A 57,671-nucleotide genomic window follows, 5' to 3' on the forward strand; every position below is an offset into this window, starting at 1 on the left:
AAGGTCTGGCCAAACGCAACCACAGGCTCTCCTGACCCAGCTTCCAGCTGTCGCGATCAAACAGAAAGCTGACCTTGTAGCGGCCCTCACTGTCGATGTGGCTGTAGGGATCATTGGCCAGCGAACTGGTCACGCGTGCCGGAACAGTCCCGGCCATCTTCGGTTTTTCCAGCAACGGCGGTCGAAAGCACAGGCTTTCCGAATAGGGAATCGCCTCAAAGCTCAGCTCGAAACTCATGTCCCGTGCGGCACGCAGCACTAATCGGGTAACAACCGCACCCGGCTCAAACGCCTGCGGCGCACCGCCTGAAACGTCGAGCACCTGCGCCAACGCCAACGACGCACTGCTACAAACACCGCTCAGCAACGTCTGCCCATTCAGGTACCGTTCATGCCGCAACCGCCCATAGAAAAACCCGCTTTCCCCCAGCAGGTCCTCATCCTGATCAAGCTTGTCGCCCAGCGCGGTATAAGGTTCGGCGTAGTGATACGCCTCGCCATAGGTAGTCGTGTCACCCCGGGTCTGATCCACCGAACCGTCCAGCCATGCACGGGCATCGCGATGGTGATAAGCCCGAAAGTGGATGCTTTTTTCGACCACCTCATGACTCGCCTGCAACTGCCAGACGCTGTCTTGCTCATTGCTTCCCAAACCCGACTGCGGGCGATACGGAAGACGGATCCGCGGCTTGACGTAATGCCGCTGATCGTCATGAAACTCGACCACCGCAAGACCCAATCGCTCGTCGTTGGTGAACCGGTACCAAATGCCCACTTCTGCGAGCAGGCGCGAAATGAAGGCCAGGTCACTCTCGCCGTACTGCATCACCTGCTCGCGCCGTGGATAGTCGCGCACCAGGGTGAACCGGAAATCCTGTCCCTCGAAATCATGGCGAGTACGCAAAACGCTCTCGACGATCTCCGGCACCGACTGGTGCTGATAAATCCGGTATTGCTTGCCACGCCCGAGCAAGGCCAGCAGCGGCTGCAAGGTCACTTCATAACGTGCCTCGTCCGCCGAGCCCGAGAGCCGCTTGAAACCGGTAATCACGCCATGCAGCGTGCGCAGCGCTTCGACCTTCGGCACCGGCAAGCCCCGAATGAGCTTGGGCAAGGTATGCGGGGCGGCATGCAGGCTGAACTGGGCGCTCTTGCCGAGGATTTGATCGGCCGCAATGTCGCGATCAAGGGAGGTGAATTCGATGCGGTAAAGAAACGGCTGACTCAATTGCTCCTCGCCCTCGAACGCCAATACATCAAGGGGCGCAGCGAGGCCATGAACCGCCAACTTGTGGCGGCTGTGATCGAAGAAACGTGCGATGGCGTCGTTCATCATTCGCCCTCCGCCAGCGCCACGTCACCGACGAAGTCCAGGATGATACCCGCGACTTCACAGTGGCCCAGCCGCACGCCACGGGTGACCAATTGCGCCGCCTGGCGCTGCAACAGTTGCTGACTGAGCACCGGCAAAATTTGTTGATTGAGCAGGCTGTCGATGTTTCGGGCGCCGCTGTCCGGCAGCAGGCAGGCGTCGACCAGCGCGTCGTGCAGGCGCGGGTCCACCTGGCAGTCGAGTCCGTAATGCCGGTTTAAACGGGCGGCCACCTTGTCCAGTTTGAGAGCAACGATGCGCTTGAGCGCCGCAGCCTCGAGTGGCCGGTAGATGAGGGTCTGGAAGCGCGCCAGCAGGGCCGGCTGGAAATGCTTGCGCAACACCGGCCGCAGCTGTTCGTGAAGTTCGCCGTCGGATGCGTCGGGGTGGTCCTGAACAAAGTCCTGCAGCAGGTCACTGCCCAGGTTCGAGGTCATGACGATGACCGTGTTGCGAAAGTCGATTTCGCGACCTTCGCCGTCGCGCATGAAGCCACGATCAAACACTTGGTAGAACAGATTGAGCACGTCGCGGTGGGCTTTTTCCACTTCGTCGAGCAGCACCACGCTGTAGGGGCGCTGGCGCACGGCTTCGGTGAGCACCCCGCCTTGCCCGTAACCGACATAACCGGGCGGCGCGTCTTTGAGCTGGCTGACGGTGTGGGCTTCCTGGTACTCGGACAGGTTCAGGGTGATCAGGGATTCGTCACCACCGAACAGCGTGTCGGCCAGTGCCAGGGCCGTTTCGGTCTTGCCGATGCCGCTGCTGCCGACCAGCAGGAACACGCCCAGCGGCGCATGCTCTTCGGTCAGCCCGGTTTTTGCGGCGCGCAGCCGTTGCGCCATCGCCGTCAAGGCGCGGTCCTGACCGATTACCCGATCCGCCAGCGTTTGCTCCAGCATCAGCAGGCTGGACTGTTCGTCCTTGAGCAGGCTGCTCAGCGGCACGCCGGTCCAATCCGCGATCACTTGCGCGACACTGCGTGCGTCAACGTCCAGCGACAGCAGCGGCGCGTCGCCCTGCACCGCCTTGAGCTGCGCCTGCACGGCCGCGTACGCCTCAGCGTCGTCCATGTCGGCATGGCGTGCGGCAAGCAATCGGTTGGATAATTCGAGCTCGTCGCCGTGCTGGCGCTCCAGGCTCGCCAGCGCTGCGCCATGGGCGGCAAGCTGCGCGGCGATCGCGGCCAGGCGCTCGTCGGCGTTGCGCCCATTGATGCGCGCGTCCTCCTCCAGCGCCTGGCGCTCCTGTTCCAGTGCGCACTGCAGCGCTTTGAGGACGACAATGGGCTGCGGCTGGCAATCCAGGCTCATGCGCACCCGGGCGCTGGCAGTGTCGAGCAGGTCGACGGCTTTGTCCGGCAGTTGCCGACCGGGCAGGTAACGGCGCGACAGCAGCACGGCGGCCTGGATGGCGGTGTCTTCGATGTGCACGCCATGGTGGCTGGCGTAGCGCGCCTTCAAGCCGCGCAGCATGACCATCGCGGTGGCATCGTCCGGCTCGTCGACCTTGACGGTCTGAAAGCGCCTTTCCAGCGCCGGGTCACGCTCGAAGTACTGCTTGTACTCACCCCAGGTGGTGGCGGCGATGGTGCGCAGTTCGCCACGCGCCAACGCCGGTTTCAGCAAATTGGCGGCGTCGACACCGCCAGCCTGATTGCCGGCGCCGATCAAGGTGTGCGCTTCGTCGATGAACAGCAGCACGGGGTGTTCGGCCTGCTGCACGGCTTCGATCACGTCCTTGAGACGCTGCTCGAACTCCCCTTTGACGCCGGCGCCCGCTTGCAAAAGGCCCAGGTCCAAGGTGCGTACGCTGACCGGTTTCAGGCTGGCAGGCACGTTACCCGCAACGATGCGCAAGGCCAGGCCTTCGACCAGCGCCGTCTTACCCACCCCCGGCTCGCCCACCAGAATCGGGTTGTTCTTGCGTCGCCGGCTGAGGATGTCGATGACCTGACGAATCTCGTCGTCACGGCCCAGCACCGGGTCGATTTCTCCCCTGCGCGCCTTGTCGGTGATGTCCTGCGTGAACCTTGCCAGCGCCGGATTCCCCGGCTCGCCGCCACACGCCTTAGGTGGTGCATTCGGGGTCAGGTCCAGACACTCTGGCGGCTGTTGGCGCTCGTCAGAGTGCTGGTCGAGCACCGGTAGCAGGTGACGCAGCTGCACATCGCTCACGCTGAGCAGCGGCCAGGCATCGACGCAGGCCAACAGCTTGGGGCTCTCGATCAGCGCGGCGAGTACGTCGGCCGAGCGCAGTTGCTGGTTGTCCTCTTCCATCGAGGCGCGCAGCCAGGCGTTTTTGATCAGCAACTGCAATTTGTCGCACAGCTGCGGCCGGACTTGCACGCTGCGCGGCAGGCTGTCCAGGTGGTCGAGCAGCCCGCGCCACAGCGCGTCGATGTCCCACTCGTAACGCCGGCCGATCAGCACCAGATCGCCGTCGCCCTGCCCCAGCAGTTTCAACAGCCAGTGCTCAATGGTGATGTGGCCGTGCCCGCGGCTTTGACACAGCGTCGCCGCCGCGCTGAGCGCCTGGGCGCAAAATGGGTTGAGGCGGCGAAGCAAACCTGAAGAGCTCTGTGCCATGGGTCGTCGTCCTTGTACGCAAAGGGGATCGTGCCGGCAGCGAGGCCGGTGGCCGGTCACTGCTTGCTGGGGGGGGGGGTCGTGGGTCGCGAGTTACTGGCGGGATGTGCTGGGTTGAACGCCCGCCTGCGGACCCTCAACCCAGCACACCGCAGCCGGCAGGCAAACGCTGCCTGCCGGCCGTGCAGCGTCAGGCGGTCTGTCGTTCGTTCCAAGAATCGGAGTGAATGATGTTGCCGTCCTTGTAGGTCCAGGTGACCTTCTCGTAGCGCAGCTCGATCATCTCCAGGTGGTTGTGCTTTTCCTTGGCCGGGTCTTTGACGTCGTGCATTTTTGGCGCGACGCGAACAACCTTGACGTTCTCAAGCAGGGTGTTGAAGTACTCCACTTCCTGGCCGGCGTCGTCGATGCGGTACCACTTGAACTCCGCACTTTTCAGGGTCTGCCCGGTGCCGACGGCCTTGTACAGGTACGGGCTGCTGGCATCGATTTCCTTGGTGAACAGAAACGGCGTGTGGACTCGCGCGCCGGTCAATTTGCCGGTGTTGTTGTCGGTGGGGATGTACACGCTGTGGTCCTGCGCGACGATTTCGACGCTGCCCTCCCGGGACTGCACGTTGACCGAACCTTTGATGTCGGCGCCGCCGTCATCTTTGAGCCAGAGGTAAACGGGAATAGCCATGTGAAACTCCTTTGCTTCAGTTTTCGAATGCCGCGATAGGCGACGGGTTAGCCAGTCCGGCCCCGGCGGAAAGCGACCCGCAGGCCCCCTCTTCCGGAACCAGACGGATGTCGACGCGGCGGTTGGCCCTGCGTCCCTGTTCGGTGTCATTGCTGGCGATCGGCTGCGTGGCGCCGAAGCCCTGAACGGCGAAACAACTGCCGGGAATGCCGCCCATGCGCTGCATCCAGTCGCGCACGGAAGCGGCCCGGTCGCGGGACAGGCGCAGGTTGTGCTGCACACTGCCTGTGGCGTCGGTGTGACCGGTGACGACGATCAACCAGCCCGGTCGGGCCTTGATGCCCACCAGTGCGTTGATCAAGATCTGCGTGGAGTCAGCCTTGAGCTCGGCTGAACCGATATGAAACAGCGAGAGCGTGTCCAGCCGCACCGGTTCAGGCGCGCGTGTGGTCATCTCGGCGGCCGGCCGGTAATTGCCGATCGCCGTCCAGACCGGAATCCTCAGTTGCTCCGCGCGGTACAGCCCCAGCCCCAGTGAGGCCGGCTCGCCGTAGCGGTAGTAGTCGTCCAGGCGGCGAGCGTGCTGGTGCAGCACGTTCAGCGCTGCATCACGTTGGGCAGCGGCCTGCCCACCTTGGCCTGCGATGTGGGTGATGGAGGTGAAGCGGCGCAGGTCGTCACCCACCTGACGCAACAGCAGGGTGTTTTGCCGCGCCGAACTCGACATTGCGACGATGACCGTGAACGCTGCCAGCCATAAGCCCACCACCGTGGCGCGGCGCACTGCGCTGTGGCCGTTGTGCCGGGGCAGCAGCTCCAACAGAGGGTCCGGCAGCGGCATCGCGCAGTCGTCTTGCGCCGCAACGGTCGGGGCTGCACGCAACGCCGTCTTCGCCTGCAGCCACTGTTGCCAGACATTGCCCGGGACCGCCGGCGGCAAGTCCGCCCCGCGGTGGATGACGTAGGCCACCGGCAATGGCGTGTGATGGCGGCCGGTGCGGGTGAAATACGGGGCCACGAACTGCGCCAGCCATGCCGCGCCGGCATTCATCTGCACGGTGGTGCGCAGCCGTTCGGCGCAGGCTTTGGGATCAGCCGCCTGACGCTGCCAGTCCTCGGCGCTGACGCAGCTGCCGTCGCCGCGCACCCGTGCAGAGGCACTGCCTGCCTCCCAGCTGAACCAGAGCGGTCGGGCCACGGAATCGGCATCATGCCGGCCAAGGCCGGTCGCGCCAGGGTGACGTGCGCTCTGCTGTGCCGGCTGATAGCTCACCACCCACAATGGCAACGCCAGGGCACGGCTGCGGATGATCGAAAGCTGGTGCTCCAGCGCCCGGAGCTGCCCGGCCAGCTCGGCGGTGTCGGCGCAATGCGCTGGGTTGACGATGCACATAACGCTCAACTGTGACCGCCATTGCGGACGCGCTGCCAGCAAGGACGCGACCTGCGAAGGCAGCGCCTCCACCGCCGGTACGCTGATGTAACAGCCGTTGGGCGTGAGGCGGATTTGGCTGTGCTCGACTGCGCCGGCGGCGCCGTCGGCACCGTCGGCACCGTCGGCAACTTCACGATTGCGAGGACCCAACAGCGCCAGGTGTTCCCCGCACACCAGCACCACCGGCTGGCCATACGCAACGCCGGGCAAAGACCGCCACGCCGCGACAGACAGCGACGCGCCAACACTCGCCGAGCGCCGACCTGCAAAGACCCACGCCGCGACGACCAGCGCCAGGGCAATCGCCCCTGAGACCGCCTGCGCACCAGGGCTCAGGGGCAACACGCTGATCAGCACGAGCGCAAGGCATCCGCACCATAGGACAAGACCATGCATCAGGTTGAGGGCCATGGGCGCGTCACACCCGCTCGATGAGGAGGGAGGCGACCAGCGCCGTCAGGTGCGAATCCAGCAGCCACCACAACCCGGCCAGCAACCCGCCGACCACGAGCAGGTGCAGCAACGGCGCCCGCAGCCAGGCCGGAACGGGCCCGCGTCCTCGGGCGTCGATCAGCGTGGGCAATGCCTGATCCGGCGCCGACGGCGGGACCCGTTCGTTGAGCGCATCCACCAGTTGCTGCCGTTCGGGGTCAGTGGTTTCTGAATAGCGGCCCAGGAAACCCAGCATCAGCACGCGGTGGTAAACCGTGAGCACACACAGATCCGGCGATGGCTCGCGCAACACGTCGCGCATTTCCTCATACAGAAACTTGCCGGCCTGATGACGCGCGAAATACCGTGCCTGAAGCGGCTCCTGCGCCCATTGCGCGCGTGTCGCCTCATCGCCGCAGGCCAGCACCGTTTCATCCAGCAACGCACATTGGGCGTAACTGATGTGGTCAACGTTGCGCTGGCTGACGCCGGCCTTTTTAAGGGCAGCGCCCACTTCCACGACCTGCCTGGCGCACAGGTCGCGCAACGCATCGCCGTCCTGGACACTGCCCCCCTGGCGCAGTTCGATGACCAGCAAATAGCTGTCCAGCAGCAACGGGTCGACATTTACCTGGGGCGCCACCGGCGTGGGTGCAATGGGCCGGCTCATGAGCGCAACACCGCAAACAGCTCCAGCTTGACGTCCGGCACTGTGGTCGGCACGTAGAAGGCACAGACCCCTTCGGCGAGCACCGCCTGGCCGCTGGGATGGGCAAAGTCGAGGGCGAAATACTGATTCTCGAGACGCAGTGGAATCGCCGCAGGCACATGGCTGAGCGGTTGCAACGGCACGCCATCCAGCGCGGCGTTGATCAATCGATCGACGTCATCGGGCGTACCGACCTTGCACAGCCGAGGGAACTGCGCCTGCAGTTGCGCCGGCGCCTCACGGCAGCGCACGGACAGGTAAAAGTCCGCCGCGGCGGCCTCGCGCAGCCGTGGGTCGTTGAACGTTACGTGCCAGCGACCCGCCGTGATGTTCTCCAGCGTCAGGGCGATCACCCGCGACGGCAGGCTGGCTTCCAGCAATGTGGAGATCATCTGCATCAATGGCGGGAAGACCGCCGCTAGATCGTCGTGACGGTACGCAGGGATGCCGTCCACGTCGTGCTCAAGGGAGAAGGTCAGCAAGGCGCCGGCCAGTTTCACCAGTTCCTGATAGACCTGCTCCGGATGACGCTCGGGGCCGGCCACGAAATCGGCGAGTACCGGTTGATAGGTGTTGAGCGCGTTGAGCAGCCAGAACAGCGAGACGTCAGCGACCGCGAAGTCGGCCATGCGCTGATTGCTCTCGCGGCGCATGCCCATCAACCGCTGGCGCTTGGACGCCAGCTGGGTCAGTAGGTTGTCGAGCTGCACGAGCAGCCCCGGGTGCCCGGCGAAACTCAACAACGGCGGTATGAATGCGTCGTCCAGCCCCCAGCGACCTTGTCCGTCGCGCACCAGCCGGGCAACCGGGCAGGTCAGGAAGTTGGCCGTGTCATCACTGTCCAGGCGCAGGCTGAGCACGTGTTCGAGCACGCCAATCGACTGCTGATCGTCGCCATACAGGTCCTGCACCTCACGCCACGCCTGGCGGTAACGCACCGGCCGGTCAGCGCGGGCGCCCTCCATCAGGCAATTGCCGCCGTTGGCCTGTTCCAGCGGCAGGCACAGCAGCACAGTCACGCCCTGCCCTGCAGCGATCTGGATCAGATCAAGGGCCAGCGCGGCGGGCAACGGGTCGGCTACGTCCGTGTCGATCAGCGTGCCGTCCGCCAGACGCACACGCAGCGCGGAGGCTTTAAGTTTGCCCAGCCGCAAGGCTTCAGGGTCGAACCGCGCAGCCTGCACACCCCACGGATGCACCCGTGACAAGTGCGCCACGCATTCATTGGTCCAGGCTTCCCAGCGCGACTGTTGCTGGAATTGTTGCTGGGACAGCAGTGCGCCGCCAGCCCATAGAGGTCGGTCGATTTTCATGTTGTGCTCACCTATGGCCGACGTCAGGTTTTGGCTTTGGGCATCTGGGAAACCAGAGACAGATTCACGTCCATGCCTTCCACCTGGAAATGCGGCACGGCGTACAGCTTCACGCGGAAGAACCCCGGGTTGTCATCAATGTCTTCCACCGTCACCCGGGCATCGCGCAACGGGTGCGAGGCTTGCAGATCGTCGCCCGGGTCGGTCATCTCGGTGACCAGGCCGCTGATCCATTTATTCAGTTCCAGCTCCAGCAAACGCCTGTCTTTGGTGGTGCCGATGTTTTCGCGTTGAATCAGCTTCAAATAATGCGCAATGCGCGACAGCAGGAAGATATAAGGTAGCCGCGAGTTGATCCGGCTATTGGCCGTTGCGTCGGCGGTGTCATATAACGCCGGCTTCTGCGTGGAATTAGCGGAAAAGAAACAGGCGTAATCACGGTTCTTGTAATAGGAAAGCGGAATGAAGCCGAGGTTGGCAAATTCAAATTCACGGGTTTCCGGAATCATTACTTCCGAAGGAATTTTTACCTGACTGCCCGTGCCTAGGTCATACAAATGAATGGGCAGGTCGGTCACGGCTCCGCCTGACTGCGGCCCGCGAATCTGCACGCACCAGCCATTGGCAATGAAACTCTTGACCATGTTGGCGGCAAACGCAAAAGAGGCATTGGTCCACAGATATTTGCTGTGGTCGGTGCCTTTGACACTTTCGATGTAATTGAAACTGCGCACCGGAACAGTGTCCGGCCCGTAAGGCAGACGCCCCAGCACTCGCGGCATGGTCAGACCGATATACCTTGAATCATCGGTATCGCGAAAAGACTTCCATTTGATGTATTCAGCGCGGTCAAAATAATTGCCGATGTCCTTGATCGCCGCCACCTCTTCCATGGTGGATTTACCAAAGAAGGCAGGCCCTACCGAACCTACAAACGGCATGTGCGCCGCTGCAGCGACTTTCGAGATGTTACGCAGCAGCGCAATGTCTTGCGGACTGCGATCAAACTCGTAGTTGGAAACGGCCGCCGCAATGGGTTCGCCGCCCGGTGTGTCGTATTCCTGGGTATACGTGTGCATATACAAACCGCTTTGGGCGATCTCGGGCGCGTCTTCGAAGTCCTGGACCAGATGGTCCTTGCTGATGTCCAGCAACTCGACTCTCACGTTCTGCCGGAAATCGGTCTGATCGATCAGCGACTTCACACCGCGCCACGTCGACTCGACCCGCTGAAACTCTGGATGGTGCATGACCGCATCGAGCTGGCGGCTTATCTGCCCGTCCAGCGAGGCGATGTGCTCGTCCAGCAGGGTTTTATCGAGGCGCTGAACCTTGCGCGACGCGCCCTTAAGCAGGTTGAGGAACACGCTGACCGCTGCGGTCACGCGCTCGTCGGCAGAAATTTCAGACAGCGCTTCGTTGTTCTGAAATGCCTCGATGTCACCCAGCGTCGACACCGGGCTCAGGTTTATTTTGGAAAACAGCGCGCTATAGACGCCCGTGCTTTCTTCGGACAAAACGGTGCCGCCGCCCGATACTGCGGACGAGTGTTTCGAAGACATAGTGATACCTGCTTTAAAAGACCCGGTTGATTAACGCTCTGCAGGGGCTGTGAGCAGCGCCAGTTCAGCGCGCAACTCGTTGCTTAATGCTTCATCTTTTACGATGCGCTCAAGCTCAAGGCGGAATGTCGCGTTATCGAGCAGATTTGATTTGAGGTCACGCAGCAGATTGCGAGTGGCCAGCAATGCGCGCAGTGAAGGGATTTGCCTTGCCACTTGCTCGGGCTCGAAATCCTTCATCTTTTCAAATTTCAAGTCCACCGACGCATCAGAGCCATCGCCGGCAAAGGTGTTCTCAACGGTGAGTTTCAAGGCAGGTGAGAATTCGGTCAGCACATTGTCGAAATTATTTTTGTTGATATTGATTTTGCTGCGTTCAGACAACGGTCGATCTTCCTGACCATTGCTGTAATCGCCCAGCATCATCAATTTGAGAGGCAGTTCCACTTTTTTCTGCGCACCGCCCGTGTGCAAATCAAGTTTTATATTGACCCGGGCCTTTGGCACTTCATTTTGAAAGCTGTTTGAAGCCATGACGTCTCCGTGAAATCAACTGTATGCAATGAGCGGAATATCTGTATTGCTGCGCCTTTTGTATCAGGCAAGTGCCCTTGACCCAAGCGGTCAAGTTTTAACAAGTGTGAGCAACGAATCGGCCGATTAAGTTTGCGGTGGATTCGAGAAGTGCCAAGGCTAATGCCCTACGCATAAAAACTCCACCCACCAAATACAGGTCGAGAGCGATCCTACGGAAGTCTAGAAAGTTTCCTACAAATTAAATGCGAATAGCGGAACAAGTGCACAGGCAGAATGCATGGCCAATACAGTGGCAGCGAGTTTTCCAGTACAGATATAAAAAACCGCAAGCGGTTGAACAGCGTCAGCTGCGCAACACACCTGCGGTTATTAACTGCAGATGAATCAGAAAATGTAATCCGTGGTCAGGAACGTCGATTCGCGGTTATGGATGATGTCGCTGATCAGCGCCTTGTTGCTCTCCTGGAATTTGGTCGCCACCAACGTACGGATCGAGAACACGCGCAGCGCGTCGTCCACCGACAAGGTTCCTTCAGCCGAGTTCTTGCGGCCGTTGAACGGGAAGCTGTCGGGGCCACGCTGGCATTGGGCGTTGATGTTGATGCGCCCTACCTGATTGGCAAACGCATCGACCAGACGCCCGACCTGCTTGGAGTCGTTGCCGAAGATGCTCAACTGCTGGCCGAAGTCAGAGTCCAGCACGTACTCGATAACCGTCTCCAGATCGCGGTACGCGACCACCGGCACCACTGGCCCGAACTGTTCTTCGTGGTACACGCGCATGTCCGGCGTGACCGGGTACAGCACAGCCGGGTAGAAGAATTGCTCGTGGGTGGTGCCGCCGCCTTCGTTCACCACCCTGGCGCCCTTGCTCACGGCGTCGTCCACCAGCCCTTGCAGGTACTCGGTCTTGCCAGGCTCGGGCAAAGGCGTCAGTGACACACCCGGCTCCCACGGCATGCCCGGCTTGAGCTGAGCGAGTTTTTCTTCGAATTTTTCAAGAAAGCTGCCGACCACGTTTTCGTGGACGAAGAGGATCTTCAGCGCCGTGCAGCGCTGGCCGTTGAACGACAGGGAGCCGGTGATGGCTTCCGTCACTGCGTTGTCCAGGTTCACATCCGGCAGCACGATGCCCGGGTTCTTGGCGTCCAGACCCAGGGCGGCACGCAGACGGTGCGGCTTGGGGTGCAGCTTTTTCAGGGCGCTGGCCGCCTTGTTGGTGCCGATGAAGGCAAACACGTCGATCTTGCCGCTGGCCATGAGCGCGCTGACCGTCTCGCGGCCGCTGCCGTAGATCACGTTGATGACGCCGGCCGGGAAGCTGTCGCGGAACGCCTCAAGCAGCGGACGAATCAGCAGCACGCCGAACTTGGCCGGTTTGAACACCACCGTGTTGCCCATGATCAGGGCCGGAATCAACGTGGTGAAGGTTTCGTTCAGCGGGTAGTTATAAGGGCCCATGCACAGGGTGACGCCCAATGGCACGCGGCGAATCTGGCCGAGCGTGTCCTGCTCCAGCTCAAAGCGGCTGGAGCGACGGTCCAGTTCCTTGAGCGCATTGATGGTGTCGACGATGTAATCGCAGGTGCGGTCGAACTCTTTCTGCGAATCCTTGAGGTTCTTGCCGATTTCCCACATCAGCAGCGTGACCACGGCATCGCGCTGCTCGCGCATCAGCTTGAGGAAGGTCTCCACGTGATGGATGCGGTCGGCGACACGCATGGTCGGCCACGCGCCCTGACCCCGGTCGTAGGCTTTGACGGCAGCGTCGAGTGCGGTCATAGCGGTGTCGGCGTCCATCAGCGGCGTGCTGCCCAATACCACGGGTTCGAGACCGGCGTCGGTCCGCAGCGAGACAGGGCTCAGCACCGGCGCCAAAGGCCCTTGCCACTGGTGCAGTTCGCCATTGACCAGATAATCGCGCTGCTCGATGGCGGGACCTGCGCGAAACTGCTCAGGAATCTCGTCGGCGCGCGGGTACAGGTTGTCCAGGCGGGTGTGCAGGGTCATCTCATTTACCTCTTCAAGTCGATCAGCGTGGCAAACAGGCTGAACACACTACGCCTCCGTCGCCGCCGAATGAAGCCTTGAGATCAATGTATGTCGAGGTAGCCCACCTGCGCAGCAGGCGGGCCAGAGCGGCCGGTTACGCCAGCGCCGTCTGGTTGCGGCCCGACGCCTTGGCCCGAAACAGCGCCTTGTCCGCCAGGCCGAGCAAGCCGTTTACATCCGCATCGGCCTTGCCCATGGCCGCAACGCCCAGGCTGGCGGTCACACCTTCGTCATGCCGGCAGGTGATGTCGGCAATCGCCTGCCGCAGCTGCTCGGCAATGACGTGGGCGGCTTCAATGGACGTATTGGCCAGCAACAACGCGAACTCTTCCCCGCCGAGGCGCCCGCAGACATCGCCCTCGCGCGCAGACTCGCAGATCACCCGGCCGATTTGCCGCAACACGTCATCCCCCGCCTGATGGCCGTGGCAGTCGTTGATGCGTTTGAAGTGATCGATGTCCAGCATCAGCGCGCACAGTGGCAGGCGGCTGCGCTTGCACGTGTCGTAGGTGCGTTCGGCCAGATGGAAAAAGGCCCGGCGGTTTTTCACCCCGGTCAGTTCGTCGGTCTGCGCGGCGTGGTCGGCAATGCGATGGGCGTGCTCCATTTCGCGGCCCAGGCGGAAGGCCCTCTCCATCGACTGGGATAACTTGCGCGTCGCGCTCGCCACAAAACCGGCAAAGATCAGCGACGCCACCGCCATCCCCAATTGCGCGGTCTGGGGCTGAAACAGCAGCCAGACCGACGAAGGCAACAGCACCAGCGCGATTGCCACCAGGGTCATGGATCGGTAGGCCGAATAGCACGACACTGCGCTCACCGACATGCCCACGGTAAACAGCAGCACCAGCGTCTGGGTCAGCAAGTCGCCGGCCTGCATCAGCGCCAATGCGCCGCAGCCCCAGATGCCTGCGGAAAGGATCAACGTGATCCAGTAGGTAGTTTCCCAGCGTTCCGGGGTGCGAGTGGCTTCCGGCACCCGAAAATAGGCCGTCAGCATGACCAGGCGCAAGCTGGCCGAGCCGCCCACCAGGCTGAGCCAGCCGCTGATCAAGGAGTGGTTCAGGCGCTCCCAGCAGATCCACGAGAGCATGGAGGCCGCCAGAACACTGCCGAACACCGAGAAGAAGCTCTGCCGAAACAGCAACTGCAGCCGATCATTACGCACTTGGGCGCGAATGCGGGCGTCGCGTGAAGATTGGGAATCCTGGTACATCGAGTTCGCCTGAAACTGGCATGAGAGGTTCACCGATTGTGGCATCGTGCTATGACGCTTAACAACTGGCGCGCCAAATATCCGCCATCCGGTAAGGCCAAATTGGCCCCGGCGTGCAAACGCGCGCAAAATATTGGCGCACGGGCGCGCAAGTCGGTTGTTGAATGGCTACCTTGACTTATCGAGCAGCTCCACCAGCTTCAGCGCATCCGCGGTGGCGGCACCGCTGGCGGTGTTGTCGAAGATGCACCACACCGGCGCACCACGCTGCGCCTGGGCCTGAAGCGCCGCTGCCAAACGGGCCAGATACTCAGTCTCGTAGGCGCTGTAATAGATGCGCGGCGCGCCGTGCAGTCTCCAATAGCGCAGGCCCTCCCAGCCAGCGGGCTGACGGTCGTTGCTGAGACGTGACGGATCAACCGCCGCCTGCGCTATTCGATGGCCGGCCAGCATCGGCTCAGCCTGCACCCAGCTTTCATGGCGGGGTTCGATCACCACAGGGCCGGCGAAGCGCTCGCGCAGCTGGGTGAAAAAAACCTCAGCCACGTCGGCCTCAAACGCCAGCGAAGGCGGCAACTGCAGCAGCAGGCAGCCAAGCCGCTGACCCAGCTCCCCGCACTGCCCGAGAAATTCATCCAGCGCCTGGGCGCTGCCCTGCAAACGCTGCTCGTGGGAAATGAGTTTTGGCATCTTCACCGAAAACCGGAAATCTTCGGGCACGGACTCGGCCCAGCGTGCGTAAGTTTGCGGGCGATGGGGGCGGTAGAACGAGCTGTTGATCTCGGCGGTATTGAATTGCCTGGCGTAGCGCTGCAGGTGGGTACCCTCACCTGGGAAGGCTGGCGCATGCTCGCGGCCCAGGCTCCAGCCGGCGCAACCGACGAACACCTTGGCGGGGCCGTTCAAAACAACACCTGGGCGGCCTCGCGCATGAAGATTTCCGCCGTCTTCGGCCCGATGCCGTCGAACGACTGAAGGCGCTGCTCGAAGTCACGCCGGTCCGTGCTCGCCTCCCGCATACCGCTGACCGTGCCGCCGTATTCAGCCAACAGCCTGGAAGCCAGCGTCTGCAGACGCGTCGAGGTGGACTCGTCATAGCGCGCATAGCCGCCCTCGCCCAACATCTGCACCAGCTCCCGATGTGTGCAACCCGCCAGTTTGCGCGGTGTGTCGCGGCCGTGCTTGTCGACGATAACGTGCCATGTCTGCACCGCCACTTGGGCACGGATTCGCTTGCCCATCAAAAAGCTGGCCAGCAACCATTTGAACAATGCGCTTTCACCGCCGTGCACAAGATCAATGCCCAGCGCGTGCGCTGTGACGTTCACGCCCATGCCACTCTCCTTCGTCCGGTTTGTGCAGTGACTTCGTCCGGGGCGGATGAGTTCGATTTTTCAGCGAGCGGTGAAGTGGCCGTGGAGCGGCCGTAACGGCGGCTATGACAGCGAAAATTGAAACGAGGGCTTCAGGCGTTGGAAAGCTGGTTGATCCCGATGACCTCACCGCTCCAGATCATCTCGTAGTGAGCGCTTTGCACGATTGACGTGACGTGGCGCGGCGTCAGCAAAGCCCAACAGTGATTGCCGGGTGAGCGCACCGAGCGGTAGCGTAGCCCGGCCAGTCCCGCTTCCTTCGCCGCCTTGCCCAGCCGGTGCGACTGCGAGTAGTCGTCGGGCGCGTAAATGGGGTCCGACGCGGGCACCGCAGTGGCATCGACACTGCCCTGCTCGCTGAAGCTGCAATACAGGCTACGGAACACAAAGCGCTCGTACTTCAGCGCCGCCACTCGCGACCAGTACAGCTGCTGGTGATGGCGTACCTCGGCAATGGCCGTGTCAACCGTATCGGCCAGGTACAGCACGCCGAACTCGCCGCTGCTGAAGCGCGAACCGGCCGGGTTGACGTGGGTAAAAGGTGCCACAGCGTATGAACACCCCGGAATGCCGAACGGAATGTCGGCCAGAGGAATCAGCTCGATGCGTCCGACTTCGTTCAATAACCTTGGATTGGTCAGGGCCTGAATGCGGTACAGGGTTTCAAACTCGGCAGCGTCCGCCACGTCGCTGAACAGCTCGATGGGCGGGAATTTGGAATTCACCAGCCGATAGGCGTGCTGTGCCTCGCCAGCCAGTGCAGGGAGGCTGTCCGGCGTCACCATTGCGCGCCCCGGAGGGTGTCGATACGGCGGAAGGTTTCATACAGCGAGATCATGTCGCCCTGGGCCATGACGTCCAGCGGCTTTCGTCCGTTGAAGAACTCGTTGTGGTTTTCCATCGACGGGAAACCGTAGGCGTTGTCGGGGTTATCGAACAACGTCCTGAGTGCAGCGTGGATGTTCAGCACGAAGCTGACGCGTTGCATCTGGTCCTGATCGAGCGCGACCGACCACTCGGCGTCGCCTTGCCGCGCCCGGGTGTAGGTGCTGCGGGAAATGCGCAAGACCTGGCAGGCTTGTTCACTGGTGGCTGTCCATTTGTCCAGAATGCGCAACGCTGCCCGCAAACCCACCACACATTCGGACTTGGACAAGTGTCTGGCTGGGATGGCAATGGTCATTGGAGTACCTGTGACTGGACTGAATTTGGCTCTATAGGCGCTACATTACTCCAATTGAATCCATGGACGCAATGTCAAGTGCGATCGCCAATGAGACGACGAGGCGTACGGTGATCACGACCATCCCACTGCCGCGCAAAAAAATGCACAAACCCGCACGCCCACGGTCAGCCTTTTTAGTTGGCTGCCCAAGGCAGTCGTGTCACCGCATTGTTGAACGGAGAGCTCACCCATGTCTGAAAAACACCTACTCGTGGCCGGCGCCAGCGGGGTTATCGGCAGTGCTGTCGTCGACAGTTTCGCCGAGGCCGGGTGGCAGGTGGCGACTGTTGGCAGGTCAACCACCGCACCCAGCCACTTCCCTCATCTGAGTGCCGACCTGCTCGAACCGCACACCCTGGCGTCATTGAAGCCCAGCCTCAAGGGCGTCACCCATCTGTTCTACAGCGCCTTGAAACCGAACAGCGACCCGGGCGTCGAGGCGGATGAGAACGCTGCGATGCTGGAGAACCTGGTGGCGGCGCTGCGTAGCGCGGGGGCCGGCCTGGAGCGCATTACCTTTGTGCAGGGCGGCAAGATCTATGGCGCACATCTGGGGGTGTACAAGACCCCTGCCCGCGAGGATGACAGCCGCCACTTCCCGCCCAACCTGTATTTTCGCCATGAGGACTTCGTCAAAAGCCTCGAAAGCGAGGGCATCAAATGGACTGCGCTGCGCCCCGATATCGTCATCGGCCATTCCATTGGTTCGGCGATGAACCTGGGCAACCTGATTGGGCTGTATGGGGCGCTGTGCCGCGAAACCGGCACGGCGATGCAGTTTCCTGGCTCGGACGTGGCCTACCGCAACGTATTGGTCAACGTCACTTCAGCCGAGCTCATCGGCCAGGCGGCGGTCTGGGCAGCCGTCGAGGAAAGAGACGGGGCTTACAACCTGACTAATGGCGATGTATTTCGCTGGAGCCATGTCTGGCCGAAGCTGGCCGAGTGGTTCGGTCTGGAAGTGGGCGAGCCGCAACCCATCTCCCTCACCCAGCGCCTGGGCGCCTTGCGCCCTGTGTGGAAAAGCCTTGCGCAACGCGAAGGCCTGGCGCAGACCGACCCAGACCGTATCGCACTGGGTTCGTTTGGCGACTTCATTTTCCATGTCGAAAAGGACGCGATCTTCGACGTCACCAAAGCGCGTCAGGCAGGGTTCACCGGCATGAGTCTGCGCTCGGACGAAGCGCTGCTGGCGCATTTGGAAGGCATGCGCGCGAGGAAGTTGATTCCGTAACCCAGCCACGATGCGGATAACGCATGTGCCCTGCCCGTTTGGTCAGCGGGCAAGGCACTGCGCAAGAGCAGCGGTCGGTATGTGAAAAAAGCGTGAAATATTTCTTTGTAACAGGTGGTAATGATTCGCATCTTGATTCAGAATCGCGACTTTTCAGCGCCTTCAGGAAATCCGATTGTGAATCCTCGCCTCCCCGCTTCGCTTCTCTTCGCCAGCGTCGTCACCGCCTGGCCTGCCGCCCATGCAGCCGATGACGTGACGCTCCCCGAGATGCAAATCCAGGACAGTGCCGTGCTGGACGACGGGCAAAGCGTGGGTTATCAGGGCAAGCCGTCTTCGAGCACCACCAAGTTGGGGCTCACCAATAAACAGACACCTCAGGCGATCACCACGATCACCCGCGCGCAGATGAATGACTTCAAAATGAACGGGGTCAAGGATGCGCTGCGTTCTGCGCCATCGGTGACCGTCGAGCAAAGCGAGAGCGACCGCACGGAATTCACATCGCGCGGGTTCGACATCGGTAGTTTCGAGTACGACGGGATGGGCATGCCGTTCGCCCAGACCATCCTGATCGGGGACCTGGACATGGCCGAGTTCGAGCAGATCGACGTACTCCACGGCGCCAACGGTTTGATGAGCGGCACTGGCAACCCATCAGCCACGGTCAACTTCATCCGCAAACGTCCGACGCGTGATTTCCAGGTGCAGATCGACACCAGCGTGGGGTCGTGGGACAGCCGTCGCGTGCAGGCCGATGTGTCGGGGCCCTTGACTGAAACCGGCAACGTGCGCGGCCGCTTCATCTATGCCCACGACAAAGGCAATTCGTGGATGGACCGTTACAGCCACGAGAAGAACGTCGCTGCCGGATTGCTGGCGTTCGACCTCTCCAACGCCGACACCTTCACGGTAGGCTTCACCCAGCACAACAGTGATTCCAACGGCAGCACCTGGGGCAACTTGCCGCTGGTTGACACCAACAACAACCCGATCCACTACAGCAGCCGTTCGTCCAACGTCGGCCAGCCATGGACATACTGGAACATGCATACCCAGCGCGCCTTCGGCGAGTGGAAGCATGACTTCGGCAACGGCTGGAACGCCACGCTGACCGGCACCGGGATCACCGAGTATCAAGACACCAACATGCTGTATGTCGCGGGCGTTACCGACGACGACGCGCTGGCATTCGCGGCGCACACCACCAGCAAGGCGCATCAGCTGCTTGGTGAGGCCAAGGTCTCCGGGCCGTTCAGCCTGTTCGGTCGCGACCACGAGCTGACGTTTGGCGCCGCCTACGGCCGTACTCACCAGAAAGCCCGTGAGTACGACGCGTTCGAATCAGGCTATTTCAATACCTCGTTTGCCGGGATTCTCGCCGGGAACTCGATCTCACCGCAGTTTCCCTTCACCCGCGACAGCAACACGCAAAACTTCACCGATCGCCAGAAGAGCCTGTTTGCCGGGGCACGTTTCAGCCTCGCGGATGATCTGCACTGGATCGCCGGGGCGCGCATGCTCAGTGCTGATGGGACCGGCGACAGCTACGGCACTGACCATTCACAGCGCGAACACGGCAAAGTGACGCCCTACACCGGGCTGGTCTATGACCTGACCCCGCAGTGGAGCGTTTACACCAGCTGGACGGAAATCTTCAATCCGCAGTACGGCACGGTCGGCGTCGACGGCAAAGTGCTCGCACCGCTGGAAGGCAAAAGCCTGGAAGCCGGTGTGAAAGGCAGCGTGATGGACGATCGCCTGAACCTGACGGCTGCGGTGTTCAAGACCCACCAGAGCAATGTGGCGTCGGCGGACTACATTCAGGTGGGTTCGCAGTTCCGCTACTTCACCGAAGATTACGAGAGCCACGGGGTGGAGCTGGAGGCCTCGGGCGAAGTTTTGCCGGGGCTCGACCTGCTGGCGGGTTATACCTACGTTCATATCGAAAACGACGACGGCGACAGAGCTCGCCGTTATGTTCCGGCTCACGCCTTGCGCGGCATGGCGAGCTATCGTCTGCCCGGCCTGCCCCAGGCGCGGATCGGTACCCGCGTCAGCTGGCAGAGCGGCATTCAGAACGACACTTACAGCGTCATCCGCCAGAACGCGTACGCCCTGGTAGACCTGATGACCAGCTACGACATCGACAGCAACTGGAGCACGGCGCTGAACTTCAACAACATCACCGACCGCAAATACCTGACGTCGCTGTACACCGGCACGGCCAGCAACTACGGCGCGCCGCGCAACCTCACCGCGTCGTTGACCTGGCGGTATTGATCGCGGTTTCGGGGCCTTTATTTCCAAAGGCTCCGACAACAGCCCCCGGCGATGCCTGTGGGAAACGGAATCCATCTGACCAAATCCCTCCCGGAGGAGCCGGCTTGCTGGCGAACAGGTCGGTTCATCCAGCATCCACGTCACTGACACACCGCATTCGCCAGCAAGCCGGCTCCTACAGGTTTCGTGCAGCATCCGGGGTCCTTGCCAGCCTGCGAATCTGGCCGATGCAGGCAATCGCCGCGGCGGCAGGTAGCCAGGTAGCCAGGTAGCCAGGTAGCCAGGTAGCCAGGCACTGCCGTAGCGTGGCGCACCACCGTCATTCGGGTGCAACCCCATCTGTAGGAGCCGGCTTGCTGGCGAACCCGTCATCTAATCCAGCATCAACGTCACTGACACACCGCATTCGCCAGCAAGCCGGCTCCTACAGGTTTCGTGCAGCGTCCGGGGTCTGTGCCAGCCTGCGCATCTGGCCGATGCAGGCAAACGCCACCACCGCAGCCATGCAGACAGCCAGGCATTGCGGCAGCCAGGAACACCACCGTCATTCGGATGCAACCCCCTCCTGTAGGAGCCGGCTTGCTGGCGAAGGCGTCATTTGATCCAGCAACCACGTCACTCACACACCGCGTTCGCCAGCAAGCCGGCTCCTACAGGTTCTATGCAGCGTTCAGGATTTTGCATTGGCCGTTATGCCAGAGCGTTGAACGTGACACGGAGCTGTCCTGATGGAGGCGCGACAAAATTTTTAACGCGCTCGCTTGACTTCCCTTTTCCAATCAGTAAGATAGCGCGCATTCCGCGATAGCTCAGTTGGTAGAGCAAGTGACTGTTAATCACTGGGTCCCTGGTTCGAGTCCAGGTCGTGGAGCCAGACGAAGTAAAGAAAAAGGCCAGCGCTTAGCTGGCCTTTTTCGTTTCCGCCGTTATTCCGCCGTTAATGGATGCGCAAACGGGGCCGCAACGCCCCGCTCCCTGTCTGTATCAGGCTTTGGTATAGCGCAACCACACCGCGCCGCCTTCCTGAACTTCTGCCGAAGTCAGCTTGAGGTGCGCCGGCTGCTTCCAGGCGTTAGGTGATACTTCGAACGAGGCCGGGTGCTCGCCCCGCCCGTCGATCAACGGCAGAATCAGCACACTCACTTCATCGACCAGCCCGGCGTTGACGAAGGACCCGCTGACATGGGGCCCGCCTTCAACGATCAGACGCTTGCACCCCAATTCGCTTGACAGAATCTGCATGACCTGCGGCAGATCAATCTCGGTTTTCCCGGCAAAGACATACGACACCTCGATCGAACGCAGGTACGCCAGGTAATCATCCGAAACTGCTTCGGTCAGCACTTCCACCACGTGGGAATCGAGCGCCTGGTTTTTCTTCCAGCCCACTTTGCCCTGCGGGTCGATGGACACGGCGTAGGCCTTGGCATTGCGATCGACAAAATAATGGCTGCGCTCGATGGGCGCAGTGGCGAGCCCTTTGGGATAACCCTCGTCGTGGGCGATTTCCTGCATCGTTACGCGCCCGCAGATCCACGCATCGAAGGCAAAGGTCTGAGCAAGTTTCTCGTACAGATCACCGGCGTCTTTCTTGAACGCGCGATCCCAACCGTCGGTGAGGGCGTGGCCGTCGAGGGAGGACATCATGTGGCAAATGACATAAGGCTGCATGGCAGGCTCCGGCTTGATAAGGGGTGTAAAGCCGACCCGCACTGCACGGCAATAGTTCAGCCGATCAGCCCGATGCGGCTCAGGCGCCGGCCCTATCATTCACGGTGAGGTACACCATAAAGCCTATTGTCTTCAGCTTCAGCGGGGGTCGCGTACCATCGCGTCATCCCAGACTCGACACGGACCACCGCCATGACCCTGCACATCATCAACGCCCTCGCCCTCACCGCCGCCACGGTGTTTCTGGTCAACCGCGCGTTTGCCTTGTACGACCTGATCAACGCGGCCACGGTGTCCGAGCACCTGTGAGCCGTCAGCCGCAACTTTCACCGAAGGCGCAGCGGCTTCTAATGCCGGGCCGTCAGGCCCGGCAGCCGCTCGTTGATGTCGGCCACGAGAAGATCAGAAATTCGCTTTGAGGGCCTCCAGCCCACCTTCGTACATACCTTTGAACAATGCCTCGGCTTCCGCCTCGGTCATGCCGGTCGGGGTAAAACTGCCCGACCATTCCACCAGAGCTCCGTTGGCGCCATCTTCTGCCACAACCAGCCTGGCTACGTAATCCTTGACGGCGAACGGCCCTTTTTCGATCGTGTAACTGTAGGTGCGCGCGGCATTGTCATAGGTCTGAAGACGCTCGCTGATTTCAGCCCCATCGTCAGTGGTCAGGTGACGTACGCGGCCACCGTCCTGCGATTCGCTGTTTTTGATGAAGGGCAGCCAGAGGGGTAGCGACTGAAAGCCGCCGGTGAGCTGCCATACTTTGTCGGCCGAAACCGGGATGCGAATGGATGCAGATGCTTGAGTCATGGTGTTCTCCAGATGTTTGGGGGCAGCGGCCGAAGTGCCAACGCGCGATGGCGTGGTGGGGCCGCGCAGTGAACCGCGAGCAATCTTGTCACGGTTACTGCCGATCCGGGAGAGGTTCGCGCCGCATTTTCATGCGGCGCAAAAGTGTTACTTGGCGGTGAAGGCCGAATAGCTGTTCATCAGGTTGCGGTAGTTCGGGATGCGCTGGGACAGCAGGTTGGCCAGGCCTTCCATGTCGTTGCGCCAGTCGCCCTGCAGCTCGCACGCCACCGAGAACCAGTTCATCAATTGTGCGCCGGCTGCGGTCATGCGCGCCCACGCGGCTTTCTGCACCACGTCGTTGAACGTGCCAGACGCATCGGTGACCACGAACACGTCGAAGCCTTCTTCCAGCGCGCACAGGGTCGGGAACGCCACGCAAACGTCAGTCACGACGCCGGCGATGATGATCTGCTTGCGGCCGGTGGCCTTGATGGCTTTGACGAAGTCTTCGTTGTCCCACGCATTGATCTGGCCAGGGCGAGCAATGTACGGCGCGTCCGGGAACATCGCCTTGAGCTCTGGCACCAGCGGGCCGTTGGGGCCGGTTTCAAAGCTGGTGGTGAGGATGGTCGGCAGGTTGAAAAACTTGGCGCAGTCGGCCAGGGCCAGCACGTTGTTCTTGAACTCGTTCGGGGTGAAATCCTGCACCAGGGAAATCAGGCCTGTCTGGTGATCGACCAGCAGAACGACGGCATCATCTTTGTTCAGGCGCTTGTAGGGAACGGTCATGGTTGACTCCATTGAGTGGGTGGTGGATCGATAGGATCGCCAGCGCATCACGCTGGCGCAAAGCCCCGCCAGTCAGTGTCGACGAGGCTTTTCATGCTCTTTTCAATTGCTCTGCTGACTCGACGATCAGAACGCGAAGCAGGAGCAGCCGAACGCGCCCCAGAAGCCCTGGAAATCGCTGACCGGGACTTTCGACTGACGCGCTTTGTCGTGACTGTGGGCGTGAACGCCGCAGGGGCCGCTGCACTGGTGAACCGCCGCTGCCATGGGTGCGCCCTGGCGCCAGTGGCCGGGGACCTTCGACACCGGCGACCAGTCCGGCAGCACCGGGACGCTGGGCGGTGCCAGGTCATCGAATTCGGCAGCGCCGTAGACCACTTTGCCGTCGACGACGGTCAGCACCGATTCGATCCATTTGATCGACTCTTCCGGCACGCTGAAGAAGTCCTGGGAAAGCGCGACCACGTCTGCCAGCTGACCGACCTTGATCTGGCCTTTCTTGCCCTGCTCGGAGGAAAACCAGGCGCTGCCACGGGTGAACAGCTCCAGCGCGGTTTCCCGGGACAAGCCTTCCGGGTACAACTCAAGGCCGCCCACGGTGCGCCCGCTGACCATCCAGTACAACGAGGTCCACGGGTTATAGCTCGACACGCGCGTGGCATCGGTGCCGGCGCCCACCGGCACGCCTTCGGCCAGCATGCGTTTGATCGGTGGGGTGTGCTGGCCGGCCTTGGCGCCGTAACGCTCGACGAAATATTCGCCCTGGAACGCCATCCGGTCCTGAATCGCGATCCCGCCGCCCAGCGCCTTGACCCGCTCGATGTTCTTCGGCGTGATGGTTTCGCAGTGGTCGAAGAACCACGGAATGCCGTTGAACGGGATCTCGCGATTGACCTTCTCGAACACGTCGAGCATGCGCGAGATCGATTCGTCGTAGGTGGCGTGCAGGCGGAACGGCCAGCGGTGCTCGACCAGATGGCGCACCACCGGCTCGAGGTCCTGCTCCATGCCCGCCGGCAAGTCAGGGCGCGGTTCAAGGAAGTCCTCAAAGTCCGCTGCCGAGAAGGTCAGCATCTCGCCGGCGCCGTTGTGGCGCAGAAAGTCATCGCCCTGGTGCAGCTTGACGGTGCTGGTCCAGTGCTTGAAGTCTTCCAGCTCTTCCTTGGGCTTCTGGGTAAACAGGTTGTAGGCGATGCGCACGGTCAGCTGTTTGGCCTCGGCCAATTGCGTGATGACGGCGTAATCGTCCGGGTAATTCTGGAAGCCGCCGCCTGCGTCGATGGCGCTGGTCAGGCCCAGGCGGTTCAGCTCGCGCATGAATTGGCGCGTCGAGTTGACCTGATACTCCAGCGGCAGCTTCGGCCCCTTGGCCAGGGTCGAGTAAAGAATCATCGCGTTCGGTTTGGCCACCAGCATGCCGGTCGGATCGCCATTGCTGTCGCGGACGATCTCGCCCCCCGGTGGGTTCGGCGTGTCACGGGTATAGCCGGCCACTCGCAGCGCGGCACGGTTGAGCAAGGCGCGGTCATACAAATGCAGTACGAATACCGGGGTATCCGGCGCGGCCTGATTGAGTTCTTCAAGGGTCGGCATGCGCTTTTCGGCGAACTGGAACTCGTTCCAGCCGCCCACTACACGCACCCACTGTGGGGTCGGTGTGCGGTCGGCCTGGGCCTTGAGCATGCGCAACGCATCGGCCAGCGAAGGCACGCCTTCCCAGCGCAGCTCCAGGTTGTAGTTCAGACCTCCACGGATCAGGTGCAGGTGCGAGTCGTTGAGGCCCGGAATCACCGTGCGCTTGTGCATGTCGATGACCTGCGTGGCCGGACCGCGCTGGGCCATGATCTCGGCGTCACTGCCAACGGCGACGAATTTGCCGCCGCTGATGGCCACGGCGCTAGCCTTGGGTTTTTCCTGATCGACCGTGTGGAAATTACCGTTGAAGAGAATCAGATCGACGTTCATCGCGCCTCCTTGGGTAGAAGAATGGGCAGCCCCGACGGCAAGGCCGGTGCCAGGCATGGAAGAGAAAAGTGCAGCGGCGGCGCCGAGCAAAGAGCCTTTGGCAACGAAGCTGCGGCGGTCCGTTGAGGACGGTTGATCGGTGTGGTCATCCTTCATGCTCGGCTCCTGCCACCGGCGTTGGCCGTGCGTTCAGCCAAGGGGCGAATAGCCGCGTCGCCCGAGGCATCAGCACGTAGACCACGAGCAGGACGATGGTCACGGTGACCAGCGCGGTGCTGATCAGGTAGTTGGCCAGCAGCGGATACAGGCGGAAGACCGGGCCCCAGACCAGCGGGATCATCAGGGTCAGCGGGCAGATCACCAGAAAGGTCACGCAGGCCTGTTTCCAGCGCGGCGGCGGCGGATTTTCGCTGGGCACAAACCAGAACTCGTTGTGCGGGTTGACCTCGGTGAAGTCGCCGTCTGCCAGCATGTGCGTCGCTTCGGCGACCAGTTCGCGGCGATGCGCAGAGTCCAGCCAGCTGTGCATGGCGTCGGTGGAACAAAAACGCAGGACACAGGTGAACATGTGCAGACCGTCGGCCTTCCCACGGATCACATCGACGCCCAGATGCCCGGGGTAGCTGGCGGCCATCGCCACAATGCGCCGCAGCCAGGCCTCGTATTGCGCTTCAAGGCCGGCCTTCACGCGGTGTTTGACCACGAGCGTGACGATCTCGTCGGCGGACAGTTTCGACGTCGGGATGACGTCTGCAGTCGTGGCGTAATCAGGCATAACGAAGTGCTCCAGGCAAACCACGGTTGAGCGCCAGACGACCGGGTCCGGCGATCAGCACACTGGTGAAGATGATCAGTAATAACCAGCCGAACTGGCCTTGCTCCACGCTCCATTCGCTGTGCACCAGCACGAGTGCCACCAGCAGCAGAAAGAGAATAGGCAGGCACGCAAGACGCGCCAGTACGCCGGTCAGAATCAGCAGGGGGCACAGGACTTCGGCGAAGATGGCCATGCTCAGGGTCAGGGTCGCGCCCAGGTGGAAAGGGTCTTCGATCAATGCCAGCTGGGCGTTGAAGTTCAGCAGTTTGGGGAGGCCGTGGACGAACAGCAGGAACAGCGCGCCGGCGGATCTGAGGAATAGCAGCCCGAGGTCTTGCGCGCGGTCGTTGCAGGTTGAGTAGGTCATCACACACCGTTGATTGCAGGGGCCACGGCTTCTTTGTGGGGCAGGAAGGTGGTCGATGGGGCCAGTGTGCGGGGGGTTGGCGGGTGGGTATTGAACAGACGTGCTCTGGACCATTGGGGTGGGGTTTGAGATCAGGATCAGATCAAGATCAAGATCGAGGGCGTCGGCCTAACGGCCTCGGGTTTCGCCTTCGGCGAGTTACTTGGAAAAACACCCCAAGTAACCAAGGGTGTCTGCTCCTGGTTTGGCCTCTCCTTCGTCGGGGTTCCTTCACTCCGGTCTTGCTCCGTGGGCCCGCGCCGAACGGACATCCCTGTCCTGACGGCGCTCTCGCCGCATCCATGCGGCTCGACCCACTGCGCAAAACCTGCGCTCAGCCTGCACCCAAGTCGCGATTGGCGGTGGATGGACTGGCTGTGTACGAGGATCAAAAGCGGATCACAAGCAAAAGCGAAGGCGACGGCGGACGGCGGTTTCCCGGCGGGAGCTGGTCCCGCCAAAAGCGACGCGTGCAGTCAGTGGGACCGGCTTCAGCCGGGAAGCTCTTGACCTGCGTTTTTTGATAGTCCCCACGCTCCGCGTGGCAACGATCAACTGGCCGGGTGCAGCCCTGTAGGAGCCGGCTTGCTGGCGAACGCGATGGGTCAGGTAGAGATAGGGTGGATGACGAAATGCATTCGCCAGCAAGCCGGCTCCTACAAAAATGCGATCAATCCGCTATGCCGTACAAACGCCACCCAGCCGCCTGCGTATCCTCTACTGGTGATCTGCTTTTGATCTGCTTCTGATCTGCATACGCAGAAAGTCCAGACACCGCCAATCGCGACTTGGGTGCAGGCTGAACACAGGTCTCGCGCAGTGGGCCGAGTGGCATGGATGCCGCGAGAGCCGCCCCCCGCCATGGATGGCGGATGGCGGCGGGCCCACGGAGCGGAACCGGAGTGAAGGAACCCGACGAAGGAGGGCCAAACCGAGAGCAGGCACTTTTGGTTACTTTTGGTTGGTCCGGCTCCCGGCTTTTTAAAAGTAACTCGCCGAAGGCGAAACCCGAGGCCGTTAGGCCGAAGCCCTTGATCTTGATCTCAAGCAACAGCAGCCCACAATCACGGCATGGGCCGCGTCTCCTGCGACATAAACTCCGTAATCCGCGAACGCAACCAGCGCTCCGCAGGATCGTTATCGTGAACACCCGCCCAGACCATCGACAACTCGGCAGGCTCGATCGGGAATGGCGGATCTTCCGCACGCAGCGCGCAGCCCTCCACCAACGCGCAGGCGGCATAGTCGGGCACGGTCGCGATCATCTCGGTACCCGCCAGCAGCGCGCGCAAACCGCTGAATTGGGGAACCGCCACCACCACCCTTCTCGCCCGGCCGACTTTCGCCAGATCGAGATCGATATTGCCGCTCAGGTCGCCGGAAAACGACACCATCGTATGCGGGCGCGAACAGAACTCATCCAGCGTCAGCGGCTCCGGGCGCTTGTCGCCGCGCAGCACCTTGACGCCGATGTCGCGCAACTTCTTGCGCTTGGCATTGGCAGGCAGCTCGGTGGTGTAACTGATCCCCACCGAGATTTCGCCAGACGCCAGCAGCGCCGGCATCAACAGAAAGTTGGCGCGACGCACCACAACGATAATCCCCGGCGCCTCTTCGCGAAGACAATTGAGCAGTGGCGGGAACAGACCAAACTCGGCGTCGTCCGACAAGCCGATGCGGAACACGTCACAACTGGTCGCCGGATCGAATTCCTTGGCCCGGCTGACCGCGCCGGAAATCGTGTCCAGCGCCGGTTGCAGCTCCTTGAGAATCGCCAGCGCCCGCGCTGTCGGTTCCATCGCCCGACCGTTGCGCAAAAGCAACGGGTCGTCGAACAGATCGCGCAGACGCGCCAGGGCAGCACTGATCGCCGGCTGCCCCATGAACAGCTTCTCCGCCACCCGGGTCAGATTGCGTTCGAACATCAACGCTTCAAAGATCACCAACAGGTTCATGTCGACGCGGCGCAGGTCGTTGCGGTTCATTCAGCGATTCCGGGATGGGCGTTTTCGGGAGGCCTGACTATGCCAGACCGGCGCATGAAGACACAGCCGAAGACGGCGCGTCTTGAACATCAGTGCTGTAGATCACCTGCCCGCTTCACTCGGCGACCCCACGGCGGCGCTCAGCAGGCATGCAGGCTCTGCGGGGCAAGGCGCACGGTGCAGGCCGGACGCGCCATGGTGCGACGCCAACTGAACGGCGTGACACCCACCACGCGGGTAAAGACCCGGGTGAAATGCGACTGATCGGCGAAGCCGCAGTCCAGGCTGATCTGCGAAATGCTCAAGATAGAGTCGCCGAGCAACGCCTTGGCCTTGTCCAGACGCATCTGCAAAAACCAGTCCCGTGGGGACAACCCGGTGTTTTTCTTGAACGCCCGGGAGAAGTGACTGCGTGACAGCGAACATTCGGCGGCGATACGAGCAATGGACAGACCTTTGTCCATCTGGCTGGACATCAGGTCCTTGGCTCGGCGCTCCTGCCACGGCGACAAGGCGACCCGCTCAAGCATCGATTCAGGGTGAAGGGAGGGGGTGAATGCGGTCATTCCAGGCACTCCAGCTTTGCAGTTGGCGGTCAGTGGAGTCTGCGCAGAGCGGTTCTTAAAGTCCTTCTCCGGGTATTAAACGTTCTGAATGGTTGTACGACGACGTGCATCCCGGCGGTGCACCGGCGCACCCTTCAGAACATTTAAGGCGCCGCCAAGGACCGCCCTGCGCCCGAGGGTTAGCGTGTGCGCTCCTAAGAGTCGGTTCGCTGCGAGGGACGGCACGTGACCACCCGATATGTCGCTGGAATTCTGATGCCTGACGGGACGACGGCCCGTGCCGCAAGCGATTTGATGCGCGACCACCAGCCCGATCTGTTGTTGAACGCCGCGTGCCGAACATTCGTCTTTGCCAGTTTGCTGGGCCACAGCCGGGCATTACGCTTCGACCCGGAGCTGCTGTTCATCGCCGCACTGTTTTTGCGCATCGGCATCACCCGTCTTTACGCGGAGTCACAGCAGCGCTTCGAAGTCGACAGCGCTGACGCCGCCGCTCAGTTCCTGCGCGGGCACGGTCGCACTTGGGAGGACATTGGCCAGGTGTGGGACGCCATCGCGCTGCACACCACGCCCGGCATTGCGCAGCACAAAGCACCGCTGACCGCCCTGCTCTGCGCGGCTGTCGAGACAGACCTGACCGGCGCGCACTGCGAATGCTTCAGCCCGACCGCCCAGGCCCACGTACTGGCGGCCTACCCGCGCGAAGCGGGTTTCAAATTCAAGTTTCTGCACGCCATGGCGCTGGGCCAGGTCCATCGTCCCCAGTCCACCGTCGGCACTGCCAATGCCGACGTCCTGGCCTTCTACACCCATCGCCTGAATGCCGGCGGGTTCTGCGAACGGTTATTGGCCTCGACATGGCCGTATTAAGCCGCCCGGATCGCCCGCGAACGCGCGTTACCCGACGATGGGCAACGTGAGCACGAAGGTCGCTCCGCCGAAGCGCGCCGGCATCGCGTAGAGGTGGCCGCCATGGGCGATGACGATGGATTGACAGATCGCCAGCCCCATGCCCATGCCTTTGTCTTTGGTGGTGAAAAAGGCGTCGAACAACTTGTCCCGGTATTGCGGGTCGATGCCGCGTCCGGTGTCTTCGACGCTGACCACCACATAGTCGTCGCCCACCACTTCACTGGTGATCGACAGGCGCCGCAGGACGTGATCGCCCGCGCTCATGGCGTCCAGCGCGTTGAGGATCAGGTTCAACAGCACCTGCTGCAACTGCACGCTGGAAGCACAGACCCGCGCGGGCGAGCAGGTCAGGTGTGTCGTCATCAGTACGCGCTGCTGTTCCACCTCCACTCCGGTCAGCGCGACCACGTGTCGTATCACGTCGTTGACCCGCAGCCGTCGGCGGTGATGCGGCCCTTGCCGGGCCAGGCTTTGCAGGGCGTGGACGATTTCCCCGGCACGTTTGCCTTCGGTAACGATGTCGCGCAGCGCGGACAGCGCTTCTTCCACTTGCGGGGTTTCGCGATTGAGCCAGCGGATGCCGGCCGCAGCGTTGGACACCAGGGACGCCAGTGGCTGATTGATTTCGTGGGCGATCGACGCCGCCAGCTCTCCCATGACCGTGGCCTGGGCAACGTGGGCCAGCCGGGTGCGGGCACTGCGCAATGCGTTTTCGACGTCCCGCCGTCGCGCGTTTTCCTGCTCCAGCTGATGGTGCAGGCGCGCGGTTTCGAGGGAGATCGCCGCCTGGCTGGCGAGCAGTTCCAGCACCTCGGCACGACACACTGTGAACACCCCCGGGGCGAGGTTGTTTTCCAGGTAGAGCACGCCAAGCACCCTGCCCTGTCTGACCAACGGCACGCACAGCGCCGAGCGCACCGGGTGCTGGCGCACGTATTCATCGGTGGCGAAGTAAGCGTCGGCCATGACATCGTCCAGCACCAGACGCTGACGCGTGCGCATCACTCGGTAGAGGATCGACAACGGCAGGTGGTGCTTGTCGGGGACCGTGTCCACCAGCTCGATGCGCAGGCCTTCGTCCCCGCCCTGGCCAGCCGCGCAGATGATCGGTGCCTCGTCCTTGACCAGCAGCAGCAATGCCCGTTGCGCGCCGGCGTGGAGGATGGTGTTGCTCAGCAGCGCCTCGATCAAACGGTCCTGCTCGTGTTCATCACGCAGCGCGTGGGCCGATTTCATCAGCGACGACAGGTCCAGCGCGTCGCGCCCTCCCGCCAGACTGGTCACTCCGAGGACCGAGGGCGCTGACGTTGGCCCGTTGGAAGGCGCCGCGCCTGACGAGCGCCAGGCCGTAGCAGCCGAACCCTGCCAGGGCGTGGTCGTGTCCGCAGCGTACCGCGCCGGCGTCAGGTCGTATTGCCCGTGCAGCGGCAGGTCGGGGATGTCGCCCAACTGCTGCCACTGCCGCAGCATCTCCGACAGATCCCGCTGAAGACCGGCCGCGCTCTGGTAGCGGTCATCGGGGTTTTTGGCGATCAGGCGGTGCACAAGGTCGGCAAGTGGCTCAGGGATGTCCCCGCGATGCTGAGTCAATGGCGGCGGTATGCGGGCCACGTGGCAATACACCCACTCGACGGCATCCTTGGCAGAGAACGGCAGCCGGCCGGCCAGCCACTCGTAAAAGGTCATGCCCAATGCGTACAAATCACTGCGCTGGTCAGCCTGGCGCTGGACCCGCCGCGCTTGCTCGGGCGCCATGTAGGCGAGCGAGCTGAAGATCGGGTCGGACGCCGGCAATGCCGACGCAGAATGCACATCGACGCTCAGGCCGAAGCCGCTCAGGTGGATCCCACCGTTCGGGTCTTCGATGAGGTTGTCAGGCCTGATGTCGCGGTGCAGCAGGCCGGCCTCGTGAACACCGGCCAAAGCGGCCGTCGCAGCCATCGCTCGCTGAATAAAGCGTTCGATGGGCAGCGGCTCGCCAGGCGGATTATCTGGCCAGACAGGCAAGCCGATCACTCATCTTCAACAGCTCGATCACGTTGGGCGCGTTCATTTTGGTCAAGACGTGCTTTTTGTGGACCTTGGCCGTCACTTCGCTGGTGCCCAGCTCAACGGCAATCTGCTTGTTCATTTTGCCGGTAATGAGCAGCGCCATGACTTCGCGTTCGCGCGGCGTGAGGCTTTCATAGCGCGCCTTGACGCAGGCCGTCAGGCAGCGCTCGCTCATGCTGGAGGCATCGCTGATCAGCGCTTCGCGCACCAGCTCCAGCAGTTGCTCCGGCTCGAAGGGTTTGGTGAGGAATTCCCGGGCCCCGGCCTTGATGGCACGCACCGACATGGCGATGGTGCCGTAGCCGGTCATGAAGATGATCGGGAACGTGTGGCCGCGCGACAGCAAAGCCTGCTGCAGATCGAAGCCGGTGCCATGGGCCAGGTTGACGTCCAGCAAGAGACAGGTAGGCACTGGTGCCAGCGGGCCGGCGAGGAAGGCCTGAGCGCTGTCAAACACCTCGCAGGCGATGTCAGCGGAGTGCAACAGACGCTGCAGCGAGGTACGTATGGCGGCGTCATCGTCCACCACATAAACTTTGGGGGTCACGCTCATGAAGGGTTCCGTCGCATCACCGGCCAACGGCCAGGGCTCTTTGATGCCGCGCATGATACCCGTCCGGCCCCATCGGCACAGCCCTGACGCTTTGCAACGTGCTCAGGGCGGATGGCGGGTCGCAGTCTTGCAAGCGCGGCGCGCCGGCATCGGTCCGTACGGTTTGCTCGGCGTCAATGGCCAACAGGCAGGCGCGGTTGGCCGAGAGCATGCGGTAGAAGCGGAAGGGCCCCTGGGCCGTGACCATCAGCAACGATTGGGTGGCCAGGCGGACGATGCAGTTCATGATGCGCGCACGCGGCAGACGGGTTCGCTGCAAGGCGTCGCATGCGCGTTCAAGGGTAAAGCGCCCTTCCAGCTCGGCCAGCTGGCGCAGAACTGTACGCTCTTCACGCCCCAGTAAGCGCAGGCTCCAGGCCAGTGAAGCCTGCAGCGTCTGCTGACGCGGCGGTGCCGTGCGCAACGAAGCCGACAGCAGATGCAAGCTGCCGTCCAGGCTCGCCACCAGCTGATACAGCCCCAGCGCGCAGGCCCGGGCCGCCGCCATCTCCAGCGCCAGCGGCATGCCGTCGAGGCGGCGACAAATCTCCCCCACCAGTTCGACGCTGTAATCATCCAGCTCGGCGTTGCCGCCGGCGGCGCGATGACTGTCCAACGCCCGCCACTGACGCAGAAACAGCTGTGCGGCATCACTGTGCAGGATCATTTCCCGAGATGCATTGCGCTCCGGGACCTCCAGCGGCGGCACCTGCAGGCTGCGCTCGCCGGCGATGCGCAACGGCTCGCGACTGGTGGCCAGGGCGCGCACGGCGGGCGCACCCCGTAGAATCACTTCAAGCAGGCCGGCAGTGCTTTCCACCAAGTGTTCGCAGTTGTCCAGAATGATCAGGCCCGGGCGTTGCTGCAGATGGCGGATCAGGCCTTGCAGGTCTGCTTCGCCGTGACTGCAATCCATGCCGACAGCGCTGGAAAATGCCTCCAGCAACAGCTCGTCGCGTTGCAGCTGGGCCAGCGGCACGAAGTACACGGGAGTGGTTCCGGCGTCGATCAGCGTCTGGCCGAATTCGGCGGCAAGGGCGGTTTTGCCGACGCCGCCGGGACCGATCAGCGTGACCAGCACGCAGCCATTGTCCAATGTGCCGCTCACCTCATCGAGCAAGGCCTGGCGTCCGAGCAAGGCGATACGCGCAGGCAAACGATGATGACAACTGACCCCCTGCAGCACGCTTGGGCCGGGGCTTTCGGTGTCGGCGCTGTCGCCACCCAGCAGCACGTAGCCGCGGCCAGGCACAGTACGGATTCGCTCGCGATCACTGCCCAATGCCTTGCGCAGGGCCGAGATGTGCACCTGCAGATTGTTCTCTTCAACCACGGTGTCCGGCCAGACACTCTGAAGGATCAGCTCCTTGCTCACTAACTGACCTTGATGGCGCAACAGCACATCGAGAATGTCAAAAGCGCGCGTACCGATGCGCATCGCTACGCCGTCTTTGAACACGTCTCTGTGCTCGCGGGAAATCATCGTCTGACCGAGACTTATCATTTCATGCAGTCCTTGGAAGTGGAGTCGCAGACCCTGATTCGCGACGTGTCATCCGGGCGGGCTTACCTCCCGAGACACGCAGCGCAGCTATCCATTTTTAACAAGCGCCCATCTAATCAGTTAAAAGCAATTGCCGATATTACCTGTAGGGATAGTTACCCCCGAGTGAGGGGGTCAGGCTCGCCGCCCTGAAGCTGTGCATCGTCGTGCCTCACCTGACTCCCATCGCCGGGCTGTTTTGCCCGGAGTATAGAGCCCGCGCTGGCCGTAAACAGCCGCCACAGCGTTGCGCCCAACGCAAAAGCGTTTTGCGCCCAGCGCCTATTCTTCCCGCCGCGGCTGCGCTCTATCGTCGACACATGACGGATGACCCGACCGGTCTCCACCCTGCCATCGACGGGAGCCACTGCATATGAACACCTCCACACTTTCCACAACGCCTGGCGCAGCACAATCCCCGGCGCCTGCCCTGACACGCGCAATGGTGCTGCTGTTTGCCTTCTGCTGCGGGGCCATCGTCGCCAACATTTATTACGCCCAGCCGATTGTCGAGCTGATTGCCCCGGACCTCGGCCTTTCTGCCCAAAGCGCCAGTCTGATTGTTTCGCTGACGCAAATCGGCTACGCACTGGGCCTGCTGTTTCTGGTGCCGCTGGCGGACCTGGTCGAAAACCGTCGGCTGATGATTGCAACGGCCATCGTCGCCACGGCCAGCCTGGCCGGCGCTGCAACGATGGAGCACGCCAATGGTTTTTTGCTGGTGTCGTTGCTGCTGGGGTTCAGCTCGGTGTCCGTGCAAATGCTCATCCCGCTGGCCGCGCACCTTGCACCCGAAGCCTCGCGCGGCAAGGTGGTTGGCAACATCATGAGCGGGCTGCTGCTCGGCATTCTGCTGGCGCGGCCAGTGTCCAGCGTGGTGGCTGACCATTTCGGCTGGCGTGCGGTGTTCATGCTGGCTGCTCTAGTGATGCTCGCTATCGTGGCGCTGCTGGCGATGACCATCCCGCAGCGCAAGCCGCAGCATCAAGCGACTTACAGGCAACTGCTGAAATCCCTCGTCACGCTGATGGCCCACCATGCCGTGTTGCGTCAGCGCGCCCTGTATCAAGGGCTGTTATTCGCCGCGTTCAGCCTGTTCTGGACCACCGTGCCGGTTGAACTGGCTCGGCATCATGGCCTGTCGCAAACGCAAATCGCGGTATTCGCGCTGGTCGGCGCGATCGGCGCCATTGCGGCACCCATCGCCGGTCGGCTGGCCGATGCCGGCTTCACCCGCCGCGCCTCGCTGCTGTCCATGGTCCTGGCCCCGTTTGCCCTGGTGCTTGGTTTGACAGCCCCCGGCTACAGCGTGATCGGCCTGGCCATCACCGGCGTCCTGCTGGACTTCGCCGTGCAGATGAACATGGTGCTCGGCCAGCGCGCCGTATACGCCCTCGACCCCGCAAGTCGTGGCCGCCTCAACGCGCTGTACATGACCAGCATTTTCGTCGGCGGGGCCATTGGCTCGGCGGTGGCCAGCAGCGTGTTCGAGGTGTACGGCTGGCCGGGTGTCGTGCTGGTCGGGAGTGCGCTGCCGCTGCTCGCGCTGGGGATGTTTGTGCTCTACGGGCAAAGGGCTGCGCATCACGGCTGAGGGTCACGGCACAGGCGCAAATGAAAACGCCCTGGCAATTAGACCGGGGCGTTTTTATTGCGAGCTCTGAATTGAGTTCTTCTAAAGTGACCGGTGCCAGCCGCTGCGCGCCAATGGCAAAGACAGCAGCCGCTTTCCGGTTGCATTGGACAACGCATTGCCCAGTGCAGCGGCCATCGGCCCCTGCACGATCTCGGCAGCCCCAAGAAACGGCTGGCCGGGCTGGTCCAGGACATGCACCTCAACATCGAGGGGCAACGCCGGGAATCGCAAAATCGGATAGCCACTCCAGTCATAGCTGCGCACGCCGGCAGGGTCATAGTCGACCTGCTCGTACAGCGTCCAGCTGGCCGACTGAATGATCCCGCCTTCCACCTGATTGCGCAGCCCGTCCGGACTGACCACCTGACCGACATCGACCGCCGTGACAACCCGGTCGATGACCACCTCGCCGGTTTGGCGCTGCACGTGCACCTGCACTGCGATGGCGCAATAGCCCATGATGTTTTTGTAACGGGCGAAGGCAAAGCCGATACCGCTGCCCGGGCCGCCTGCCCTGGCTGGCCATCCGAACGCCTTGGCGACCTGCTCGATGACCGAACGTGCACGGGGATCGCTGATATTGCGCAGGCGAAACTCGACCGGGTCAATCCCGGCTTGCGCGGCCAGTTCATCCATGGCGGACTCAATGCCGAAGACGTTGACGTGGGCACCCAGCGAGCGCATCGCAGAGGTGCGGAACGGCATCTGCGTCACAAAGGTCATGTTGATGCGGCTATTGGCAACGTCATAGAGCGGTATCACGTTGCGGTCACCGTCGCCCTCTGGCTGGGCGATGGGTATGGACGGCGCCGGGGCAACAGGCTGCGCCAACAGCCACGCTGGCAGCAGACGCCCGGCATTGACGATTCGTTCGTTGTGCGGCGTGGTCCACAGCTCGGTGTTCCAGCGGCCAAGGTGCCCTGCGGCGTCTGCCGTGACATCCAGTTCGACGCGCATCGCCGAGCTGTAAGGCTCCCAAAGGTGTTCCTGCTCACGCATCCACTGCACACGAACCGGTTTGCCCGGCACCGCCATGGCGATCAATGCCGCATCGGCAGCGGCATCATCCGCGCCGTTGTGGCCGTAGCAGCCGGAGCCTTCAACATGCACGCAGCGGACTTTCTCCAGCGGCAGGCCAAGCAATTCGGCGATGCCGGCCCGCAGCGGGTAGACCCCCTGCGTGTGAGTCCAGACGGTCAGCGTGCCCTCGTTGAACCAGGCCACCGAGCACGACGGCCCGATGGAGCCGTGCATCAGGTATTGCTTGGTCAGCGTGGCCTTCCAGCTGTGCGCGGAGCTGTCAGCCGGGCCCGGCGACGATGCGACGGTGTTGCGGATCGGGTATCGCTTGGCCGGCAGTTGAGTGAGCAACTGGTGAATGTTGGCAGCATCAGGCAGCGGATCGCCTTGAGACCAGCGCGCCAGCTCATACCCGCTGCGCATCGCCTTGATCGCCTGCCATTCATCTTCGGCGACGACAGCAAGGTAGCTGCCGTTGCGTACCAGTGTGACGTGGCCGGGCATGTTCTCGATGGCGGCCTGATCGATGCCTTCGAGCTGACAGCCACGCCGCGGAGGGCGAATCACCCGGGCGTGAAGCATGCCGGGCAGGCGCATGTCCTGGACGTAGCTGGCACCGCCGCTGACCTTGGCGGGGATGTCGATACGCGGCAACGACTGGCCGATCCGGGTGAAGCGCTCCGGCGCCATGATCGGTGACTGCGCACTCGCATAACGGTGCAGCTCAACGCCCGCCAATGCCTGCGCATAGGTCATCGACTTGCCGTCGGGGCACTGAATGACCGCATCCTGTGTGCCAAGCTGCTCGACCGGTGTGCGCCACTGGCGCGCGGCTGACTCAAGCAGCAGTTGCCGCACCTGTGCGGCGGCATTGAACAACGCCGTGCCGCTGTCGAACATCGTGTGGCTGCCGGCGGTGTAGCCTTCGTTGGGCGTGAGCGCCGTGTCGGCCGTCATAAAGACGATCAGATGCGGCTCGACCTCAAGGCGCTCGGCGGCGACTTGCAACAGCGCTGTCTTGACCCCGGTGCCCAGCTCGACCTTGCCGGTATAAACGGTAATGACGTTCTGCTCGTCGATACGAATCCAGGCGTCGAGAAACGGATTGGTGCGCAGGCTCCCGGGCAGATCCGGCGCCAGTACCTGGGTGCCCAGAGTATCGACCTCGGTGTCGGCGAATGCGCGCCCTGCTCCCGGCACCATCGCAAAGCCCACCACCAGTGCGCCGTTGATGAGAAACGCCCGCCGCCCCTGATCAATACCCGCATCCCTGCGCTTCATCCCTTCACCCCGGTGGCCAGCGCAGCCTTGATCGCGGCGAATATCCGCAAATGCGTGCCGCAGCGGCACAGGTTAGGCGCCATGTGCGTGCGTATCTGCTCGTCCGTGGGCGCGGCGACGGTGTCGATCAGCGCCTGGGCCCGCATGATCATGCCCGCGATGCAGTAACCGCACTGCGCGGCCTGGTTATCGATGAATGCCTGCTGCAAGACGCCGGGTTTGTCGGCACTGCCCAGGCCTTCCACGGTCTTGACCGCCCGGCCCGCGACGGCGCCCGAGGGCAACACACAGGAAAACACTGGTTTGCCTTCCACGATCACCGTGCACGCGCCGCACTGGCCGAGGCCGCAGCCGTACTTGGCACCGTTGAGTTGCAGGTGGTTGCGCAACGCATACAGCAGCGGCATGTCGGGATCTATGTCCAGCGAGTGATCCGTGCCATTGACGTTCAGGGTGATCATTTCGACTGGCCCTCATGGCGAAGCGTGTGGACTGTTTCAAGCAGATCGGGCCAAGGCGTGGCGGCGCAGGCCTGGCTGCGCAAATAGCCAGCCAGTGCGGCGATGTGGGCATCGTCGAGGCTGTCAGCGAATGGCGGCATGTAATGGCTGGGTGCCCGGGCTGACATCGGGATGCCCTCCAGAATGGTTTTGATCAGGTTGCGCGGATCGCTGGCTGTGGCCGCCGACACCACGCTGAGGCCGGGGCGGCCGTCGATCGTGCGCATGGGCGCACCGCCGCCATGGCAGCCCGCGCAAGCACCGGCAAAAAGCGCCTCACCCTGAGCAAACGCCGGGGCGGCTGAGGTGCTCGCAGCGCCGGGTGTCTCGGTGCCGGTTGTTGCAGCGCTCGGCGCAGGGATAGCTGCAGTGCGTGTCGCAGCGCAGTCAGGAGCGGGGGTTGGCGTGTCGCCGTCCAGGCTGAGGATGTACTCGGCGATGGCCTGGACATCGGTTTCGGGCAACTGCGCCAGGCTGAGGCTGACCGGCAGCATGGGCCCGGCCGCCGCGCCGTGATGCCCGGCCACGCCGGCGCGCAGGTAGGTGACCAGTTGCTCGGTGCTCCAGGGGTTGTTGCGCCGGGCCATGCCGGTCAGGGCCGGGGCGTTCCAGCCGTCCACTTGGCCGCCGCTCAGGTGCTCGCTGTTTTTCTCCCCACCGATGAAATTGAGCGGCGTGTGGCAGGACGAACAATGCCCCGCCCCTTCGACCAGATAGCGTCCGCGATTCCATTGCGGCGAGCGATCCGGCAGATCAGCCAAACGATCATCCCGCAGAAACAACAGGTTCCAGAATGACACCAGCGGACGGAAGTTCATCGGGAACATCATGTGGTTGTCGGGCGCCCGGGCCGGCACCGGGTCGACGCTCATGAGGTAGGCGTACACATCGCTGATGTCGGCATCGGACATCCGGCTGTAGTGCACGTAGGGAAACGCCGGATAGAGAAAATGCCCGTCACGGGAAACACCGTGGCGCATGGCGCGGGCAAACGCCTCGGGCGGCCAGTTGCCGATGCCCGTGTCGCGGTCGGGGGTTATGTTGGTTGTGTAAAGCGTACCGAACGGCGTCACCAGCGGCAGCCCGCCCGCCATGTAGGCGCCTCCGGGGCGGGTGTGACAGACCGCACAGTCGCCCTGCTCCGCCACCCGCGCGCCACGCCGAACACTCGCGTCATCCATCGTCGGCGCCTGAGCCAGCGGGTCGATCGAAGGACGCCACATCATGGCTGCGCAGAAGGTCAGTCCGGCGACGACGATCAAAGATGCTGCCCGGTAGAGCGTCACGCGCTTCATGTCATCCCCTGTTCCGGCCCGATGAGCGATCCCTGCTCAGCCTAGCCCATGGAGCCGCCACGACTTGTACGCCTGTGCTCAAAGTTGCAGCCGTCGCAGCGCCGGGGCCAGCGGTTACTTCAACAACGGCACGTGGGCGGCGCGCTGGTAAGGACCGTATTCGGCAGGCACCCACTGGAAGTGCTTGTCGATGGCGACGATGTGGCCGGTGCCCGGGAAAGGCAAATGCGCGGCGGCGACCCAGATTTTCTGGCTGGCCGCCTGGGTGAATACCTGATCACGGCTGGCAATGGCCTTCTGGCTGTTCTCGTCGAAGGCAATGCTGACGGCAGGGTGATCAAACTGCACCGCAAGGCTGTGGATCAGGTCGCCGATGAACAGGATGGTTTGCCCTTTCGAGCTGAAGCTGTAGGTGGTACTGCCCGGCGTATGGCCTGCCTCCAGTGCGGTGGTGACCTCCGGGACCGGCGAGTCGCCCGGGGCGAAGGTCTTGAAGCGGCCGGCCGCGATGTAGGGCGCGGTAGAGTCCTGGGCAATCTTGAAATACGCGCGGGCCTGCTCCGGCACACGGCTGATGGCAGTGGGGTCAAGCCAATAATCGGCTTCGGGCTTCGCGGCATAGACCGTGGCATTGGCGAATACCGGTTGCTTGTCGGCGTCGACCAGGCCGCAAACATGATCCAGGTGCAGGTGGGTGAGCAAAATGGTGTCGATCTGATCCGGCTGGTACCCCGCTGTCCTGATGTTCTGCGTAAGCATGCCCGCCGTTTCGCCGATGCATTGTCCGGCGCCAGTGTCCACCAGAATCAGGTGCTCGCCCGTGTTGACCAGAAACGCGTTGAAAGCCGTCTGCACGCCGGGGGTATCAATGTCGCGGCGGGCGAGCAATGCTCGGATGGCGTCTGGCTTCATGCCTTTGAGCAAGCTTGGCGCGAGGTCGTTGTAACCGTCGAACAGCGCCGTGACCTCGTAGTCGCCGACGGCCAGGCGGAAGTACCCAGGCACTTGGGTTTTCTGTTGCGCGGGTGCCTGCGCCAGCGCGGCACCCGCGCACAGGACCAGCCCGAGGGCCACCGAGCGTGTGAGTGAAAGATGAGGTGAGCGCATAGAGAGGCCTCGAATCGCAAGAAGTGAGGTGCCCGATACTGCCGGGTGCCGCGCGCCCTGCGCTTGAAGCAATGTGCTTGTTTCACCGATTTGCGCACCCCATCGGTTATAGACATCGCTCATGCCGCTGCCTACATTGTCGGCGCGCCTTCGCGCGAGCCAGTCCGGCCCTGCACTTATTTTTTGCGGAAACCGCCCATGTCGACCGTCGTTCCCCACTATTCGCTGGCGTGGAGCCTGCTGCTGTTGCTCGCCGACGCGCTGGCCTGGCACCTGCTGGCCGAGCGCAACCGGCTGGCGCGGATCGCCACGCGGCTGGCGCTGTTCCTGGCCTACAGTCTGGTGATCATCAATGCCGGCGTGAGCCCGCTGGAAGCCCCGGAATGGCCGGACGACAGTGCGCTGCAGTTTGGCGCGACGGCGCTGGCGATTATCTGGTGGATCTACGCCGCACGGACCCTGACAGTCGTGCTCGGGCTGGCACTGACCAGTCGCGTCGGGCACAGCGGCCGCCTGCTGCAAGAGGTGATTGGTGCGGTGATTTTCCTCATCGCCATCGTTGCCGCGGCCGGGTATGTGCTGCAGCTTCCGGTCAAAGGCCTGCTGGCGACGTCCGGGGCGATGGCGATCATCGTCGGTCTGGCCCTGCAGAGCACCTTGAGCGACGTGTTCTCCGGGATCATCCTCAACACCACCAAGCCGTATCAGGTCGACGATTCGATCTCCATCGACGGCATGGAAGGCAAGGTCATCGACATCGACTGGCGCGCGACGCACCTGCTGACAGGGGTTGGCACCATGGTCGTGATTCCCAATTCCGTGGCCGCGAAAGCCAAGATCGTGAATTTGAGCCGACCGGTCCATATTCATGGCGTGTCCATCAACATCATGATGTCGCCGCACATTCGCCCGCGTCGCGTGCTTGATGCGCTGGAGCGCGCGCTACAAGGTTGCAGCGCCCTGCTGCAAACCCCCAAGCCTCGGGCGGTGGTCAAGGAAACCAGCCCGACGACCATCGAATACGCCGTGACAGGGTTCATCAGCGACCTGAACAACAAAAGTGAGGTGCGCAATCTGCTGTTCGATTTGGCGTATCGGCACCTGGAGGCAGCGGGCATCGCCTGGCAATCGGAAACCACGGCTGAAGCCCTTTCACGGCCAAGGGCGCTGCTTGATGAGGTGAAGGTGTTCCGCACCAGCACCGCCGAAGAGAAGAATCAGCTGGCGCAGAACATGACTGCGCGTGAATACACCGCCGGCCAGACCATTGTCGAGGTGGATGAAATCACCGACGGCTTGCTGGTCATCGCCACCGGCGTGGTGTCGGCGAGCATCAAGGACGGCAGCGAGATGGTAGAAGCCGGGCGCATGGGCCCGGGCGAAGTGATGGGGGAGCAAAGCATACTGGCCGACACACCGTCGCGGGCGCGCTTCACCGCCCTCACCTCCTGCGTGGTGTACAGGATCGACAAGGCCGCAACCCGCCAGGCCATGGAACAGCGGGTCGAAATCACCACCGCACTGAACAAGCTCCAGGCCGTGCGGCAACAGGGCACTGAGCATGTGCTCATGCGCAAGCCAGTGGTCATCAAGAAAAACAACTTTCTGGGCTGGCTACAGAAGCGCTGAGTCGTTATGGCGCTGCGGTGTTGCCGCTGACGCCTTCCCGGCTAAAGCCGGTCCCACGAGGTTGCGTGCAGCAGGTCCCACAGGTTGCTCATAGTCAGTGGGACCGGCTTCAGCCGGGAAATGGCCTGTGCGAACACCATCAAAATTGCGGTGCTGCCGCTGGCGCTTTCCCGGCTAAAGCCGGTCACACAGGGTTGCGTGCAGCAGGTCCCACAGGTTGCTCATAGTCAGTGGGACCGGCTTCAGCCGGGAAATGGCCCGTGGGAGCGCCATCAAGCTCAGGCAACGAATCCGTCGCCTTCGAGCAGCGAGCGCAGCATCCAGGCGGCTTTCTCGTGGACTTGCATGCGCTGGGTCAACAGGTCCGCAGTGGGCTCGTCGCTGACCTTTTCCAACAGTGGGAACAGCTCTCGAGCGGTACGGACCACTGCTTCCTGGCCCTCGACCAGTTGCTGGATCATGTCGGAAGCCGCAGGCACGCCCGGCTCCTCCTTGATCGACGACAACCGCGCATAAGTGGCGTAAGTGCCCGGCGCCGGGAAGCCCAGGGCGCGAATGCGTTCGGCAACGGAATCCACCGCAGTTGCCAGTTCGGTGTACTGCTCTTCAAACAGCAGATGCAAGGTACGGAACATCGGACCGGTGACGTTCCAGTGGAAGTTGTGGGTTTTCAGGTACAGCACGTAGGTGTCCGACAGCAGCCGGGACAGCCCTTCAACGATCTCTGCACGGTCCTGCTCGCTGATACCGATTTCAATAGCCATGAATAGCTCCCTGAATTGCGTTGATTGCTGAGGCCCCAAATTCTAGTGACCACGTCCGGTTGGATGGAAATCAGCCATGGCAATCGTTTCGATCAAGGCTGGCTATAGAACTTGCCCCCGGCTGCGTTGCCGCGCAAACAACTGACAGCCCCATCCCGCCACATCCGGCGTTGACACAAAAGGGTTGTTCAGGCGACGTTACCGGCACTCTTCTCCTTGCCAACATTCCGAACAGGCCTCGCCATGAACGAACTGCAACAGCTGAATGAAAGCCACGGGCTGTTGCTGGTGTTTATCAACGTGCTGCTGGAACAGATTGGCTTGCCGGTGCCGGCCTATCCGACATTGATCGTCACCGGTGCGCTGGCCATGCAGAGCAAGCCGCTGCTGGGCGCCGGTGTACTGGTGGCTATGGTCGCCTGCCTGATTGCCGATGGCTTGTGGTACTGGGCGGGCAAGCGCTATGGCGGGGTTCTGCTGAAAACAATCTGCAGGATTTCCCTCTCTCAGGACACTTGCATTCGTCAGGGTCTGACCGTGTATGAGCGCGTCGGGCCTCGGGCCATGCTGCTGTCCAAATTTCTGCCCGGCGCGGGCGCGCTGGTGACGACAGTGGCCGGAATGAACGCCACACCAATCTGGGTGTTCGTGCGCTATTCCCTTGCTGGCTCGTTTATCTGGGCGGGTTCAGCGCTGCTGTTGGGGATGCTGTTCAGCGACGCCTTGATTCCAATGCTTGACTGGCTGAGCGGCTACATTCCGATCGCCATTATCAGCGTGCTGGGGGTGTTGGGTCTGTTCATCGCCTGGAAGTATGCCAAGCGCCGTCGGCTCAGGGCCCGCACGGCGCGTATTCCTCGCATTACGGTGCCGGAACTGCTGGCGTTGCGAGACAGCGACGATGCCCCGGTGATTATTGATGTGCGACCGAGTTTTCATGCAGCGGTTATCGAAGGGATTCCGGGTGCGGTGTCGATCAGCCTTGAAGAGCCAATTGCGCCGTGGGTGGAGCGTCTGGGCGATGTCGAGATGGTTTTTTATTGCGCCTGCCCCAACGAGTTGTCGGCAGCATTGCTGGCGGAAAAACTTCACGCCCATGGGCTGACCCGGGGCAAAGCGCTGATCGGCGGATTGGATGCGTGGCAGGCCGCGCATGTGCAGGCGGACGTGGGGAATAAAAGCGCGGCGTGACCACGACGTCGGGGATGCCTGAGGCCTTGACCGAAACAGATCTCTGGCCACACACAGGTCCGTAGGAGCCGGCTTGCTGGCGAACAGATCCGTCGGTGGAGAACGTCGGCGCTGACCTACCGCATTCGCCAGCAAGCCGGCTCCTACAGATGAACGCGGTCAGTCAGGGATATCGGTGGTGGATGAGCCTCCGCGTTCGCCAGCAAGCCGGCTCCTACAGATGAACGCGGTTAGTCAGCGATATCGGTGGTGGATGAGCCACCGCGTTCGCCAGCAAGCCGGGTCCTACAGATGAACGCGGTCAGTCAGGGATATCGGTGGTGGATGAGCCTCCGCGTTCGCCAGCAAGCCGGCTCCTACAGATGAACACGGTGATTCAGCGACATCGGCGGTGAATGACCCACCGCGTTCGCCAGCAAGCCGGGTCCTACAGGTGGACGCGGTGAGTGAGCGACACCGTGGATGACCCACCGAGTTTGCCAGTCAAGGGACCTTAAATACCGCTCAACGCCAGGTCCATGGCGAAGTAGGTGAAGATCAGGTCCGCGCCCGCCCGCTTGATCGCGCCGAGGGTTTCGCGCACGACGCGGTGTTCCTCGATGGCGCCGGCCTGGGCACCGAATTTGATCATCGCGTATTCACCGCTCACCTGGTACGCGGCCAGCGGCAGGTTTGAGGCCTCACGGATGTCGCGGATGATGTCCAGGTACGCGCCTGCCGGCTTGACCATCAGCGCGTCGGCACCTTCGGCCTCGTCGAGCAGGGACTCGCGCAAGGCTTCGCGGCGGTTCATCGGGTTCATCTGATAGCTCTTGCGGTCGCCCTTGAGCGCCGAGCCGCCCGCTTCGCGAAACGGGCCATAGAGCGCGGAGGCAAACTTGGTCGAGTACGCCATGATTGGCGTCTGGGTGAAGCCGGCCGCGTCGAGGGCCGCACGAATCGCCTTGACCTGACCGTCCATGGCCGCTGACGGCGCGATCACGTCCGCACCGGCACGGGCCGCCATCACGGCTTGCTTGCCGAGGTTCTCGATGGTCGCGTCATTGTCGACGTGGGCACCGTGCATCACGCCGCAGTGGCCGTGATCGGTGTATTCACAGAAGCACGTGTCGGACATCACGATCATTTCCGGCACGGCGGACTTGATGGTCCGCGAGATCCGCGAGACCAGGCCGTTTTCCTGCCAGGTGTCACTCCCGGTGGCGTCCAGGTGATGAGACACACCAAACGTCATGACTGATTTGATGCCGGCGCGGGCATAGCGCTCGACTTCCTGAGCCAGCCTGGATTCGGGGATACGCTGCACGCCGGGCATGCTCTTGATGGGCACGAACTCGTCGATCTCTTCTTCGACGAAGATCGGCAACACCAGATCATTGAGGGTGAATTCGCTCTCCTGAAACAGCGAACGGAAGTTTTCGTTACTGCGCAGACGGCGTGGACGGGCAGCGGGAAACAGACTGGACATGGCGGTTCCTGAGCTAAAAATGTTCGGTAGACAGCCGGACCTGACACGTCCGGTCGTTTCAATGGCGGGAAGCTTATGCCTGCACCGGTCGCGATTCAAACACCCTGACAAGAAAGTCCCTTACGCAAGCCGCAACAGTCTCGCGAACCAACCCAGGGACGGCGGGTCATTTGTCCATGCTGCAGCCGTTTCGCTTGTAGCGCGAACAGAGTGATGCCGACCTTGAGCAATCCGTCCGATGTGCGCAATAACCGTTCTCTGGACGGCCTGAACTTCTTCCTGGCGGATGTGCGTGACGGCCTGGGCCCGTACCTGGCGATCTATTTGCTGGCGGTACACAAGTGGGATCCGGCCAGCATCGGGCTGGTCATGACGCTCGCCGGCATTGCCGCACTGGTCACACAGACCCCGGCAGGTGCGCTGATTGACCGCACCCTCAGCAAGCGGCTCGTGGTCATCGTGGCCGCGTTGGCGGTGACCGCGGGTTGTCTGGTGCTGCCGTTCATTCACTCGTTCACTTGGGTAGCGATCACCCAGAGCATCAGTGCCATTGCCGGTTCCGTGTTTGCTCCGGCCATTGCTGCCATTTCCCTGGGCATCACCGGACCTAAGGCGTTCACTCGCCGAACCGGGCGCAACGAGACCTGGAATCATGCAGGCAATGCCTGCGCAGCCCTGCTGGCGGGGATTTTCTCCTGGCTGTACGGGCCGATCGCGGTGTTCTACCTGATGGCCTTTATGGCGCTGGCGAGCATCGTCGCGGTGGCGTTTGTCGATGCGTCCGCCATCGATCACGACGTGGCACGCGGTTTCGACCCCAGCCATGCCAATGGCCACGACCAACCGAGCGGCTGGTCGACGCTGCTGCATAATCGGCCACTGCTGGTGTTCGCCATTTGCTGCGGGCTGTTTCACCTGGCGAACGCGGCGATGCTGCCGCTGGTGAGTCAGAAGCTTTCACAGATCGATGTCAATCTGGCCACCCCGCTCACCTCGGCCTGTATCGTCGCGGCGCAGTTGGTCATGGTGCCCGTGGCCTGGCTGGTGGGCGCAAAGGCCGATGTGTGGGGGCGCAAACCACTGTTGCTGGCCGGGTTCATCTTTCTGCCGTTGCGCGGCGTGCTGTATGTGCTGTCCGATGACCCTTACTGGCTGGTCGCCGTGCAGTTGCTCGACGGCATCGGCGCGGGCGCGTTTGGCGCCTTGATGCCGCTGGTGGTCAAGGACCTAACCCGCGGCACCGGGCGCTTCAACGTCAGCCTGGGCGCCATTTCGACAGTGTTCGGGCTGGGCGCGGCGCTGAGTAACGGGTTGGCCGGTCTTGTCGTGCGTGAAGCAGGCTACAGCGCGGCGTTTTTGACTCTGGCGGCGATTGCCGCCGTGGCCTTCGTGCTGCTGTGGCTGGCCGTGCCGGAAACCAGCGAACACGTGGCGGATGTGCAATCCCAGGGCGCAACGGCGACCTGAGGGCTGTGCTGGCCTGAGGGTTTTGCAGAACGGCGAGGATTTGGGCGGTGGCTCGGCGGGTAATTGCGTTTAGAATGCCGCCCTTTCCTGCTGCCGACCCGCCACCGTCCGATGAATGCTGAAGCGCTTGACCTGCTTGACACCCTCCTTCTTAACGCGCTTGCTACCCCGCCTGCCGAGACGCGCCGCCTGTTCCACGGCCGCGGTCGTCGCTGGCCGGGGCTGGAGCAGCTGACCGTCGACTGGATGCAAGGCGTGGTACTCGTGTCGCTGTTCAAGGCGCCCGAGGATGAAGCACTCGCGGCGCTTGAGCGGCGTTTGCACACGTTTATCGAATCGTCCGTCTGGCAGAAGTCCGGCGCGCATACGCTGCTGCTGCAGCACCGCTATCTGCCCGACAGCCACACCGAAGCGTTGCTCGGCACAGTGCAGGACGAGTGGACGCTGACCGAAGGCGGTCTGCGCTACCTCGTGGATTTTGGCAAGAAGCAGAACACCGGGCTGTTCCTCGACATGCGCTACGGCCGCGATTGGGTGCGCGCCAACGCCGCTGGCAAACGGGTGTTGAACCTCTTCGCCTATACCTGCGGGTTTTCGGTTGCGGCGATTGAGGGTGGTGCAGATCTTGTGGTCAATCTGGACATGTCCCGCGCGGCACTGAGTCGAGGTCGGGACAACCACCGGCTGAACGGCCACGACCTGAGCAAAGTCACGTTTCTTGGGCACGAACTGTTCAAATCCTGGGGCAAGGTGAAAAGCACCGGGCCCTATGAACTGGTGATCATCGATCCTCCCTCGTTTCAGAAAGGCAGTTTTCTGCTGACCAAGGATTACCAGCGCGTGCTGCGCAAATTGCCGGAGTTATTGACGGCCCAAGGCACAGTGTTGGCGTGCATGAACGACCCCGCGCTGGGCGCGGACTTCCTCATCGAAGGCGTGACCCGCGAGGCGCCGGGTTTGCGGTTTGTAGAGCGGCTGGAAAATCCGCCGGAGTTCGCCGACATCGACCCGGATGGCGGCCTCAAGGCGTTGGTGTTTCGACAGCAGTGAGCCCGTGATCCTAGGTCGCACGACCCTGGATCATTGGATAACGCGCGTCTACACCGACGGCGTTGCGGCAGAGAAACCGTGTAACTGGAGCAACGCGATCTGTTGTAGGAGCGCGCTTGCCCGCGAAAAATAGAACATCCCCCAAAGTTGCGTCGGCTGTACGAGCCATTCGCGGGCACCTCCCCGTTAGTCGGATGAAATCCCATTCTGGAGCCGGCTTGCTGGCGAACCCGTCCTGTCAGTAGACGTCTATATCGCTGATTGACCGGGTTCGCCAGCAAGCCGGCTCCTACAGGTTTTGTGCCGCGTTCGGGATCTGTGCCAGCCTGCGAATCAGGCTGAAGCAGCCAGGCACACCACCGTCAATCGAATGAAATCCCCTCCTAATAAGAGCCGCTCCTACACCGGCAGCGTTCCGGCAGAGACCGTGCAATTGAAGAAACGCGATCTATTCTATGAGCGCGCTTGCCCGCGAAAAATAGAACATCCCCCAGAGCTGTGTCGGCTGTACGGGCCATTCGCGGGCAAGCGCGCTCCTACAGCAACGGCGTTCCGGCAGAGAGATACCGATCGTCCCCTCGCGCCGCGTGGGAACGATCATTATCTGAAGCCTGACGCTTACGCGCTCAACCGCGAGATCACATCATTAAGCCCCACCGACAGCACATGCAGATCCTGGCTGGCGGTTTGCGTGCGCTGGACGTTGCTCTGGTTGGTGGTGGCGATGGCGGTGATTTCCGTGAGGTTGCAGGAGATGTCTTCGGCGACCGACGTCTGCTCTTCCGCAGCGGTGGCGATCTGGCGGTTCATGTCGCGGATCGCTTCGACGGACGAAGTGATGCGCTGCAGTGAGGCCCCGGCCAGTGCGACTTGATCGACGCTTTCCTGGCTGCGGGCCTGGCCGCTTTCGATGGCCTGAGCAGCGTCTACCGCGCCGGTTTGCACCGAATTGATGATCTGATTGATCTCTGCAGTCGAGGCCGCAGTGCGTTGCGCCAGCGTGCGTACTTCGTCGGCGACCACGGCAAAGCCACGGCCTGCATCACCCGCCCGTGCAGCCTCGATCGCGGCGTTCAGCGCCAGCAGGTTGGTCTGCTCGGCGATGCCGCGAATCACTTCCAGGACCTTGCCGATGCGCCCGCTGTCCGCTTCGAGACGACGAATCACGTCGGCCGTGTTGCTGATCTCCGTGCGCATCTGGGTGATGGCGGTGATCGTCGCGCCCATGACCTTGCTGCCGTCCTGCGAGCTGCGGTCCGCTTCGTCGGCGGCCTGAGCAGCCTGCGCCGCATGGCGAGCAACTTCCTGGGCGGTAGCGGACATTTCGGTCATCGCCGTCGCCACTTGATCAGTGCGTTCGAACTGTTCGTGGGTGCCCTGAGCCATCAGCGCCGCAATGGCTTTCAGCTCGCCGCCGGCACTGTCCAGATCGGTGGTGCTGCGCTTGAGACGGGTGAAGGTGTCGGCGAGGAAATCGCGCAGCGTATTGGCTGCAATGGCGAGTCGCCCCAGCTCGTCCTGACGGGTGACGTTGACGCGTTCACTGAAGCGTCCCTGGCTCAGTTGCGCCACGTACTCGATCAGCATGGTGATCGGTCCGACGATGTTGCGGTTGACCATCCACAGCGTCAGCACGCCCACCAGCAACGCCGACGCCAGCATCACCAGCGTGCCGACGAGGATGGTCTGATCGGCCGTGCTGCTGATGACCTTCGATTGTGCGTCGCTCTGCTTGCGCAGGCCCTCAACCAAGCCGTTCATCTGTTCACTGGCGGCGCGGTCAACGCCCTTCACCGCCAGGTCGCCGGCGACCGGGTCGCCACCCGAGGCGACGTACGCATCACGGCCTTTGCGGTACGCGCCACCGAGATTGCGGTGCTCGTCGCGAAGGGTATCGACTTGGCCTTTAGTGACCGCATCCAGGCCATTCATGGCGCTCAAACGACCGAGGGTGTCCTGAACCTGACGCTCCTGATCTTCAAACTGCGACCAGAATTTATCGCGGTCGGTGGGCTGCTTGCCGCGCAACAGCACGTTCTTCCATTCCTGCACTTGCACCTTGAATTGCAGGTTGGCCTGATCGACCAGTTGCGACGCCTGCAGCGGGCCTTCGAGCAAGCCGCGGTAGGCGTGCACGTTGCTCGACAGGAACTGGAAACAGGCAAGGGCGATGAGCACGACCAGCACAAGGCTGCCGGTGAGCAGCGCAAGGATCTGCAATCTGAGGGATTTCGACATACGGGACATCTCAAAAGGGAGGGCAACCTGCTCCGGGATCGCCGGAGTTTTAGTGAAGGCTGGTGACGTCCCTGTGCCGTCGTCTCGGAGCGTTCCGAAAGCGAGGCGCCTACATGAACTGATTCGACACCGCGAGGGGCTTCTTGAATAATGGCCAATTGCAACCGACGGACGGCCGGAAAGCGTCAACGTGACGTCATTCAGCCACGTCAACGCTTTGTCGGCACGCCCAGGGGGCTTTGCAGAACTCCCTTTGGCAGTGTCAGGTCACTCGCGCTGGCCGAACACTTGGGAGGGTCGCCGCAGAACCGGATCAAACGGGTTAATTTTCTGGCTGATGGTGGCGGCTTCGCGCTTGAGCATCTCCACGACGGTGGGCATGCGGTCGCCATTGAGACGGTCGCTGATGGTCGCGACGCTCAGGGCGGCGACTGCCCGGCCGTCGCGGTCAAGGATCGGCACCGCCAGACCGGCCATGCCTTCGAGCACGCCGGTGTTGCGCGCGGCATAACCGCTGCGGCGAACGGTGTCGATTTCCGAGCGCAGCATCACCTCGTCGTACAGGTGAAAGTCGCGCAGGCGCGGCAGGTTGTAGCGGATCACGGTTTCGCGCTCCTCCTCTGGCAGAAACGCCAGAATCGCCAGGCTACCCTGCCCGACCCCCAACGCCACGCGGCCGCCGATATCGCCGGTGAAGGTGCGAATCGGGTATGGCCCTTCGCTGCGGTCCAGGCACACGGCATCAAAACCGCTGCGGGCCAGCAGAAACAGCGAGTCTCCCAGCGAGGCCGACAGGCGCAGCAAGCTGGGCCGCACCACATCGCGCAAGTTACCGGACTGCCCGGCGCGCGCGGCCAGAGCGAAGAACTCCAGGCTCAGGCGATAGCGCTTGCTGCGCACATCCTGCTCGACCATGCCCTCTTCCATCAGGCTGCGCAGCAAACGGTGAGTGGTCGGCTGCGACAGCCCGACCTGCTGCGCCAGTTGCGTCACGCGCTCGCTCCCGTCGGGGCATTCACCCAGCGCCCGAAGCACTGCAAACAAGCGCGAGACCGCGCCCACTCCCGTTTCTTTGGCGTTGTCGTTCCGCTCAGTGGAATTCATACGATGCTTATTCCTATTCCATTTCAGTCAGCGGATGAATCCGAAAAAACTACTCGCTCAATGAAATTGCTCGTTGAGCGCATCCTAGTCTTGGGCCTAGGATCAGTCCACAGGGCGATTTGAATAACAGCGGCAGCCGACTCCGATCGAGCGCCAGCGTCCACGGCCACACGCAGCACTTTCTCTTCGCATCTGCCCATAAAAAACGCATGCCATCGGCATGCACGAAAAAAGGTGGAACGCAGCCATGGCTTTTCTTCAACTTCAGGCGCTGTGCAAACGCTACGGCGCCGTCGATGCAGTCGTTGCCACTGACCTCTCGGTGGAGCAAGGCGAATTCGTCTCGCTGCTCGGCCCCTCCGGCTGCGGCAAAACCACCACTCTGCAAATGATCGCGGGCTTCGTCGATGTCAGCGCCGGCCGCATCCTGCTGGATGGCCGCGACATCACTCACGCCAAGCCCGCCAGCCGCGGACTGGGCGTAGTGTTTCAGTCCTACGCGCTGTTCCCGCACATGAGCGTGCGTGACAACGTTGCCTTCGGCCTGAAGATGCGCAAGGTCTCCTCTGCCGACATCGAGCGCCGCGTCACCCGCGTGCTGGACCTGGTGCGCCTGACCCCGCATGCCGAGCGTTATCCGCGCGAGTTGTCCGGCGGCCAGCGGCAGCGAGTCGCCCTGGCCCGCGCCCTGGTCATCGAGCCGCCCGTGCTGCTGCTCGATGAGCCCCTGTCCAACCTCGACGCCAATCTGCGCGAAGAAATGCAGTTCGAAATCCGCCGCATCCAGCGCGAAGTCGGCATCACCACACTGATGGTCACACACGATCAGGCCGAAGCCCTGTCGATCAGCGATCGCGTGGTGGTCATGCAGGCCGGACGCATCACCCAGATCGACGAGCCCTACAAGCTCTACGAACACCCGCGCACCCGTTTCATTTCAGGCTTCGTAGGCAAAGCCAATCTGCTGCGCGGTGACCGTGATGCCAGCGGCTCGGCTCAGGTCCGGCATGCCGCGGGCGATGGCGAACTGGTGCTCAGCCTGCGCCCGGAGAAGATCGATCTGGTGCCCGCAGGCAGCGGCCGGTTGCAAGGCACCATCGTCACGCGTTACTTCCTCGGCAGCCAGTGGCTGTACCGGATCGAAACCGCCATCGGCGACATCACCGTGGTGCGCCGCAACGACGGCGACGCGCCCATGAACGAGGGCTTCACCGTGGGCCTGGACTGGCCGTCCGAGCTGCTGCGCGTGCTCACCGTCGATGAGGTGCCGGCATGAGCGTGCTGCGCGACACCGGGCGCGGTTACCTGCTGTCAGCCCCGGCGCTGGCGCTGTTTCTAGGGTTGCTGGTGCTGCCGTTGCTGCTGACGCTGGTGCTGTCGTTCAACGTGTTTGACTACGAAGTCGGGGTCAAGGGCGGCGAGTGGACGCTGGCGCAGTACCTGAATCTGGTCACCGATTCGTATTTCTACGAGATCTTCCTGCGGACCTTCTGGATCAGCGCACTGGTGACGCTGCTGTGCGTGGTGATCGGTGTACCCGAGGCCTACATCCTCAGTCGCATGGGCACGCCGTGGCGTTCGATTTTCCTGATCCTGATTCTCACGCCGCTGCTGATTTCCGTGGTGGTGCGGGCGTTCGGATGGAGCCTGCTGCTGGGCGCCGACGGCTTGATCAATCAGGCGATCCAGGCCCTCGGCGGGCGCCCGATCAAGATGCTCTACACGCCGTTCGCAGTGATCCTGGCGCTGGTCCACGTGATGCTGCCATTCATGATCATTCCGGTGTGGACCTCGCTGCAAAAGCTCGACGCCTCTGCCGAGCAGGCCGCGCTGTCCCTCGGGGCCACGCAAGCGAAAGTGATGCGCATGGTGGTGCTGCCGCAAGTGATGCCGGGCGTGCTGTCGGGGACGTTGATCGTGTTCGGTTTGTCGGCCAGCTCGTTCGCGATCCCCGGCCTGGTCGGCGGTCGTCGACTGAAAATGGTCGCCACCGTGGTCTACGACCAATACCTCTCCGAGTTGAACTGGCCCATGGGCGCGGCGATTGCGGTGGCGCTGCTGCTGGTCAACCTGCTGGTGATGCTGTCGTGGAACCGGCTGGTCGAAGGCCGCTATAAAAAATCCCTGGGGGAATGAGCGATGTCCAAGAACGGTCCTCTGGCCCTGTCGTTTCATGCCCTGGTGGTGGTGTTCATGCTGGCGCCGCTGGTGGTGGTGTGCCTAGTGGCGTTCACCCCGGAAAACACCCTCAGCTTGCCGTGGCACGGGTTTTCCCTGCGCTGGTTCAGGGCGGTGTTCGAACGCGCCGACTTCATTCAATCCTTTTACAACAGCCTGATTCTGGCGGTGGTTGCCGCCACGCTGGCGACGTTGATCGCGGTGCCGGCGGCGTTGGCGATCACCCGTTATCGCTTCCCGGGTCGCGACTTCCTCAACGGTCTGTTCCTCTCGCCCATCATCATTCCTCACCTGGTGCTGGGCGTGGCCATGCTGCGGCTGTTTGCGCTGATGGGGGTGAACGGCAGTTTCGTCTGGCTGATGTTTGCCCACGTCGTCGTCATCACGCCCTACGTGCTGCGGCTGGTGATTGCGGCATCCATCGGCATGGACCGCAGCGCCGAGCAGGCCGCCGAGTCCCTGGGTGCCAGCCGTTTCACGCTGTTCCGCCTGATCACCCTACCCATGATCCTCCCGGGGGTCGCCGGCGGCTGGCTGCTGGCGTTCATCAACAGCTTCGACGAAGTCACGCTGTCGATCTTCGTCACCTCGCCCTCGACCCAGACCCTGCCGGTGCGCATGTACGTCTATGCCACAGAATCCATCGACCCGATGATGGCGGCGGTGTCCGCACTGGTTATCGCCTTGACCGCGGCCACCATGATCATCCTCGACCGGGTCTACGGGCTGGATCGGGTTCTGGTGGGGAGGCATTGATGAGACTTCCGCTGACCTGCATTTGCCCCACGGAGCGCACGCCATGGCTTTATTGAGACGACTGGCGGAGCGTGATCGCCCTGCGCTGGCTTTCACCCTCGACGGGCAACCGGCCAGTGGCTTGCTGGGCGATACGCTGCTCACGGCGGTATTGACGGCTGAGGACTCGCTGCGCGGCAGCGACTTCAGTGGCGAGCCCCGTGCCGGGTTTTGCCTGATGGGTGCCTGCCAGGACTGCTGGGTCAAACTGGGTGACGGCCGCCGGGTGCGTGCCTGCTCGACGCCGCTGGAAGCCGACATGTGCGTGAACCGCGAACCGGGACGGCGCTTATGAACACGCCAACCCCGCACGCTGCGAACACGGTCATCATTGGCGCCGGCCCCGCCGGGATTCGCGCGGCACAAACCCTCTTGGCTCACGGCCTGCGCCCCTGTCTGGTGGATGAAGGCCTGCGTGGCGGCGGACAGATCTATCGGCGCCAACCGGAGAATTTCAAGCGTTCTGCCAAGGCGTTGTATGGCTTCGAGGCCGCCAAGGCTCAGGCCGTCCACGCCACCCTGGACCAGTTGCGGGCCGACATCGACTACCGCCCCGAGACCTTGGTGTGGAACGCCGAAGCGCGCGTTCTCGATACGTTGTGCAACGGTCGCGCCGGGCAAATTCCTTTCAAACACCTGCTGGTTGCCACCGGCGCCACCGACCGTATTCTGCCAGTGCCCGGCTGGACGTTGCCGGGGGTCTACAGCCTCGGTGCGGCGCAAATCGCCCTGAAATTTCAGGGTTGTTCGATCGGCCAGCGGGTGGTGCTCGCTGGCAGCGGACCGCTTCTGTATCTGGTGGCGTATCAGTACGCCAAGGCCGGCGCGAGCGTGGCTGCGGTGCTCGACAGTTCGCCCTTCTCCGCGCAGACCCGCGCCCTGCCCGCGCTGCTTGGGCAACCCGCGACGCTTGCCAAGGGTATTTACTATCGAAGCTGGCTGACCGCCCACGGCATTGCGGTGCATCAAGGCGCGCAGTTACAGGAAATCGAGGGGCAACGTCGAGTTAGCGGCGTCACCTGGCAACAAAGCGGCCAGCGCAAAAGCCTCGCCTGCGACGCCGTGGCGTTCGCCCACGCCCTGCGCAGCGAAACACAACTGACCGACCTGCTGGGCTGTGAATTCACCTGGAGCGGGTTGAACCGCGCCTGGCTGCCGAGCCGCGACGGGGCTGGCCGCAGCAGTGTCGAAGGAGTTTATCTGGCCGGTGATGGCGCCGGGATCATGGGCGCGGACGCCGCTGAACTGGCCGGTGAACTGGCGGCTCTGACCCTGCTCAGTGATATCGGCCAGCGCATCGACCGGGCCCGCAGCGTTGAATTGCAGAGACAACTGGAGGCGATTCAGCGCTTTCGCCAGGGCTTGGAAACTGCCTTTCCATTCCCCGAAGACTGGGCCGCCAAGGCGCCAGACACCCTCATGGTGTGCCGCTGCGAAGAAATCAGTGCCGGCGACATCCGCCAGACCGTGGCCGAAGGTCACTGGGAGATCAACCGGGTCAAGGCCATGTGCCGCGTCGGCATGGGCCGCTGCCAGGGCCGCATGTGCGGATTGGCCGCGACGGAGATCGTTGCGCAGGCGTCCGGCCGCGATATCGCCAGCGTGGGGCGGCTGCGCGGCCAGGCGCCGATCAAACCGATCCCGTTTGGCGTGGAGGCCGAACAATGAGCCAGCCGACGGAAGTGGATGCAGTTGTCATCGGCGGGGGCATTGTCGGTGCCTCGGCTGCGCTGTTCCTGGCCCTGAGTGGAAAACGCGTGGCACTGCTGGAGCGTGACTTTTTCGGTTCGCATTCCAGCGGCGTCAATTATGGCGGCGTGCGCCGTCAGGGCCGTCCGCTGTCGCAACTGCCGTTGTCCCAGCGCGCCCACGAAATCTGGGGCGACTTGCGCGCTTTTATTGGCACCGATGGCGAATACGTGCGCTCCGGCCACCTCAAGCTGGCGCGCAGTGACAAGGACATGGCCTCGCTGGCCGCTTATGAACAGGCCACTCGCGGGTTTGGCCTGGATTTGCACCTGCTTGACCACCGCCAGTTGCGCGCGCGTTTTCCCTGGGCGGGGGATGTGGCGGTCGGTGCGTCTCTGTGCGCTGATGACGGTCATGCCAACCCTCGCCTGGTTTCGCCCGCTTTCGCGTTTGCCGCGCGCCGCGCCGGTGCGCAGACTTTCGAGCAGGCGCACGTCACTCAGGTCAGCCACGATGGCCAGGCTTTTGTGGTGCAGACGGCCAACACTCAACGCTTTCGTGCGCCGTGGCTGCTGAACTGCGCCGGCGCGTGGGCCGCGCAACTGGCTCAACAGTTCGGCGAGCCGGTGCCCATGCGCGCGGGGCATCCGGCGATGCTGGTGACCGAGCCGCTGCCGATGTTCATGGACGTCAGCACCGGCGTCGAAGGCGGCGGGATCTATGCGCGCCAAGTGGCCCGAGGCAATTGCGTATTGGGCGGTGGCCAGGGATTTGCGCTGGACCCCGCCACGGCGCGTCCCGGTCAGGCGGCCATTCTTGAGATCCTGCGCAACGCCGCGGAGTTATACCCGCCGCTGGCCGGTGCGCAGGCCATCCGTACCTGGAGCGGCACCGAAGGCTATTTGCCTGACCGCGAACCGGTGCTGGGTGCCAGTTCTACCCAGCCGGGGCTGCTGCATGGCTTTGGCTTCGCCGGATCGGGTTTCCAGATCGGGCCGGCGGCGGGGGAAGCATTGGCGCAAACAGTCTGTACCGGGGCGTCGAGCATCGACCTGACCGCGTTTTCGATTCAGCGTTTTCAATCACAACCTCAGCCGCAACCGCAGCTTCAACTGCCCGCTACCGCCGTGCTTTCCGGCACGGACAACGTCATTCC

The 57,671-nt window shown here is 62.6% G+C and carries 47 protein-coding genes and 1 tRNA gene (1 of these 48 running past the window's edge); 15 read left to right on the forward strand and 33 right to left on the reverse strand.

The features are described from left to right. From QRN48_RS12500 to QRN48_RS12565, 14 genes are all read right to left on the reverse strand, one after another. A partial coding sequence (locus tag QRN48_RS12500) for a type VI secretion system Vgr family protein (RefSeq protein ID WP_285350885.1) occupies nucleotides 1-1,333 on the reverse strand: 1,333 nt, incomplete at its 3' end. Beyond that, nucleotides 1,333-3,960 (reverse strand): type VI secretion system ATPase TssH, encoded by a 2,628-nt coding sequence (gene tssH / locus QRN48_RS12505; protein WP_285350886.1) that lies wholly within the window; start codon nucleotides 3,958-3,960, stop codon nucleotides 1,333-1,335. The genes tssH and QRN48_RS12500, both read right to left, overlap by 1 nt. 190 nt (nucleotides 3,961-4,150) lie before the next feature. After that, nucleotides 4,151-4,642: an Hcp family type VI secretion system effector gene (locus QRN48_RS12510; RefSeq protein ID WP_037010309.1), complete on the reverse strand. Its 492-nt coding sequence runs from the start codon at nucleotides 4,640-4,642 to the stop codon at nucleotides 4,151-4,153. Nucleotides 4,643-4,658: 16 nt separating this feature from the next. Further along, nucleotides 4,659-6,488, reverse strand: a complete 1,830-nt coding sequence (locus QRN48_RS12515; RefSeq protein WP_285350887.1) for an OmpA family protein — start codon at nucleotides 6,486-6,488, stop codon at nucleotides 4,659-4,661. 7 nt (nucleotides 6,489-6,495) lie between these two features. Then, nucleotides 6,496-7,179, reverse strand: a complete 684-nt coding sequence (gene tssL, locus QRN48_RS12520; RefSeq protein WP_285350889.1) for a type VI secretion system protein TssL, short form — start codon at nucleotides 7,177-7,179, stop codon at nucleotides 6,496-6,498. Beyond that, nucleotides 7,176-8,531, reverse strand: a complete 1,356-nt coding sequence (tssK, locus tag QRN48_RS12525; RefSeq protein WP_285350892.1) for a type VI secretion system baseplate subunit TssK — start codon at nucleotides 8,529-8,531, stop codon at nucleotides 7,176-7,178. Before tssK ends, tssL begins: the two co-directional genes overlap by 4 nt. Before the next feature lie 23 nt (nucleotides 8,532-8,554). Continuing rightward, entirely contained in the window at nucleotides 8,555-10,093 is a 1,539-nt protein-coding gene (gene tssC / locus QRN48_RS12530; RefSeq protein WP_285350895.1) for a type VI secretion system contractile sheath large subunit, read from the reverse strand. Nucleotides 10,094-10,123: 30 nt separating this feature from the next. After that, nucleotides 10,124-10,627 (reverse strand): type VI secretion system contractile sheath small subunit, encoded by a 504-nt coding sequence (gene tssB, locus QRN48_RS12535; RefSeq protein WP_285350897.1) that lies wholly within the window; start codon nucleotides 10,625-10,627, stop codon nucleotides 10,124-10,126. Nucleotides 10,628-11,014: 387 nt separating this feature from the next. Beyond that, nucleotides 11,015-12,640: an NADP-dependent glyceraldehyde-3-phosphate dehydrogenase gene (locus tag QRN48_RS12540; RefSeq protein WP_191943300.1), complete on the reverse strand. Its 1,626-nt coding sequence runs from the start codon at nucleotides 12,638-12,640 to the stop codon at nucleotides 11,015-11,017. A gap of 136 nt (nucleotides 12,641-12,776) precedes the next feature. After that, on the reverse strand, nucleotides 12,777-13,898 hold the full coding sequence (locus QRN48_RS12545; RefSeq protein ID WP_191943301.1) for a GGDEF domain-containing protein: 1,122 nt from the start codon (nucleotides 13,896-13,898) through the stop codon (nucleotides 12,777-12,779). 168 nt (nucleotides 13,899-14,066) lie between these two features. Beyond that, complete coding sequence (locus QRN48_RS12550; protein ID WP_285350900.1) at nucleotides 14,067-14,804, reverse strand: DUF72 domain-containing protein; 738 nt, start codon at nucleotides 14,802-14,804, stop codon at nucleotides 14,067-14,069. Beyond that, nucleotides 14,801-15,232, reverse strand: coding sequence for an HhH-GDP family DNA glycosylase (locus QRN48_RS12555; RefSeq protein ID WP_191943302.1), 432 nt, complete (start codon nucleotides 15,230-15,232; stop codon nucleotides 14,801-14,803). The genes QRN48_RS12550 and QRN48_RS12555 overlap by 4 nt, the downstream gene beginning before the upstream one ends. 131 nt (nucleotides 15,233-15,363) lie before the next feature. Beyond that, entirely contained in the window at nucleotides 15,364-16,056 is a 693-nt protein-coding gene (locus tag QRN48_RS12560; RefSeq protein ID WP_191943303.1) for an RES family NAD+ phosphorylase, read from the reverse strand. Further along, the gene (locus tag QRN48_RS12565; protein ID WP_191943304.1) at nucleotides 16,050-16,454 is read right to left on the reverse strand and encodes an antitoxin Xre-like helix-turn-helix domain-containing protein; all 405 of its coding nucleotides are present in this window, start codon (nucleotides 16,452-16,454) and stop codon (nucleotides 16,050-16,052) included. Before QRN48_RS12565 ends, QRN48_RS12560 begins: the two co-directional genes overlap by 7 nt. Nucleotides 16,455-16,686: 232 nt before the next feature. On the opposite strand from QRN48_RS12565, the gene QRN48_RS12570 reads away from it, so the two are divergent. From QRN48_RS12570 to QRN48_RS12580, 3 genes are all read left to right on the forward strand, one after another. Then, the gene (locus tag QRN48_RS12570) at nucleotides 16,687-17,730 is read left to right on the forward strand and encodes an SDR family oxidoreductase (RefSeq protein WP_285350904.1); all 1,044 of its coding nucleotides are present in this window, start codon (nucleotides 16,687-16,689) and stop codon (nucleotides 17,728-17,730) included. 270 nt (nucleotides 17,731-18,000) lie between these two features. Next, a complete protein-coding gene (locus tag QRN48_RS12575) occupies nucleotides 18,001-20,013 on the forward strand; it encodes a TonB-dependent siderophore receptor (protein ID WP_285351032.1) in 2,013 nt (670 codons plus the stop codon). 798 nt (nucleotides 20,014-20,811) lie between these two features. Next, nucleotides 20,812-20,887: transfer RNA gene (locus QRN48_RS12580), tRNA-Asn, on the forward strand. Nucleotides 20,888-20,997: 110 nt separating this feature from the next. On the opposite strand, the gene QRN48_RS12585 is transcribed toward QRN48_RS12580, so the two are convergent. The 8 genes from QRN48_RS12585 to QRN48_RS12620 form a co-directional block, all read right to left on the reverse strand. Beyond that, a complete protein-coding gene (locus QRN48_RS12585; RefSeq protein WP_285350906.1) occupies nucleotides 20,998-21,684 on the reverse strand; it encodes a RibD family protein in 687 nt (228 codons plus the stop codon). 402 nt (nucleotides 21,685-22,086) lie between these two features. Then, complete coding sequence (locus QRN48_RS12590) at nucleotides 22,087-22,494, reverse strand: SRPBCC family protein (RefSeq protein ID WP_285350908.1); 408 nt, start codon at nucleotides 22,492-22,494, stop codon at nucleotides 22,087-22,089. Nucleotides 22,495-22,641: 147 nt separating this feature from the next. Then, entirely contained in the window at nucleotides 22,642-23,265 is a 624-nt protein-coding gene (ycaC, locus tag QRN48_RS12595) for an isochorismate family cysteine hydrolase YcaC (protein ID WP_037010340.1), read from the reverse strand. 126 nt (nucleotides 23,266-23,391) lie between these two features. Then, nucleotides 23,392-25,230: an amidohydrolase gene (locus QRN48_RS12600; RefSeq protein ID WP_191943645.1), complete on the reverse strand. Its 1,839-nt coding sequence runs from the start codon at nucleotides 25,228-25,230 to the stop codon at nucleotides 23,392-23,394. A gap of 145 nt (nucleotides 25,231-25,375) precedes the next feature. Next, nucleotides 25,376-26,005, reverse strand: coding sequence for an antibiotic biosynthesis monooxygenase (locus QRN48_RS12605; RefSeq protein ID WP_191943309.1), 630 nt, complete (start codon nucleotides 26,003-26,005; stop codon nucleotides 25,376-25,378). Further along, nucleotides 25,998-26,414: a DoxX family protein gene (locus QRN48_RS12610; protein WP_037010341.1), complete on the reverse strand. Its 417-nt coding sequence runs from the start codon at nucleotides 26,412-26,414 to the stop codon at nucleotides 25,998-26,000. The genes QRN48_RS12605 and QRN48_RS12610 overlap by 8 nt, the downstream gene beginning before the upstream one ends. Nucleotides 26,415-27,517: 1,103 nt before the next feature. After that, nucleotides 27,518-28,438, reverse strand: a complete 921-nt coding sequence (locus QRN48_RS12615; RefSeq protein ID WP_037010345.1) for a LysR family transcriptional regulator — start codon at nucleotides 28,436-28,438, stop codon at nucleotides 27,518-27,520. A 140-nt stretch (nucleotides 28,439-28,578) separates the two neighbouring features. Beyond that, nucleotides 28,579-29,004 carry a helix-turn-helix domain-containing protein gene (locus QRN48_RS12620; protein WP_191943312.1) on the reverse strand — a complete coding sequence of 142 codons (426 nt, stop codon included), beginning with the start codon at nucleotides 29,002-29,004 and terminating at the stop codon, nucleotides 28,579-28,581. Nucleotides 29,005-29,259: 255 nt separating this feature from the next. Here QRN48_RS12620 and QRN48_RS12625 point away from each other — a divergent pair, with 255 nt between their 5' ends. Continuing rightward, complete coding sequence (locus tag QRN48_RS12625) at nucleotides 29,260-29,874, forward strand: phosphohydrolase (RefSeq protein ID WP_191943313.1); 615 nt, start codon at nucleotides 29,260-29,262, stop codon at nucleotides 29,872-29,874. 27 nt (nucleotides 29,875-29,901) lie between these two features. Here the strand turns inward: QRN48_RS12625 and QRN48_RS12630 are convergent, their stop codons facing one another. From QRN48_RS12630 to QRN48_RS12640, 3 genes are read right to left on the reverse strand one after another with little or no spacing between them, the layout of a single operon-like run. Then, nucleotides 29,902-31,923, reverse strand: a complete 2,022-nt coding sequence (locus QRN48_RS12630) for an ATP-binding protein (RefSeq protein ID WP_285350912.1) — start codon at nucleotides 31,921-31,923, stop codon at nucleotides 29,902-29,904. Next, entirely contained in the window at nucleotides 31,904-32,521 is a 618-nt protein-coding gene (locus QRN48_RS12635) for a response regulator transcription factor (protein ID WP_285350914.1), read from the reverse strand. Before QRN48_RS12635 ends, QRN48_RS12630 begins: the two co-directional genes overlap by 20 nt. 16 nt (nucleotides 32,522-32,537) lie before the next feature. Next, nucleotides 32,538-34,064 (reverse strand): ATP-binding protein, encoded by a 1,527-nt coding sequence (locus tag QRN48_RS12640; RefSeq protein WP_285350915.1) that lies wholly within the window; start codon nucleotides 34,062-34,064, stop codon nucleotides 32,538-32,540. Between the two features lie 412 nt (nucleotides 34,065-34,476). On the opposite strand from QRN48_RS12640, the gene QRN48_RS12645 reads away from it, so the two are divergent. Then, nucleotides 34,477-35,697 (forward strand): MFS transporter, encoded by a 1,221-nt coding sequence (locus tag QRN48_RS12645; protein ID WP_285350917.1) that lies wholly within the window; start codon nucleotides 34,477-34,479, stop codon nucleotides 35,695-35,697. An 81-nt stretch (nucleotides 35,698-35,778) separates the two neighbouring features. Here the strand turns inward: QRN48_RS12645 and QRN48_RS12650 are convergent, their stop codons facing one another. The 4 genes from QRN48_RS12650 to QRN48_RS12665 all read right to left on the reverse strand — a co-directional run bounded on the left by QRN48_RS12650 (nucleotide 35,779) and on the right by QRN48_RS12665 (nucleotide 40,942). Further along, complete coding sequence (locus tag QRN48_RS12650; protein WP_191943317.1) at nucleotides 35,779-38,040, reverse strand: xanthine dehydrogenase family protein molybdopterin-binding subunit; 2,262 nt, start codon at nucleotides 38,038-38,040, stop codon at nucleotides 35,779-35,781. Then, the gene (locus QRN48_RS12655; protein ID WP_191943318.1) at nucleotides 38,037-38,501 is read right to left on the reverse strand and encodes a (2Fe-2S)-binding protein; all 465 of its coding nucleotides are present in this window, start codon (nucleotides 38,499-38,501) and stop codon (nucleotides 38,037-38,039) included. Before QRN48_RS12655 ends, QRN48_RS12650 begins: the two co-directional genes overlap by 4 nt. Next, complete coding sequence (locus QRN48_RS12660) at nucleotides 38,498-39,835, reverse strand: c-type cytochrome (RefSeq protein ID WP_285350920.1); 1,338 nt, start codon at nucleotides 39,833-39,835, stop codon at nucleotides 38,498-38,500. The genes QRN48_RS12655 and QRN48_RS12660 overlap by 4 nt, the downstream gene beginning before the upstream one ends. A gap of 114 nt (nucleotides 39,836-39,949) precedes the next feature. Beyond that, nucleotides 39,950-40,942 carry an MBL fold metallo-hydrolase gene (locus tag QRN48_RS12665; RefSeq protein WP_285350922.1) on the reverse strand — a complete coding sequence of 331 codons (993 nt, stop codon included), beginning with the start codon at nucleotides 40,940-40,942 and terminating at the stop codon, nucleotides 39,950-39,952. 198 nt (nucleotides 40,943-41,140) lie between these two features. Between QRN48_RS12665 and QRN48_RS12670 the strand changes: the two genes are divergently transcribed. Next, the gene (locus tag QRN48_RS12670) at nucleotides 41,141-42,571 is read left to right on the forward strand and encodes a mechanosensitive ion channel family protein (protein ID WP_191943321.1); all 1,431 of its coding nucleotides are present in this window, start codon (nucleotides 41,141-41,143) and stop codon (nucleotides 42,569-42,571) included. Nucleotides 42,572-42,849: 278 nt separating this feature from the next. On the opposite strand, the gene QRN48_RS12675 is transcribed toward QRN48_RS12670, so the two are convergent. Continuing rightward, the gene (locus tag QRN48_RS12675) at nucleotides 42,850-43,335 is read right to left on the reverse strand and encodes a Dps family protein (RefSeq protein ID WP_037010362.1); all 486 of its coding nucleotides are present in this window, start codon (nucleotides 43,333-43,335) and stop codon (nucleotides 42,850-42,852) included. 243 nt (nucleotides 43,336-43,578) lie between these two features. Between QRN48_RS12675 and QRN48_RS12680 the strand changes: the two genes are divergently transcribed. Continuing rightward, nucleotides 43,579-44,526 carry a VTT domain-containing protein gene (locus tag QRN48_RS12680; RefSeq protein ID WP_285350923.1) on the forward strand — a complete coding sequence of 316 codons (948 nt, stop codon included), beginning with the start codon at nucleotides 43,579-43,581 and terminating at the stop codon, nucleotides 44,524-44,526. 493 nt (nucleotides 44,527-45,019) lie between these two features. Here QRN48_RS12680 and hemB read toward each other — a convergent pair whose 3' ends face one another. Further along, a complete protein-coding gene (gene hemB / locus QRN48_RS12685; RefSeq protein ID WP_285350924.1) occupies nucleotides 45,020-45,994 on the reverse strand; it encodes a porphobilinogen synthase in 975 nt (324 codons plus the stop codon). Between the two features lie 213 nt (nucleotides 45,995-46,207). Between hemB and QRN48_RS12690 the strand changes: the two genes are divergently transcribed. After that, complete coding sequence (locus QRN48_RS12690) at nucleotides 46,208-47,461, forward strand: MFS transporter (protein WP_476239633.1); 1,254 nt, start codon at nucleotides 46,208-46,210, stop codon at nucleotides 47,459-47,461. A gap of 111 nt (nucleotides 47,462-47,572) precedes the next feature. Further along, a complete protein-coding gene (locus QRN48_RS12695) occupies nucleotides 47,573-48,511 on the forward strand; it encodes a class I SAM-dependent methyltransferase (protein ID WP_285351037.1) in 939 nt (312 codons plus the stop codon). Between the two features lie 618 nt (nucleotides 48,512-49,129). Here QRN48_RS12695 and QRN48_RS12700 read toward each other — a convergent pair. Next, nucleotides 49,130-50,749, reverse strand: a complete 1,620-nt coding sequence (locus tag QRN48_RS12700; protein WP_285350926.1) for a methyl-accepting chemotaxis protein — start codon at nucleotides 50,747-50,749, stop codon at nucleotides 49,130-49,132. A 267-nt stretch (nucleotides 50,750-51,016) separates the two neighbouring features. Next, entirely contained in the window at nucleotides 51,017-51,853 is an 837-nt protein-coding gene (locus QRN48_RS12705; protein WP_285350927.1) for an IclR family transcriptional regulator, read from the reverse strand. A gap of 247 nt (nucleotides 51,854-52,100) precedes the next feature. Between QRN48_RS12705 and QRN48_RS12710 the strand changes: the two genes are divergently transcribed. The 6 genes in view from QRN48_RS12710 to QRN48_RS12735 are tightly spaced (at most 43 nt apart) and all read left to right on the forward strand, a layout consistent with a single transcriptional unit that may run on beyond the window. Continuing rightward, nucleotides 52,101-53,129 carry an ABC transporter ATP-binding protein gene (locus QRN48_RS12710; protein WP_285350928.1) on the forward strand — a complete coding sequence of 343 codons (1,029 nt, stop codon included), beginning with the start codon at nucleotides 52,101-52,103 and terminating at the stop codon, nucleotides 53,127-53,129. Continuing rightward, complete coding sequence (locus QRN48_RS12715; RefSeq protein WP_285350929.1) at nucleotides 53,126-53,989, forward strand: ABC transporter permease; 864 nt, start codon at nucleotides 53,126-53,128, stop codon at nucleotides 53,987-53,989. Before QRN48_RS12710 ends, QRN48_RS12715 begins: the two co-directional genes overlap by 4 nt. A gap of 3 nt (nucleotides 53,990-53,992) precedes the next feature. Next, entirely contained in the window at nucleotides 53,993-54,787 is a 795-nt protein-coding gene (locus tag QRN48_RS12720; protein WP_037010374.1) for an ABC transporter permease, read from the forward strand. A 43-nt stretch (nucleotides 54,788-54,830) separates the two neighbouring features. Next, complete coding sequence (locus QRN48_RS12725) at nucleotides 54,831-55,121, forward strand: (2Fe-2S)-binding protein (protein ID WP_285350930.1); 291 nt, start codon at nucleotides 54,831-54,833, stop codon at nucleotides 55,119-55,121. Then, nucleotides 55,118-56,494, forward strand: a complete 1,377-nt coding sequence (locus tag QRN48_RS12730; protein WP_285350931.1) for an FAD/NAD(P)-dependent oxidoreductase — start codon at nucleotides 55,118-55,120, stop codon at nucleotides 56,492-56,494. Before QRN48_RS12725 ends, QRN48_RS12730 begins: the two co-directional genes overlap by 4 nt. Then, nucleotides 56,491-57,671, forward strand: the 5' portion of a protein-coding gene (locus tag QRN48_RS12735; RefSeq protein WP_285350932.1) for an NAD(P)/FAD-dependent oxidoreductase. 28 nt of this gene lie beyond the right edge of the window; the window shows 1,181 of its 1,209 coding nt (coding positions 1-1,181); the start codon lies at nucleotides 56,491-56,493; the stop codon falls past the right edge of the window. The genes QRN48_RS12730 and QRN48_RS12735 overlap by 4 nt, the downstream gene beginning before the upstream one ends.

Source organism: Pseudomonas sp. ME-P-057 (assembly GCF_030208975.1).
In the GTDB taxonomy this organism is placed as follows: Bacteria; Pseudomonadota; Gammaproteobacteria; order Pseudomonadales; family Pseudomonadaceae; genus Aquipseudomonas; species Aquipseudomonas lutea.

Bases quoted from the DNA above. Each gene is read 5' to 3' on its own strand.
- QRN48_RS12675 (WP_037010362.1), bottom strand. From the start codon at position 43,335: ATGGCTATTGAAATCGGTATCAGCGAGCAGGACCGTGCAGAGATCGTT.
- tssC (WP_285350895.1), bottom strand. From the start codon at position 10,093: ATGTCTTCGAAACACTCGTCCGCAGTATCGGGCGGCGGCACCGTTTTG.
- QRN48_RS12705 (WP_285350927.1), bottom strand. From the start codon at position 51,853: ATGAATTCCACTGAGCGGAACGACAACGCCAAAGAAACGGGAGTGGGC.
- QRN48_RS12635 (WP_285350914.1), bottom strand. From the start codon at position 32,521: ATGAGCGTGACCCCCAAAGTTTATGTGGTGGACGATGACGCCGCCATA.
- QRN48_RS12715 (WP_285350929.1), top strand. From the start codon at position 53,126: ATGAGCGTGCTGCGCGACACCGGGCGCGGTTACCTGCTGTCAGCCCCG.
- QRN48_RS12515 (WP_285350887.1), bottom strand. From the start codon at position 6,488: ATGGCCCTCAACCTGATGCATGGTCTTGTCCTATGGTGCGGATGCCTT.
- QRN48_RS12720 (WP_037010374.1), top strand. From the start codon at position 53,993: ATGTCCAAGAACGGTCCTCTGGCCCTGTCGTTTCATGCCCTGGTGGTG.
- QRN48_RS12665 (WP_285350922.1), bottom strand. From the start codon at position 40,942: ATGCGCTCACCTCATCTTTCACTCACACGCTCGGTGGCCCTCGGGCTG.
- tssK (WP_285350892.1), bottom strand. From the start codon at position 8,531: ATGAAAATCGACCGACCTCTATGGGCTGGCGGCGCACTGCTGTCCCAG.
- QRN48_RS12700 (WP_285350926.1), bottom strand. From the start codon at position 50,749: ATGTCGAAATCCCTCAGATTGCAGATCCTTGCGCTGCTCACCGGCAGC.
- QRN48_RS12560 (WP_191943303.1), bottom strand. From the start codon at position 16,056: ATGGTGACGCCGGACAGCCTCCCTGCACTGGCTGGCGAGGCACAGCAC.
- QRN48_RS12660 (WP_285350920.1), bottom strand. From the start codon at position 39,835: ATGAAGCGCGTGACGCTCTACCGGGCAGCATCTTTGATCGTCGTCGCC.
- QRN48_RS12690 (WP_476239633.1), top strand. From the start codon at position 46,208: ATGCCGACCTTGAGCAATCCGTCCGATGTGCGCAATAACCGTTCTCTG.
- tssB (WP_285350897.1), bottom strand. From the start codon at position 10,627: ATGGCTTCAAACAGCTTTCAAAATGAAGTGCCAAAGGCCCGGGTCAAT.
- QRN48_RS12655 (WP_191943318.1), bottom strand. From the start codon at position 38,501: ATGATCACCCTGAACGTCAATGGCACGGATCACTCGCTGGACATAGAT.
- QRN48_RS12575 (WP_285351032.1), top strand. From the start codon at position 18,001: ATGCAAATCCAGGACAGTGCCGTGCTGGACGACGGGCAAAGCGTGGGT.
- QRN48_RS12600 (WP_191943645.1), bottom strand. From the start codon at position 25,230: ATGAACGTCGATCTGATTCTCTTCAACGGTAATTTCCACACGGTCGAT.
- QRN48_RS12605 (WP_191943309.1), bottom strand. From the start codon at position 26,005: ATGCCTGATTACGCCACGACTGCAGACGTCATCCCGACGTCGAAACTG.
- QRN48_RS12585 (WP_285350906.1), bottom strand. From the start codon at position 21,684: ATGCAGCCTTATGTCATTTGCCACATGATGTCCTCCCTCGACGGCCAC.
- QRN48_RS12730 (WP_285350931.1), top strand. From the start codon at position 55,118: ATGAACACGCCAACCCCGCACGCTGCGAACACGGTCATCATTGGCGCC.
- QRN48_RS12645 (WP_285350917.1), top strand. From the start codon at position 34,477: ATGAACACCTCCACACTTTCCACAACGCCTGGCGCAGCACAATCCCCG.
- QRN48_RS12540 (WP_191943300.1), bottom strand. From the start codon at position 12,640: ATGACCCTGCACACCCGCCTGGACAACCTGTACCCGCGCGCCGACGAG.
- QRN48_RS12670 (WP_191943321.1), top strand. From the start codon at position 41,141: ATGTCGACCGTCGTTCCCCACTATTCGCTGGCGTGGAGCCTGCTGCTG.
- tssL (WP_285350889.1), bottom strand. From the start codon at position 7,179: ATGAGCCGGCCCATTGCACCCACGCCGGTGGCGCCCCAGGTAAATGTC.
- QRN48_RS12510 (WP_037010309.1), bottom strand. From the start codon at position 4,642: ATGGCTATTCCCGTTTACCTCTGGCTCAAAGATGACGGCGGCGCCGAC.
- tssH (WP_285350886.1), bottom strand. From the start codon at position 3,960: ATGGCACAGAGCTCTTCAGGTTTGCTTCGCCGCCTCAACCCATTTTGC.
- QRN48_RS12680 (WP_285350923.1), top strand. From the start codon at position 43,579: ATGAACGAACTGCAACAGCTGAATGAAAGCCACGGGCTGTTGCTGGTG.
- QRN48_RS12625 (WP_191943313.1), top strand. From the start codon at position 29,260: ATGCCTGACGGGACGACGGCCCGTGCCGCAAGCGATTTGATGCGCGAC.
- QRN48_RS12695 (WP_285351037.1), top strand. From the start codon at position 47,573: ATGAATGCTGAAGCGCTTGACCTGCTTGACACCCTCCTTCTTAACGCG.
- QRN48_RS12565 (WP_191943304.1), bottom strand. From the start codon at position 16,454: ATGACCATTGCCATCCCAGCCAGACACTTGTCCAAGTCCGAATGTGTG.
- QRN48_RS12650 (WP_191943317.1), bottom strand. From the start codon at position 38,040: ATGAAGCGCAGGGATGCGGGTATTGATCAGGGGCGGCGGGCGTTTCTC.
- QRN48_RS12590 (WP_285350908.1), bottom strand. From the start codon at position 22,494: ATGACTCAAGCATCTGCATCCATTCGCATCCCGGTTTCGGCCGACAAA.
- QRN48_RS12725 (WP_285350930.1), top strand. From the start codon at position 54,831: ATGGCTTTATTGAGACGACTGGCGGAGCGTGATCGCCCTGCGCTGGCT.
- QRN48_RS12620 (WP_191943312.1), bottom strand. From the start codon at position 29,004: ATGACCGCATTCACCCCCTCCCTTCACCCTGAATCGATGCTTGAGCGG.
- QRN48_RS12640 (WP_285350915.1), bottom strand. From the start codon at position 34,064: ATGATAAGTCTCGGTCAGACGATGATTTCCCGCGAGCACAGAGACGTG.
- QRN48_RS12570 (WP_285350904.1), top strand. From the start codon at position 16,687: ATGTCTGAAAAACACCTACTCGTGGCCGGCGCCAGCGGGGTTATCGGC.
- QRN48_RS12710 (WP_285350928.1), top strand. From the start codon at position 52,101: ATGGCTTTTCTTCAACTTCAGGCGCTGTGCAAACGCTACGGCGCCGTC.
- QRN48_RS12555 (WP_191943302.1), bottom strand. From the start codon at position 15,232: ATGGGCGTGAACGTCACAGCGCACGCGCTGGGCATTGATCTTGTGCAC.
- ycaC (WP_037010340.1), bottom strand. From the start codon at position 23,265: ATGACCGTTCCCTACAAGCGCCTGAACAAAGATGATGCCGTCGTTCTG.
- hemB (WP_285350924.1), bottom strand. From the start codon at position 45,994: ATGTCCAGTCTGTTTCCCGCTGCCCGTCCACGCCGTCTGCGCAGTAAC.
- QRN48_RS12610 (WP_037010341.1), bottom strand. From the start codon at position 26,414: ATGACCTACTCAACCTGCAACGACCGCGCGCAAGACCTCGGGCTGCTA.
- QRN48_RS12545 (WP_191943301.1), bottom strand. From the start codon at position 13,898: ATGTACCAGGATTCCCAATCTTCACGCGACGCCCGCATTCGCGCCCAA.
- QRN48_RS12615 (WP_037010345.1), bottom strand. From the start codon at position 28,438: ATGAACCGCAACGACCTGCGCCGCGTCGACATGAACCTGTTGGTGATC.